Source organism: Shinella sp. S4-D37, assembly GCF_040812195.1.
Lineage (GTDB): Bacteria > Pseudomonadota > Alphaproteobacteria > Rhizobiales > Rhizobiaceae > Shinella.
This window is the reverse complement of record NZ_JBFNXL010000005.1, coordinates 371690-428530: the sequence shown is the minus strand read 5'-3', so window position 1 is coordinate 428530 and position 56841 is coordinate 371690. Positions and strand designations below refer to the sequence as shown.

52 protein-coding genes (2 of these 52 only partly in view) are annotated in these 56841 nt (G+C 66.3%); 22 read left to right on the top strand and 30 right to left on the bottom strand.

Features of this window, described 5'->3' with window-relative positions:
* Positions 1-545, top strand: partial view of an aldehyde dehydrogenase family protein gene (locus tag AB3G45_RS09560; RefSeq protein ID WP_367830324.1) — the end only. Its footprint begins 961 nt before the window's first position; the window shows 545 of its 1506 coding nt (coding positions 962-1506); its start codon lies beyond the left edge, outside the window; it ends in the stop codon at positions 543-545.
* 47 nt (positions 546-592) lie between these two features.
* Here the strand turns inward: AB3G45_RS09560 and AB3G45_RS09555 are convergent, their stop codons facing one another.
* A complete protein-coding gene (locus AB3G45_RS09555; protein WP_367830323.1) occupies positions 593-1645 on the bottom strand; it encodes a LacI family transcriptional regulator in 1053 nt (350 codons plus the stop codon).
* Between the two features lie 345 nt (positions 1646-1990).
* Here AB3G45_RS09555 and AB3G45_RS09550 point away from each other — a divergent pair, with 345 nt between their 5' ends.
* The 8 genes from AB3G45_RS09550 (at position 1991) to AB3G45_RS09515 (ending at position 10594) form a co-directional block, all read left to right on the top strand.
* Positions 1991-3202: an ABC transporter substrate-binding protein gene (locus AB3G45_RS09550; RefSeq protein WP_367833546.1), complete on the top strand. Its 1212-nt coding sequence runs from the start codon at positions 1991-1993 to the stop codon at positions 3200-3202.
* Positions 3203-3369: 167 nt separating this feature from the next.
* Positions 3370-4251, top strand: a complete 882-nt coding sequence (locus AB3G45_RS09545; protein ID WP_367830322.1) for a carbohydrate ABC transporter permease — start codon at positions 3370-3372, stop codon at positions 4249-4251.
* Entirely contained in the window at positions 4248-5129 is an 882-nt protein-coding gene (locus AB3G45_RS09540) for a carbohydrate ABC transporter permease (RefSeq protein ID WP_367830321.1), read from the top strand. The genes AB3G45_RS09545 and AB3G45_RS09540 overlap by 4 nt, the downstream gene beginning before the upstream one ends.
* A gap of 4 nt (positions 5130-5133) precedes the next feature.
* On the top strand, positions 5134-6249 hold the full coding sequence (locus tag AB3G45_RS09535) for an ABC transporter ATP-binding protein (protein ID WP_367830320.1): 1116 nt from the start codon (positions 5134-5136) through the stop codon (positions 6247-6249).
* 7 nt (positions 6250-6256) lie between these two features.
* Complete coding sequence (locus AB3G45_RS09530) at positions 6257-7765, top strand: GMC oxidoreductase (protein ID WP_367830319.1); 1509 nt, start codon at positions 6257-6259, stop codon at positions 7763-7765.
* Positions 7762-8541 (top strand): 3-ketoacyl-ACP reductase, encoded by a 780-nt coding sequence (locus AB3G45_RS09525; protein WP_367830318.1) that lies wholly within the window; start codon positions 7762-7764, stop codon positions 8539-8541. The genes AB3G45_RS09530 and AB3G45_RS09525 overlap by 4 nt, the downstream gene beginning before the upstream one ends.
* Before the next feature lie 67 nt (positions 8542-8608).
* Positions 8609-10264, top strand: a complete 1656-nt coding sequence (locus AB3G45_RS09520) for a GMC family oxidoreductase (RefSeq protein ID WP_367830317.1) — start codon at positions 8609-8611, stop codon at positions 10262-10264.
* Between the two features lie 9 nt (positions 10265-10273).
* Positions 10274-10594, top strand: a complete 321-nt coding sequence (locus AB3G45_RS09515; RefSeq protein WP_367830316.1) for a Dabb family protein — start codon at positions 10274-10276, stop codon at positions 10592-10594.
* Here the strand turns inward: AB3G45_RS09515 and AB3G45_RS09510 are convergent.
* Genes AB3G45_RS09510 through AB3G45_RS09495 form a run of 4 tightly spaced genes read right to left on the bottom strand, consistent with a single transcriptional unit; the run spans position 10591 to position 14393 of the window.
* On the bottom strand, positions 10591-11334 hold the full coding sequence (locus AB3G45_RS09510) for an ABC transporter permease (protein WP_367830315.1): 744 nt from the start codon (positions 11332-11334) through the stop codon (positions 10591-10593). The two genes, AB3G45_RS09515 and AB3G45_RS09510, sit on opposite strands and share 4 nt — an antisense overlap.
* A complete protein-coding gene (locus tag AB3G45_RS09505) occupies positions 11331-12269 on the bottom strand; it encodes an ABC transporter ATP-binding protein (RefSeq protein WP_367830314.1) in 939 nt (312 codons plus the stop codon). Before AB3G45_RS09505 ends, AB3G45_RS09510 begins: the two co-directional genes overlap by 4 nt.
* Complete coding sequence (locus tag AB3G45_RS09500) at positions 12266-13426, bottom strand: ABC transporter permease (protein WP_367830313.1); 1161 nt, start codon at positions 13424-13426, stop codon at positions 12266-12268. Before AB3G45_RS09500 ends, AB3G45_RS09505 begins: the two co-directional genes overlap by 4 nt.
* A 55-nt stretch (positions 13427-13481) precedes the next feature.
* Entirely contained in the window at positions 13482-14393 is a 912-nt protein-coding gene (locus tag AB3G45_RS09495; RefSeq protein ID WP_367830312.1) for an ABC transporter substrate-binding protein, read from the bottom strand.
* A gap of 323 nt (positions 14394-14716) precedes the next feature.
* Between AB3G45_RS09495 and AB3G45_RS09490 the strand changes: the two genes are divergently transcribed.
* Positions 14717-15187 (top strand): DUF4126 domain-containing protein, encoded by a 471-nt coding sequence (locus AB3G45_RS09490; RefSeq protein WP_367830311.1) that lies wholly within the window; start codon positions 14717-14719, stop codon positions 15185-15187.
* Entirely contained in the window at positions 15184-16557 is a 1374-nt protein-coding gene (locus tag AB3G45_RS09485) for an FAD-containing oxidoreductase (protein ID WP_367830310.1), read from the top strand. The genes AB3G45_RS09490 and AB3G45_RS09485 overlap by 4 nt, the downstream gene beginning before the upstream one ends.
* Positions 16558-16671: 114 nt before the next feature.
* On the opposite strand, the gene AB3G45_RS09480 is transcribed toward AB3G45_RS09485, so the two are convergent.
* The 10 genes from AB3G45_RS09480 to paaN all read right to left on the bottom strand — a co-directional run bounded on the left by AB3G45_RS09480 (position 16672) and on the right by paaN (position 29515).
* Positions 16672-18651 carry a tyramine oxidase gene (locus AB3G45_RS09480; RefSeq protein ID WP_367830309.1) on the bottom strand — a complete coding sequence of 660 codons (1980 nt, stop codon included), beginning with the start codon at positions 18649-18651 and terminating at the stop codon, positions 16672-16674.
* Positions 18652-18679: 28 nt separating this feature from the next.
* On the bottom strand, positions 18680-20086 hold the full coding sequence (locus tag AB3G45_RS09475) for an aldehyde dehydrogenase family protein (protein ID WP_367830308.1): 1407 nt from the start codon (positions 20084-20086) through the stop codon (positions 18680-18682).
* Positions 20087-20203: 117 nt separating this feature from the next.
* The gene (locus tag AB3G45_RS09470; RefSeq protein WP_367830307.1) at positions 20204-21130 is read right to left on the bottom strand and encodes a helix-turn-helix domain-containing protein; all 927 of its coding nucleotides are present in this window, start codon (positions 21128-21130) and stop codon (positions 20204-20206) included.
* Between the two features lie 104 nt (positions 21131-21234).
* Entirely contained in the window at positions 21235-23295 is a 2061-nt protein-coding gene (locus AB3G45_RS09465; RefSeq protein ID WP_367830306.1) for a 3-hydroxyacyl-CoA dehydrogenase NAD-binding domain-containing protein, read from the bottom strand.
* Positions 23296-23299: 4 nt separating this feature from the next.
* Complete coding sequence (locus tag AB3G45_RS09460; RefSeq protein WP_367830305.1) at positions 23300-24001, bottom strand: ABC transporter ATP-binding protein; 702 nt, start codon at positions 23999-24001, stop codon at positions 23300-23302.
* Positions 23988-24773 carry an ABC transporter ATP-binding protein gene (locus tag AB3G45_RS09455; RefSeq protein WP_367830304.1) on the bottom strand — a complete coding sequence of 262 codons (786 nt, stop codon included), beginning with the start codon at positions 24771-24773 and terminating at the stop codon, positions 23988-23990. The genes AB3G45_RS09460 and AB3G45_RS09455 overlap by 14 nt, the downstream gene beginning before the upstream one ends.
* A complete protein-coding gene (locus tag AB3G45_RS09450) occupies positions 24770-25726 on the bottom strand; it encodes a branched-chain amino acid ABC transporter permease (protein WP_367830303.1) in 957 nt (318 codons plus the stop codon). The genes AB3G45_RS09455 and AB3G45_RS09450 overlap by 4 nt, the downstream gene beginning before the upstream one ends.
* Before the next feature lie 2 nt (positions 25727-25728).
* A complete protein-coding gene (locus AB3G45_RS09445; protein ID WP_367830302.1) occupies positions 25729-26601 on the bottom strand; it encodes a branched-chain amino acid ABC transporter permease in 873 nt (290 codons plus the stop codon).
* 69 nt (positions 26602-26670) lie between these two features.
* Positions 26671-27810 carry an ABC transporter substrate-binding protein gene (locus tag AB3G45_RS09440; protein WP_367830301.1) on the bottom strand — a complete coding sequence of 380 codons (1140 nt, stop codon included), beginning with the start codon at positions 27808-27810 and terminating at the stop codon, positions 26671-26673.
* Between the two features lie 46 nt (positions 27811-27856).
* Positions 27857-29515, bottom strand: coding sequence for a phenylacetic acid degradation protein PaaN (gene paaN, locus AB3G45_RS09435; RefSeq protein WP_367830300.1), 1659 nt, complete (start codon positions 29513-29515; stop codon positions 27857-27859).
* A gap of 101 nt (positions 29516-29616) precedes the next feature.
* Between paaN and paaG the strand changes: the two genes are divergently transcribed.
* The 4 genes from paaG to AB3G45_RS09415 all read left to right on the top strand — a co-directional run bounded on the left by paaG (position 29617) and on the right by AB3G45_RS09415 (position 32881).
* The gene (paaG, locus tag AB3G45_RS09430; protein ID WP_367830299.1) at positions 29617-30405 is read left to right on the top strand and encodes a 2-(1,2-epoxy-1,2-dihydrophenyl)acetyl-CoA isomerase PaaG; all 789 of its coding nucleotides are present in this window, start codon (positions 29617-29619) and stop codon (positions 30403-30405) included.
* Positions 30402-30842, top strand: a complete 441-nt coding sequence (paaI, locus tag AB3G45_RS09425; RefSeq protein ID WP_367830298.1) for a hydroxyphenylacetyl-CoA thioesterase PaaI — start codon at positions 30402-30404, stop codon at positions 30840-30842. The genes paaG and paaI overlap by 4 nt, the downstream gene beginning before the upstream one ends.
* A gap of 39 nt (positions 30843-30881) precedes the next feature.
* On the top strand, positions 30882-32192 hold the full coding sequence (gene paaK, locus AB3G45_RS09420) for a phenylacetate--CoA ligase PaaK (protein WP_367830297.1): 1311 nt from the start codon (positions 30882-30884) through the stop codon (positions 32190-32192).
* A 92-nt stretch (positions 32193-32284) separates the two neighbouring features.
* Entirely contained in the window at positions 32285-32881 is a 597-nt protein-coding gene (locus AB3G45_RS09415; RefSeq protein WP_367830296.1) for a TetR family transcriptional regulator, read from the top strand.
* 16 nt (positions 32882-32897) lie between these two features.
* On the opposite strand, the gene AB3G45_RS09410 is transcribed toward AB3G45_RS09415, so the two are convergent.
* The 10 genes from AB3G45_RS09410 to paaX all read right to left on the bottom strand — a co-directional run bounded on the left by AB3G45_RS09410 (position 32898) and on the right by paaX (position 42283).
* Positions 32898-33410 (bottom strand): acyl-CoA thioesterase, encoded by a 513-nt coding sequence (locus AB3G45_RS09410; protein WP_367830295.1) that lies wholly within the window; start codon positions 33408-33410, stop codon positions 32898-32900.
* A gap of 7 nt (positions 33411-33417) precedes the next feature.
* Entirely contained in the window at positions 33418-35475 is a 2058-nt protein-coding gene (paaZ, locus tag AB3G45_RS09405) for a phenylacetic acid degradation bifunctional protein PaaZ (protein ID WP_367830294.1), read from the bottom strand.
* Between the two features lie 12 nt (positions 35476-35487).
* A complete protein-coding gene (locus AB3G45_RS09400; protein ID WP_367830293.1) occupies positions 35488-36243 on the bottom strand; it encodes a Phenylacetic acid catabolic protein in 756 nt (251 codons plus the stop codon).
* An 11-nt stretch (positions 36244-36254) separates the two neighbouring features.
* Positions 36255-37331 (bottom strand): 1,2-phenylacetyl-CoA epoxidase subunit PaaE, encoded by a 1077-nt coding sequence (gene paaE / locus AB3G45_RS09395; protein ID WP_367830292.1) that lies wholly within the window; start codon positions 37329-37331, stop codon positions 36255-36257.
* 22 nt (positions 37332-37353) lie between these two features.
* Positions 37354-37878 (bottom strand): 1,2-phenylacetyl-CoA epoxidase subunit PaaD, encoded by a 525-nt coding sequence (gene paaD, locus AB3G45_RS09390; protein WP_367830291.1) that lies wholly within the window; start codon positions 37876-37878, stop codon positions 37354-37356.
* A 9-nt stretch (positions 37879-37887) separates the two neighbouring features.
* Complete coding sequence (gene paaC, locus AB3G45_RS09385; protein WP_367830290.1) at positions 37888-38670, bottom strand: 1,2-phenylacetyl-CoA epoxidase subunit PaaC; 783 nt, start codon at positions 38668-38670, stop codon at positions 37888-37890.
* Positions 38670-38954, bottom strand: coding sequence for a 1,2-phenylacetyl-CoA epoxidase subunit PaaB (gene paaB / locus AB3G45_RS09380; protein WP_244762581.1), 285 nt, complete (start codon positions 38952-38954; stop codon positions 38670-38672). Before paaB ends, paaC begins: the two co-directional genes overlap by 1 nt.
* Positions 38955-38971: 17 nt before the next feature.
* The gene (paaA, locus tag AB3G45_RS09375; protein WP_367830289.1) at positions 38972-39976 is read right to left on the bottom strand and encodes a 1,2-phenylacetyl-CoA epoxidase subunit PaaA; all 1005 of its coding nucleotides are present in this window, start codon (positions 39974-39976) and stop codon (positions 38972-38974) included.
* A gap of 24 nt (positions 39977-40000) precedes the next feature.
* The gene (pcaF, locus tag AB3G45_RS09370; protein ID WP_367830288.1) at positions 40001-41206 is read right to left on the bottom strand and encodes a 3-oxoadipyl-CoA thiolase; all 1206 of its coding nucleotides are present in this window, start codon (positions 41204-41206) and stop codon (positions 40001-40003) included.
* Between the two features lie 168 nt (positions 41207-41374).
* Complete coding sequence (gene paaX / locus AB3G45_RS09365) at positions 41375-42283, bottom strand: phenylacetic acid degradation operon negative regulatory protein PaaX (protein WP_367830287.1); 909 nt, start codon at positions 42281-42283, stop codon at positions 41375-41377.
* A 221-nt stretch (positions 42284-42504) separates the two neighbouring features.
* Here paaX and AB3G45_RS09360 point away from each other — a divergent pair, with 221 nt between their 5' ends.
* The gene (locus tag AB3G45_RS09360; RefSeq protein ID WP_367830286.1) at positions 42505-45180 is read left to right on the top strand and encodes an EAL domain-containing protein; all 2676 of its coding nucleotides are present in this window, start codon (positions 42505-42507) and stop codon (positions 45178-45180) included.
* On the opposite strand, the gene AB3G45_RS09355 is transcribed toward AB3G45_RS09360, so the two are convergent.
* Genes AB3G45_RS09355 through AB3G45_RS09335 form a run of 5 tightly spaced genes read right to left on the bottom strand, consistent with a single transcriptional unit; the run spans position 45158 to position 51636 of the window.
* A complete protein-coding gene (locus tag AB3G45_RS09355) occupies positions 45158-46300 on the bottom strand; it encodes a gluconeogenesis factor YvcK family protein (RefSeq protein ID WP_367830285.1) in 1143 nt (380 codons plus the stop codon). The two genes, AB3G45_RS09360 and AB3G45_RS09355, sit on opposite strands and share 23 nt — an antisense overlap.
* Before the next feature lie 15 nt (positions 46301-46315).
* Positions 46316-47932, bottom strand: coding sequence for an ABC transporter ATP-binding protein (locus tag AB3G45_RS09350; protein ID WP_367830284.1), 1617 nt, complete (start codon positions 47930-47932; stop codon positions 46316-46318).
* Between the two features lies 1 nt (position 47933).
* On the bottom strand, positions 47934-49064 hold the full coding sequence (locus AB3G45_RS09345; RefSeq protein ID WP_367830283.1) for an ABC transporter permease: 1131 nt from the start codon (positions 49062-49064) through the stop codon (positions 47934-47936).
* On the bottom strand, positions 49057-49980 hold the full coding sequence (gene oppB / locus AB3G45_RS09340) for an oligopeptide ABC transporter permease OppB (RefSeq protein WP_367830282.1): 924 nt from the start codon (positions 49978-49980) through the stop codon (positions 49057-49059). The genes AB3G45_RS09345 and oppB overlap by 8 nt, the downstream gene beginning before the upstream one ends.
* Before the next feature lie 60 nt (positions 49981-50040).
* Positions 50041-51636 (bottom strand): peptide ABC transporter substrate-binding protein, encoded by a 1596-nt coding sequence (locus tag AB3G45_RS09335; protein WP_367830281.1) that lies wholly within the window; start codon positions 51634-51636, stop codon positions 50041-50043.
* A gap of 278 nt (positions 51637-51914) precedes the next feature.
* Here AB3G45_RS09335 and AB3G45_RS09330 point away from each other — a divergent pair, with 278 nt between their 5' ends.
* The 6 genes from AB3G45_RS09330 to AB3G45_RS09305 all read left to right on the top strand — a co-directional run.
* A complete protein-coding gene (locus AB3G45_RS09330) occupies positions 51915-52688 on the top strand; it encodes an amino acid ABC transporter substrate-binding protein (RefSeq protein WP_367830280.1) in 774 nt (257 codons plus the stop codon).
* 102 nt (positions 52689-52790) lie between these two features.
* Positions 52791-53471 (top strand): amino acid ABC transporter permease, encoded by a 681-nt coding sequence (locus AB3G45_RS09325; protein ID WP_367830279.1) that lies wholly within the window; start codon positions 52791-52793, stop codon positions 53469-53471.
* Positions 53468-54229: an amino acid ABC transporter ATP-binding protein gene (locus AB3G45_RS09320; protein WP_367830278.1), complete on the top strand. Its 762-nt coding sequence runs from the start codon at positions 53468-53470 to the stop codon at positions 54227-54229. The genes AB3G45_RS09325 and AB3G45_RS09320 overlap by 4 nt, the downstream gene beginning before the upstream one ends.
* A 135-nt stretch (positions 54230-54364) precedes the next feature.
* The gene (locus tag AB3G45_RS09315; RefSeq protein WP_367830277.1) at positions 54365-54808 is read left to right on the top strand and encodes a helix-turn-helix domain-containing protein; all 444 of its coding nucleotides are present in this window, start codon (positions 54365-54367) and stop codon (positions 54806-54808) included.
* A 6-nt stretch (positions 54809-54814) separates the two neighbouring features.
* Complete coding sequence (locus AB3G45_RS09310; protein ID WP_367830276.1) at positions 54815-56614, top strand: hypothetical protein; 1800 nt, start codon at positions 54815-54817, stop codon at positions 56612-56614.
* A 26-nt stretch (positions 56615-56640) separates the two neighbouring features.
* Positions 56641-56841, top strand: partial view of a hypothetical protein gene (locus AB3G45_RS09305; RefSeq protein ID WP_367830275.1) — the 5' portion only. It continues 36 nt past the right edge of the window; 201 of the gene's 237 nt are visible here — the first part of the coding sequence; its start codon is at positions 56641-56643; the stop codon falls past the right edge of the window.

The following is a 56841-nucleotide window of genomic DNA, read 5'->3' as shown; positions in this document are numbered from 1 at the left end:
CGAAAAAGGTGAAGGTCGGCGATCCGCTCGATCCGGCGACGCAGGTCGGCGCGATCATCACGCCGCAGCACCTTCAAAAGATCGGCGCCTATGTCGAGGACGCAACCAAGGCCGGTGCTTCGGTCGCGCTCGGCGGCGCGGCGCTGGATCTCGGCCTCGGCCAGTTCATGGCCCCGACCATCCTCTCGGGTGTTCGGCCTGACATGGCCGTCGCCCGCGAGGAAGTGTTCGGCCCGGTGCTTTCGGTTCTGACCTTCGAGACGACCGAGGAGGCGATCCGCATCGCCAATGCCATCGACTACGGCCTTTCGGCCGGCGTCTGGAGCCGCGATTTCGACACCTGCCTCACCATCGGCCGCAAGGTGCGCGCCGGTACGATCTGGATGAACACGTTCATGGACGGCGCCTCCGAATTGCCTTTCGGCGGCTACCGCCAGTCCGGCCTCGGCCGCGAACTCGGCCGCCATGCGGTGGAGGACTATACCGAGACCAAGACGCTCAACATGCATATCGGCGCGCGCACCGGCTGGTGGGTGCCGCGATGAAAGAGGCTTTCCCGACACCCATGGCTGGGACCGGCGCTGCCGCCCCTTCAGGGCGTCGGGAAGCTGAATTGCGGACTTTGCAGGAGGATGAGATCCTCGACGGGTTCGCCGCCGATGCGCCTCAGGAGCAGCCGCCCCATCGCCTCGGCCGCCGCCGTCAGGTCCTCGTAGAGGGTCTCGACCTTCGGCTGGATCTGGCTGAGCAGCCGCGACGTCTGCTTGGCGACGATGTCGTATTCGTCGCCGAGCGAAAAGCCCCGGTCGCTCATGCCGGTGATCGTGGCGAGCGCCGAGACTTCGCCGGGACAGGCGAACCCGTCGGGCGGATCGGGCTCGGCGCTGCGGCGGCGCACATAGTCGCGGATCATGTCGGCCGGGCTGTCGAGATCCAGCGTCTCGGGGATCTCGTAGGCGACGCCCGCCTCGCGCACGGCGGTCATGAACCCGTGCAGCATGTGCTGGTAGAAGGTAAGGCGCCGTGGCGGCAGGATGATCGTCACCTTGCGCCGGCCCTTGACGATCAGGCGCTTCGTCGCCGCGTAGGCGAAGGCGAAATTGTCGTAGTCGACGAAGGCGTGGGGGGTGGAGAATTCCGTGCGGCCGTGCGTGACGAAAGGAAAGCCGTTTTCCAGAAGCAGGCGCACGCGCGGATCGAAGGGTTCCGTGCGCGAGAAGATCAGGCCGTCGGCCATGCCGTTGCGGATGATGTAGCTGACCGCGTCGACATTGCTGCCGTCGAGGAAATTCGGCGTGACGATGAGGTGGTAGGCGGTGCCCTGGAGGGCACGCGCCAGGCCATGCATGATCGAGGTGCCGAAACCCAGGATCTCCTCGTGCGGATCGAGCAGGACGGAGACGACATTGGTGCGGCCCGTCTTGAGGCGCTGGGCGGCGCGGTCCGGCAGGTAGCCAACCGCGGCGGCGACCTCGTGCACGCGCCTCCGCGTCGCCTCGGAAATCTGCGGCGCGTTGCCGAGCGCGCGGGAGACCGTGGTGACCGCAAGGCCCGTCATTTCCGCAATCGTCTTCAGCGTCGGCTTGCCGGTTCGAAGCGCGTTGCGGGTGGGGTCACTGTCAGCGGGCTTTTCGATGCGGGACACAGGTGCGGTTCTTCGGATGGCGACAGGCGATATGCCGCACCATACCGATGCCCCGCGCCTTCGGCAATCTTGCGCCGCACAGAATTTAAAACGATTTCAGTGCGCTGCACAAAGCCGTTCGAGGCGCTCCGTCCGCCCGGTTTTCCGGAATTTACCGCATTTGCAAAAGCATTTCCCTGGATAGATGGCACGCGCTTGACTCCGCAAATTTACAACGTTTTAAATTGGCACGGCGCTTTGAGCCGCAGATAAACAATCGGCGGGAGGAGGCTCTCGCCCTTCGAACTTGCAAACGGGAGGAATACGATGCGCAAGTTTTTGACGACCACCGCGATCGCCGCGGTGATGATGACGATGGGCGGCCTGTCCGCCAAGGCCGCGGAAGGCGTGGAGGTGCTGCACTGGTGGACCTCGGGCGGTGAAGCCGCCGCGCTCGACGTCTTGAAGAAGGACCTCGAATCCAAGGGCATTTCCTGGACCGACATGCCGGTCGCCGGTGGCGGCGGCACGGAGGCGATGACGGTGCTGCGCGCCCGCGTCACGGCGGGCAACGCGCCGACCGCAGTGCAGATGCTCGGCTTCGACATTCTCGACTGGGCCAAGGAAGGCGCGCTCGGCAATCTCGACGAAGTCGCCGCCAAGGAAGGCTGGGACAAGGTGATCCCGACCGCTCTGCAGCAGTTCTCCAAGTATGACGGCCACTGGATCGCCGCGCCCGTCAACGTGCACTCCACCAACTGGGTGTGGGTGAACAAGGCCGCGCTCGACGCCGCCGGCGGCAAGGAACCGGCGAACTGGGACGAACTCGTCGCGCTGCTCGACAAGTTCAAGGAACAGGGCATCACGCCGGTCGCCCATGGCGGCCAGCCGTGGCAGGACGCGACGATCTTCGACGCCGTCGTGCTCTCCTTCGGCAACGACTTCTACAAGAAGGCCTTCATCGACCTCGACCCGGAAACGCTGGGTGGCGCCCAGATGAAGGAAGCTTTCGACCGCATGACGAAGCTGCGCTCCTACGTGGACGACAACTTCTCGGGCCGTGACTGGAACCTCGCTTCCGCCATGGTCATCGAAGGCAAGGCCGGCGTGCAGTTCATGGGCGACTGGGCAAAGGGCGAGTTCATCAAGGCCGGCAAGAAGCCGGGCACGGACTTCGTCTGCATGCGCTTCCCCGGCACGCAGGGCTCCGTCACCTTCAACTCCGACCAGTTCGCGATGTTCAAGGTGGCCGAAGACAAGGTTCCCTCGCAGCTCGTGATGGCATCGGCCATCGAAAGCCCGACGTTCCAGTCGGCCTTCAACGTGGTCAAGGGCTCCGCCCCGGCCCGCACGGACGTTTCCGACGAAGCCTTCGACGATTGCGGCAAGAAGGCGATCAAGGACCTCGCGGAAGCCAATGCCAACGGCTCGCTGTTCGGCTCCATGGCGCATGGCCACGCCAACCCGGCGTCCGTCAAGAACGCGATCTACGACGTCGTGACCCGCCAGTTCAACGGCGAGCTTTCCTCCGAGGAAGCCGTGGAGGAACTGAAGGCCGCCGTCGAGGCTGCGAAGTAAGCGAACGACGCTCCCCCTCACCCCGGCCCCTCTCCCCGCAAGCGGGGAGAGGGAGACGGAGAGGTCACGGCATAGTCCTTCTCCCCGCCTGCGGGGAGAAGGTGCCGGCAGGCGGATGAGGGGCATGCCTCACCGCCGACAAACACACAACAACGGTGGTATCGACCATGGATAGCCGAAGCCGGCTGCAGGAGCTTTTGCCGAAGCTCGTGCTGGCCCCCAGTTTCCTCATCGTGCTCGTCTTCGTCTACGGCTTCATCGCCTATACGGGCTTCCTGTCGCTGACGGACAGCAAGATGCTGCCTTCCTACAATTTCGTGGGACTGAGCAACTATTCCAAGCTCTGGGCGCTACCGCACTGGTGGCGGGCGATCTCGAACCTTGCGATCTTCGCCTCGCTCTACATCGCCATCTGCTCGGTGCTGGGCCTTGGGCTCGCCATCCTGCTCGATCAGAAGATCCGCGCCGAGGGCATCCTCAGGCCGATCTATCTCTATCCGATGGCGCTTTCCTTCATCGTCACCGGCACCGCCTGGAAATGGTTCCTCGATCCCGGCATCGGGCTGGAGAACACCATGCATCTCTGGGGCTGGGAAAGCTTCGCCTTCAACTGGATCAAGGACCGCAACTACGCCATCTATTGCGTGGTGATCGCCGCCGTCTGGCAATCCTCCGGCTTCGTCATGGCGATGTTCCTCGCCGGTCTTCGCGGCGTCGACAACGAGATCATCAAGGCGGCGCAGATCGACGGGGCCTCGACCGCCACCATCTACCGCCGCATCATCATCCCGCTGATGCGCCCGGTGTTCCTGTCCGCCTTCGTCGTGCTCGCCCACCTTGCCATCAAAGCCTACGACCTCGTCGTCGCCTTGACCGGCGGCGGCCCCGGCCAGGCGACCGAACTGCCGGCGACCTTCATGTATTCCTACACCTTCACCCGCAACCAGATGGGCATCGGCGCCTCCTCGGCGATCATCATGCTGGTCATGATCTTCTCGATCATCATCCCCTACCTCTATTCCGAGATCCGCGGAGGCAAAGGCCGATGAGCGCGCAAAATCCCGACAACGTCATCTCGCATAACAGGCTGACGCGCGCGCTGATCTATACGGCGCTCATCCTGTTCGCGGTCTACTACCTGCTGCCGCTCTACGTGATGCTGGTGAACTCGCTGAAACCACTGGAGGAAATCCGCCAGGGCGGCATGCTGAACCTGCCGCAGGTCTGGACCATCGAGCCCTGGCTGCAAGCCTGGTCGACGGCGCAGATCGGCGTGCAACCGACGGGCCTGCGCCCCTTCTTCATCAACTCGATCCTGATGGTCGTGCCGGCCGTCGCCATCTCCACCGTCATCGGCGCGCTCAACGGCTATGTGCTGACCAAGTGGCAGTTCAAGGGCTCGAACGTCTTCTTCGGCTTGCTTCTGCTCTCCTGCTTCATCCCGTTCCAGATCGTGCTGATCCCGATGGCGCGCATCCTCGGCCTCATCGGCCTTGCCGGTTCGCTGTGGGGGCTGATCCTCGTCCATGTCGTCTACGGCATCGGCTTCACGACGCTCTACTTCCGCAACTATTACGAAAACTTCCCGACCGAGCTGGTGCGCGCGGCACAGATCGACGGCGCGAGCTTCTTCCAGATCTTCTACCGCATCCTGCTGCCGTCCTCCGGGCCGATCATCGTCGTCTCCGTCATCTGGCAGTTCACCAATATCTGGAACGACTTCCTGTTCGGCGCCTCCTTCTCAGGAGCGAACACGACGCCGATGACGGTGGCGCTCAACAACCTCGTCTCGTCCTCGACCGGCGTGAAGGAATACAACGTTCACTTCGCAGGCGCGATCCTCGCGGCGCTCCCCACCCTCATCGTCTACATCGTCTCCGGACGGTACTTCGTGCGCGGCCTCATGTCCGGCGCCGTGAAAGGATAGTCCCATGTCGTTCCTCAAGATCAGCAACCTGCGCAAGTCCTACGGTGCGCTCGAAATCCTGAAGGACATCAACCTGGAGATCGGCGAGGGCGGCTTCCTGGTGCTCGTCGGCCCTTCCGGCTGCGGCAAGTCCACGCTGCTCAACACCATCGCCGGCCTGGAGCCCATCACCTCGGGCGACATTGCCATCGACGGCCGCTCGGTCTCGGGCCTGCACCCGTCCAAGCGCGACATCGCCATGGTGTTCCAGTCCTACGCGCTCTATCCGAACATGACGGTGGCCGGCAACATCGCCTTCGGCATGGAGATCCGCGGCGTGCCGAAGGAGGAGCGCGACAAGGCGATCAGGCAGGTCGCCGACATGCTGCAGATCGGCCATCTTCTCGACCGCAAGCCCGGCCAGCTTTCCGGCGGCCAGCGCCAGCGTGTCGCCATGGGCCGGGCGCTGGTGCGCGATCCGAAGCTGTTCCTGTTCGACGAGCCGTTGTCGAATCTCGACGCGAAGCTGCGCGTCGACATGCGCACGGAGATCAAGCGCCTGCACCAGCGCATGAAGACCACCATCGTCTACGTCACGCACGACCAGATCGAGGCGATGACGCTGGCCACCAAGATCGCCGTGCTGAAGGACGGCATGCTCCAGCAATTCGGCGCGCCGTCGGAAATCTACAACAACCCCGCCAACATGTTCGTCGCCGATTTCATGGGCTCGCCCGCGATGAACCTGCTCCAGGCCAGGGTCGAGACCAATGGTTCCGGCCTTGCCGTCTCGCTCGCCCGCCATCAGGGCGAACCCCTGGTGCTCGCCGTCCCCAACGCCCCCGGCAACCTGTCGGCCTATGGCGGCAAGGACGTGATCTTCGGCATCCGCCCGGAGGCGCTGACCGACCCGGACGGCGCGGACCGCAACGCCCGTACCGTCGCGGAAGGGGACTGCCTTATCGAGGTGGTGGAGCCGGCCGGCGCCGACACCTTCGCCGTCACCCATCTCGGCGGCAAGGAGATCGTCGCGCGGTTGCGCGCGGATGTGCCCATATCCGCCGGCCAGACGGCACGCCTTGCCTTCAACCTCGACAAGGCCGTGTTCTTCGACCCCGCCAGCCAGCTTCGCATATCCTGAGAGACTCATGACCACGCAGCCGGACATCGTCATCATCGGTTCGGGCATCGGCGGCTCCACCATGGCCGCCGCGCTCGCCCCAACGGGCGCGAGGATCGTCATCCTCGAAGCGGGCGATCACCTGCCCGACCGCCCGGAGAACCGCGACCAGCGCGCGATCTTCCAGCGCGGCCATTTCCGCCCGAAGGAGATGTGGTACGAGGCGGACGGCACCGCCTTCAACCCCGGCAACTACTACAATGTCGGCGGCAATTCGAAATTTTACGGCGCCGTGCTGGTGCGCTACCGCAAGGAAGACTTCGAGGAGCTGCGCCACCGCGACGGCGTCTCCCCCGCCTGGCCCTTCCCCTATGAAGAGCTGGAGCCCTGGTACTGCGCCGCCGAAAAGCTCTACAACGTGCGCGGCACGCTCGGCGAGGACCCCACGGAGCCGCACCATTCCGCGCCCTACCCCTTCCCGCCCGTGCCGGACGAGCCCGCCATCGCCCGGGTGCGCGCGAAGATGAAGGCGAACGGCCTCCATCCCTATTCCCTGCCGCTCGGCGTCGATCTCGACCGCTGGCTCGCCAAGGCGAAGACGCCGTGGGACGCGCACCCGAACTGCAACGACGGCAAGATGGACGCCGAAAGCACGGCCCTTGCCGAGGCGCTGAAACACCCGAATGTCGAACTGCGCACGAATTGCCGAGTGACGCGGCTCGCCGCCGCCCCGCACGGCCGCACCATCGCGACGGTGCACTATCGGCGCGGCGATGCGGCGGAAAGCGTCTCGCCGAAGCTAGTGATCCTCTCGGCCGGTGCGGTGCAGTCCGCCGTGCTTCTGCTGCGCTCGGCCTCGGAAGCCTTCCCGAAGGGGCTTGCCAACAGCTCCGACCAGGTCGGCCGCAACTTCATGAACCACAATTCGAGCGCGGTGATCGGCCTCTCGCCGTTCTACCGCAACACCTCCGTCTACCAGAAAAGTTTCGGCTTCAACGACTACTACCTCTCCGACGGCAACGGCGGGCCGCCGCTCGGCAATGTGCAGCTTCTCGGCCGTGTCTCGGGAAAGATCCTGAAGGCCAACATGCCCTCCGTGCCGGAATGGCTGCTGGAGCAGGTCGCCGCCCGCGCCATCGATTTCTACGCCATGAGCGAGGACCTGCCGCATCCCGAAAGCCGCATCACGGTCGACCGCGACCGGATCGTCATGAAATGGACGCGCACCAACTGGCAGGCCCATCTCGACCTCGTCACGAAACTCAAGGCGGCGCTGAAGCAGGCCGGCTTCCCCGTCGTGCTCGCCCGCGCCTTCGACAAGCGCACGCCCTCGCACCAGTGCGGCACCGTGCGCATCGGCAATGACCCGTCGACCGCGCCGCTCGACATCTGGTGCCGCGCCCACGACCATCCGAACCTCTTCGTGATCGATGCCTCGTACCTGCCGACGTCGGCCGCCGTGAACCCGGCGCTGTCGGTCGCCGCCCAGGCGCTGCGCGTCGCAGACCACATCCAATCGAGGGACCTTGCCGTATGACGACCCCAGCACGCCCCGTCGCCATCGTCACCGGCGGCCGCCGCGGCATCGGCCTCGGCATCGCCAGGGCCCTAGCGGCCGAAGGCTTCGACATCGCCATAACGGGCATCGACGAGGGCGATGCGGCAACTGACGCCATGCGCACCGAGCTTGCCGCCCTCGGCGCCCGCGCCGTTTACCTGAAGGCCGATCTTGCCGACCTTTCCGATCACGCGGCAACCGTCGCGGCCATCGAGGATGCGCTCGGCGCCATCGGCTGCCTCGTCAACAATGCCGGCGTCGCCTCCACCGTGCGCGGCGATTTCCTCGATCTCGCGCCCGAGCATTTCGACACGATCGTCGCCACCAACCTGCGCGGCACGGTGTTCTTCACCCAGGCGGTGCTGAGGGCGATGCTGCAGTCGCGGAAAGCCGCCGGCCCCCGTTCCATCATCAACATCACCTCCGTCTCGGCCGACCTCACCTCCCCCGAGCGGCTGGACTACTGCATGACCAAGGCCGGCCTTGCCGCCTTCAGCCAGGGGCTGGCGCTCAGGCTGGCGGAAACCGGCATTTCTGTCTTCGAGATCCGCCCGGGCATCATCCGCTCCGACATGACGGCCGGCGTCTCGGCGAAATACGACGCCCTCATCGCGGGCGGTCTCGTGCCGATGAAGCGCTGGGGCGAGCCGGACGACATCGGCGCCGCCGCCGCCGCGCTCGCCATCGGCAAATTCGCCTTCGCCACCGGCTCGGTGATCAATCTCGACGGCGGCCTCTCGATCGGCCGGCTGTAGAAGGTGCCAGCAGGCAGACGAGGGCATCCCTCCGGCCACGGCACTGAAACATTCTGAGGACCAAGGCATGACCTACGACTACATCATCACCGGCGCGGGACCGGCCGGCTGCGTTCTGGCGAACCGGCTTTCGGAAGACCCGGACGTGCGCGTGCTGCTGCTGGAGGCCGGCGGCGGCGACTGGAACCCGCTGTTCCACATGCCGGCCGGCTTCGCCAAGATGACCAAGGGCGTCGCGAGCTGGGGCTGGGAGACCGTGCCGCAGAAGCACATGAAGGGCCGCGTGCTGCGCTATACGCAGGCCAAGGTCATCGGCGGCGGCTCCTCGATCAACGCCCAGCTCTACACCCGCGGCAATGCTAGCGACTACGACCTCTGGGCCAGCGAAGACGGTTGCGAGGGCTGGAGCTACCGGGAGATCCTGCCTTATTTCAAGCGCGCGGAGGACAACCAGCGCTTTGCCGACGACTACCATGCCTATGGCGGCCCGCTCGGCGTTTCCATGCCGGTCTCGGCCCTGCCGATCTGCGATGCCTATATCCGCGCCGGCCAGGAACTCGGCATTCCCTACAACCACGACTTCAACGGCCGCCAGCAGGCCGGCGTCGGCTTCTACCAGCTCACGCAAAGGAACCGCCGCCGCTCCTCCGCCTCGCTCTCCTATCTCTCGCCGATCAAGGAGCGGAAGAACCTTACCATCCGTACCGGCGCCCGCGTCGCCCGTATCGTGCTGGAAGGTTTTCGCGCGGTCGGTGTCGAAGTCGTCACGGGCAACAGCGTCGAGACGATCCGGGCGGAGCGCGAGGTACTCGTCTCCTCCGGCGCCATCGGCTCGCCGAAGCTGCTGCAGCAATCCGGCATCGGCCCGGCCGACCACCTGAAATCCGTCGGCGTTGCGGCCAAGCACGACCTGCCGGGCGTCGGCGGGAACATGCAGGACCATCTCGACCTCTTCGTCATCTGCGAATGCACCGGCGACCACACCTATGACGGCGTGGCGAAACTGCACCGCACGCTCTGGGCCGGCCTGCAATATGTGCTCTTCCGCTCCGGCCCCGTCGCCTCCTCGCTCTTCGAAACGGGTGGCTTCTGGTATGCGGACCCGGATGCCCGCTCGCCGGATATCCAGTTCCATCTCGGCCTCGGCTCCGGCATCGAGGCGGGCGTCGAAAGGTTGAAGAATGCCGGCGTGACATTGAATTCGGCCTATCTGCACCCCCGCTCGAAGGGCACGGTGCGGCTTGCCTCCGCCGATCCCGCCGCCGCGCCGCTGATCGACCCGAACTACTGGGAGGACCCGCACGACCGGAAGATGTCGATCGAGGGGCTGAAGATCGCCCGCGAGATCATGCAGCAGGCCGCACTGAAACCCTATGTCATGGCCGAGCGCCTGCCGGGGCCGAAGGTCGTCACCGACGAGGACCTCTTCGACTACGGCTGCGCCAATGCCAAGACGGACCACCACCCGGTCGGCACCTGCAAGATGGGCACGGGGGCGGACGCCGTCGTCGGGCTCGATTTGAAGGTGCATGGGCTTGAAGGTCTGCGCGTCTGCGACAGTTCCGTCATGCCGCGCGTTCCTTCGTGCAACACCAATGCGCCGACGATCATGGTGGGCGAAAAGGGCGCCGACATCATTCGCGGCCTGCCGGCGCTGCCGGCCGAGGTCTTCCAGCATGAGCGCAACGACGCACGTCCGCGCGCCCGCAACCACATCCGATAGGGGGAAGCCATGATCCGCCACTGCGTCTTCATCCACTTCAAGCCGACCATTTCCGCCGCCTACAAGGCCGAACTCTTCAACGAGATCGACGCCCTGAAGGATCGCCTTGCGGGCATGCTCGCCGTCCATATCGGCGTGAATGTCAGCCCGGAAGCGGGCATGGACAAGGGCTTCAGCGACGGCTTCATCGTCGATTTCGCCGACAGCTTTTCCCGCGACGCCTATCTGGAGGACAAGGAGCACAAGGAGACCGGCGCACGCCTCGTTGCGGCGGCGGAAGGCGGCGTCAAGGGCATCCTCGTCTACGACCTGGAGACCGGGGACCGCTAAATCCGCCCCGCCCGGCGCGACAGCACCCGTTCGAGCGCCGAAAAGCCGTCATAGATCAGCACCGCCAGCACGGCGACGACGAGGCCGCCCTGCAGCACGAAGGCAAGGTTGTTCGATTGCAGCCCGGCGATGATCACCTCGCCGAGCGTCTTGGCCGCAACCGTCGAGCCGATGGTGGCAGTCGCAAGGCTGATGGTCACAGAAAGGCGGATGCCGGCGAGAATGACCGGCAATGCCAGCGGCAATTCCACGCGGGTGAGCCGCTGCCAGGCGGTCATGCCCGTGCCGCGCGCGGCCTCCGTGACGGCGGGCGGCAGGGTGGAAAGACCCGTCATGGCATTTTCGAAGATCGGCAGCAGGCCGTAGAGGAAGAGCGCGATCAGCGTCGGCTTCTCGCCGAAGCCGACGGCGGGCACGGCGAGCGCCAGCACCGCGACCGGCGGAAAGGTCTGGCCGATGTTCACGAGGCTGCGCGACAGCGGCAGGAATTCCGCGCCGATCGGCCTTGTGACGAGGATGGCGAGCCCGACGGCGACGACGGTGGCGGCGAGCGTCGCGGCGAAGACCGTGGCGAGGTGCGAGAACGTCAGCGACAGCAGGCTGCCCTGGTTGTAGACGGCCGGCGCATTGGCCTGTACCAGCGGCTTCAGCAGGGGCTCGAAGAGCAGCGGCTGGACGAGGAAGGCGATGAGGACGAGGAGCGCCGCCAGCCGCAGGAGATTGGGCAGGAGCCGCGTCATTGCGGCCTCGCCGCGCGCCGGACAAGGCCGGCAAGCGTGACGCGGCCGAGCCGGGCGCCATCTGCGCCGACGACCGGCAGGGCCTCGCGGCCGGACCACAGCAGCGCAGACAGCGCGTCACGCTGGCTGGACGCCGCGGCGATCGGCTCGCCCTCCGCCTCGCCGGCTTCCGCCGCCTCCGCGACCGCGCCGATCGACAGGAGCCGGAAGGGCCGTTCGCCGGCGCCGATCAGCGTCTCGACGAAATCCGTCGCCGGGTTCACCAGCATCTCCTCCGGCGCCGCATATTGCACGATCCTGCCCTTGTCCATGACGGCGATGCGATCGGCGAGGTGGAAGGCCTCCTCCATGTCATGGGTGACGAGGACGACGGTCGTGCCGAAATACTTCTGGATCGCCAGCAGGTCGTCCTGCGCCTTGGCGCGGATGACGGGGTCGAGCGCGCCGAAAGGTTCGTCCATCAAAAGAATGTTCGGCTCGGCGGCGAGCGCCCGGGCGACGCCGACGCGCTGCTGCTGGCCGCCCGACAGTTCATGCGGGTAGCGCGGGCCGAAGGCGGCGGGATCGAGCTGGAACAGCACCAGCAGTTCTTCCACCTTGGCGGCGATGCGCGATTTCTCCCAGCCGAGCAGGGTCGGCACCGTGGCGATGTTCTCCGCGACGGTGCGGTGCGGGAAGAGGCCGTGGCCCTGGATGGCATAGCCGATGCGGCGGCGCAGCTCGTAGCCGGGGATGGAGCGGTTGTCGGTGCCGTCGATCAGGATCGTGCCGGAGGTCGGTTCGACTAGGCGGTTGATCATGCGCATCAGCGTCGTCTTGCCGGAACCGGACGTGCCGACGATGACGGTGATCGTGTGCGGCGCGATGGCCATCGAGACGCGGTCGACGACCGCCGTCTCGCCGTAGCGCTTGGTGATGCTGTCGATCTCGATCATGCGGCCCTGCCGGGTTTGCGGTTGGAAAGTTCGGTTGCGGCATCGAGAACGATCGCCGCGGCGAAGGCGAGGGCGACCGTCGGCGCCGCGCCGAGCAGCACGAGGTCCATCGCCGTCTGGCCGATGCCCTGAAAGACGAAGACCCCGAAGCCGCCGCCGCCGATGAGCGCCGCGATGGTGGCAAGGCCGATATTCTGCACCAGGACGATGCGGATGCCGGTGAGGATGACCGGGAAGGCAAGCGGCAGCTCGACGCGGAAGAGCCGCTGGCCGTCCGTCATGCCGATGCCGCGGGCGGCATCGTTGGCTTCGCGCGGCACGCCGGCAAGGCCGACCACCGTGTTGGCGACGACCGGCAGCAGCGAATAAAGGAAGAGCGCGATGAAGGCCGGTGCCGCCCCGATGCCGCGGATACCGAGCGCCGCGGCGCCTGGCACATGGACGGCGACCCAGCCCAGCGGCGCGATCAAGAGGCCGAAGAGCGCAATCGAGGGGATCGTCTGGATGATATTCAGCACGTTGAGCACGCCGGCGCGCAGCGCCTCCACCCGGTGGCAGAGGATGCCGAGCGGCAGGCCGACGAGCGTGGCGGCGACAAGCGAGCCGAGCGCCAGCACGACATGGCGGCCGGCCTCCAGCCAGAAGCTGTCTGCCCGGCTGCCATATTCCTTGAGGATCGACAGTCCGTCCCAGGCGCCGGACATCAGAAGCCCCGCGGCGGCCATGGCGACGGCGGCGAGCAGCGCGACCCGGGCAAGCGGCGAAAGCCGGAGACGCGCCAGCGCATCGGCCGTCAGGAGCGAAAAGGCAAAGCTGAGCAACCAGAAGCCGGAAGCCGGCGAGACGCGGGCATAGGTGTTCTCCGGCGGCGTGAGGTGACCGGCGGAAAGGCCGACGAGGATGGCAAGCGCCAGCAGGGCGATAAGCCCCAGCACCAGCCGGAAGACCGTCGGCGTCTTCAGGAGGACAAGAACGATGGCGACGGCGACAAGGCCGAGCAGCGACGCGCCGAACCCGGCGGGAAGCGCTTCCAGGATGCTTCGCGCCTCGCCCGGCACGATGCGGTTGGCCCGAAAGGTAGCAAAGGGCGCGAGGAAGGCGCCGCAGGCCAGCAATGCGGCGATCACCACGCCGAGCTTGTCGATCCGGAACGTCATGAACGCCTTTCGGAAGAAAGGCCCCTCGCCCGGGCAGGCGAGAGGCGGATGCGGCTTACTTGAGGAAGCCGTTCTTCTTCAGGAAGTCCTCGGCAACGGCCTTGGCCGGCTCGCCGCCGACCTGGACGCGGCCGTTGAGGTCCTGCAGCGTGACGAGGTCGAGCTTCTCGAAGACGGGCTTGAGGATCTCCTCGATCTGCGGATTGGCCTTCAACACCGCCTCGCGGATGATCGGCGCCGGCTGATAGACCGGCTGCACGCCCTTGTCGTCCTCCAGCACGACGAGCCCGGACGGCGCGATGCCGCCGTCCGTGCCGTAGACCATGGCGGCGTTCGCACCGTTCGTCTGGTTGGCGGCCGCCGCGATCGTGGCGGCCGTGTCGCCGCCCGAAAGCGTGATGAGCTGCTCCGGCTTCAGGGTGAAATCGTAGGTCGTCTGGAAGGCCGGCAGGGCCGCCGCCGAGTTCACGAATTCCGAGGAGGCGGCCAGTACCACCTGGCCGCCGCCCGCGACATATTTGCCGAAATCGCTCAGCGTCGCCAGCTTGTTCGGCTCGGCGACGTCCTTGCGCAGCGCGATCGCCCAGGTGTTGTTGGCCGGGGACGGCGTCAGCCAGACGATCTTGTTGGCGTCGAAATCGAGCGTCTTGGCCAGTTCATAGGCCTTGGCGGCATCCTTCCAGGCCGGGTCCTCGGCCTTTTCGAAGAAGAAGGCGGCATTGCCGGTATATTCCGGATAGATGTCGATCTCGCCGGCGATGATCGCCTGGCGCACGACCGGAGTCGCGCCGAGCTGCACGCGGTCCGTCGTCTCGATGCCGTTCGCATTCAGCACCGAAAGAATGATGTTGCCGAGCACGCCGCCCTCGGTATCGATCTTCGAGGAGACGACGACCTGGGCCTGTGCGGCACCGGCTGCAAGCCCGAGGGCCAGGGCCGCTCCGAGGAATTTGACGACTGGACGCATGAGATAACCCTTTCGTTCTGTGCGGAAAGCCATGACGGTATTTTCACCACGTTCGGGAAAGCCGGTCCCGGCAAAGCATTTCATATATGGCAGGCAATCGCAAAAAATAGACCGCATCGGCCGGCCGGGGCATGCCGTTTGTTGCGGCGTTCAAAGCGCTTTCGAGATTGGGCGAAGAAGCGGGCTTTTGCAACAGAAACGCGTTGCATTCGCCGGACGCATCCGACACTCTTCCCCCGGCCCGCCTCATTTTCCGATACTGCATTTCACCCCTGCCGGAAAACCATCCCGGGCCGATGTCCGGCGCAGATCCGTGAGGGACAATGAGCATCTACGTTCTCGCATTGCTGATCGGTATCGTGGCGGGGCTGCGCGCGATGACGGCACCGGCGGCCGTCAGCATCGGGGCGGCGCTGGGCTGGCTTCCCGTCTCCGGCACCTGGGCCGCCTTCCTGGCCTATCGTTTCACGCCCTACATCTTCGGCGCGCTCGCCCTCGTCGAGTTCGTCACCGACCAGTTGCCCGGCACGCCGAGCCGCAAGGTGCCGCAGCAGTTCGGCGCGCGCATCGTCAGCGGCGGGTTCTGCGGCGCAGTTCTCGGCACCTTCGGGGGGTCGATGATCGGCGGGCTCGTCGCCGGCGTCATCGGCGCGGTCATCGGCACGCTCGGCGGCTATGAAGCCCGCAAACGCCTTGTCGCAGCCATCGGCGGCAAGGATCTTCCGATCGCGGTGCTGGAAGACGCCGTCGCCGTGCTGCTCGGCCTCTTCGTCGTCTCATCGGTCGTGCCATGAAGCGATTCGACGCCATCATCGTCGGCGCGGGCCAGGCCGGCCCGTCGCTTGCCGGCCGGCTGACGGCCGCGGGAAAATCCGTCGCCCTCATCGAGCGCAAGCATGTCGGCGGCACCTGCGTGAACACCGGCTGCATGCCGACCAAGACCATGGTCGCCAGCGCCTATGCCGCCCATCTCGCCCGCCGCGGCGCCAATTACGGCGTGGTGACGGGCGACGTCTCCATCGACTTCGCCAGGGTGATGGCGCGCAAGGACAAGGTGCGCTTCGATGCGCGCAAGAGCAACGAGGACTGGCTGGCGGGCATGCAGGGCCTCACCCTCATCCGCGGCCATGCGCGCTTCGAAAGCCCGACGGAGATCCGTGTCGGCGAGGAACTGCTGTCCGCCGGACAGGTCTTCCTCAATGTCGGCGGCCGGGCCGTCGTGCCCGATTTCCCGGGCATCGGCGACGTGCCACATCTCGACAATGTCTCGATGATGGAGCTGACCGAGGTGCCGAAGCACCTCATCGTCGTCGGTGGCAGCTATATCGGGCTGGAATTTGCCCAGATGTTCCGCCGCTTCGGTTCGAAGGTGACGGTCGTCGAGAAAGGGCCGCGGCTGATCGCCCGCGAGGACGAGGACGTCAGCGCCGCCGTGCGCGACATCCTCGAACGCGAGGGTATCGCCATCCGCACCGGGGCGGAGTGCATCCGCTTCTTCAAAAGCGGCGAGGGCGTCGGGGTGGCGGTCGACTGCACGGCGGGCGGGCCGGAGATCCTGGGCTCCCACATCCTCCTTGCCACCGGCAGGCGGCCGAATACCGACGACCTCGACCTCGACAAGGCGGGGGTGGCGACGGACAGGCGCGGCTACATCACCGTCGACGAGCGGCTGGAGACGAGCGTGCCCGGCATCTTCGCCATGGGCGACTGCAACGGCCGCGGCGCCTTCACCCACACGGCCTACAACGACTTCGAGATCGTCGCCGCGAACCTCCTCGACAACGAACCGCGCAAGGTGAGCGACCGCATCCAGACCTATGCGCTCTATATCGACCCGCCGCTCGGCCGCGCCGGCATGAGCGAAACGGAAGCGCGCAAGACCGGCCGCAAGCTGCTGGTCGGCACAAGGCCGATGAGCCGCGTCGGCCGCGCCAAGGAGAAGGGGGAAACGCTCGGCTTCATGAAGGTGATCGCCGATGCGCAAACGAAGGAAATCCTCGGCGCCTCCATTCTCGGCACCGGCGGCGACGAGGCGGTGCAGAGCATTCTCGACGTGATGTATGCGGGCAAGCCCTATACGACCATCACGCATGCGGTGCACATCCATCCGACCGTTTCGGAGCTGATTCCGACGATTTTCGGGGACATGCAGCCAGTGGAATGAATGGGGTCGGCGGGCGCCAGCGGCGGCCCCTCATCCCGCTGCCGCAACCTTCTCCCCGTAGCCAAGGAGAAGGCGCCGGCAGGCGGATGAGGGGCATCGCCCGCCGGCATCTACTTACTTCTTGCGCAACGTCAGCGCCGGATTATGGGCGAAGAAGTTGTGCGGCATGATGTGCACGGTCTTCCACTCGGTCGACATGACCGGCCAGTCCTCCATGCGCGGAATGTGGTGGAAGCCGGCGGAGAACCAGGTGACGATGTCCTTGCCCATCAGGCTCTGGTCCTTCTTCACCCATTCGGCGAGCGTATCCGAGCCGTCGCTCTGCATGGCGAACTTGCCGCCGGCATAGCGCTGTTCCGGATCGTACACGGTGTTCCAGACCGAATATTCGATATAGGCGTTGCGCTTCATCGGCGGATCGTTGGCATAGTCGTAGGGGCCGTAGGCGACGCTGCCGTGATGGATCATCCAGCCCGGCTCGTGGCCGAGATAGCCCTCGCGCGACGGATTGGAGATGTGGAAGTAGCGCGGCTGCATGGCCGAGAGCTTGTAGCGCGCCTCCATTTCCGTGTGCGGCATGGTGTGCTCGACCGTCCACATCGACTTGCGCGGGCTCGACGCATCGAGCTTGGCCGGCACGATGTCCATGGTCGAGAAATGGTTCACCGGCTGGTCGATGTCGAAATCGATGCGGAAGTTGAAATAGTGGTCGTGGTTGGCGGCCACAAGGTTCGGCGCGATCAGCGTGCCATAGGCCGTGTCCGCCTTCGCCGTCGCATCCTTCATCGAGGCCGAGGCGACGCCTTTCACCGCATCGAGGCCGGTCGCGCCGACATAGATGTTGATCTGGCCGTTCTGCTGCAGGCGATAGTCGATGAGATAGTCGTAGTTGCCGACCTCGGAGGCCGTACGCACCACGAGTTCGGTCGCCGGGCGCCCTTCTGCCGGCACCGGGGTTTCCGGCGTCTGTGCGAAGACCTCGAAATGGCGCCAGGCCGGATCGCCGATATTGCGCTCGAAGACGCAGATCGCATCCGGGATGACGAGCGGCGAACCCTTGTCGTCGGCGATCGTCGCCGGCAGGAAGGTGGCATGCGCGGGGCAGTCGATGCCGGCGCGCAGCGGGCTGAGGAAGAGGCCGAAGCCGTACTCCCCGCTGTCCATGTAGGTGCGCCAGTACCAGCCCTCCGTCGGGTCCATATAGGGCACGAAGACCTCGGAAAGATGCGCCTGGTAAATGACCGAGCGCCAGGTGCCGTCGTCGTTGACGTCGAGATTGGAGACGACGAGGCCCGGCCGCTTGTCGACGCGGAAGTTGAAGCGCCAGATGTCCCATTCGACATGGCTGCCGTCGATCTTGTAGTTCGGCCCGCCGTCCTGCACGAGCGTGACGGGCTTCATTTCCGGACGCAGCGGCAGGCGCGCGGCGACCTCCTCTTCCGTATAACCCCAGCTATCCTTCGGCGCCTGTTCCACGACACCGGTATCGATGACGCGCTGCACCTCCTTCTTGCCGATATCGTAGATGGCGAAGAGCCCTTCGATCGGCTTGGCATAGAAATTGGACCCCTCCGGCACCTGGTAGCAGGGCACCTTCATCAGGCGGGAGTTCTGGTATTCCTCCGTGAAGAAGTTGCCGCCCGTCAGCGGCAGGCAGAAGGCCTGCTCCGGCTTCAGGCCGCGCTTTTCAAGCCCCGCGATCATGTCCGGATGGCCGAGCGCACCCTCCAGCGCATTCATGAACTCGGTGAACAGCACCATCGGCTGGCCCGCCGTCTTGCCGTTGCTCTCGACCGTGCCCTTGGAGATGTTGACGACCGCCTCGTTGAAGCCGTCGGCACTGGTGAAATAGACCGTCGCCTTGCGGTCGAGGCTGCCACCTTCCTTCCAGGCGAGCACCTCGGCCTTGGCCGGTTCCTTCAGCTCGATCAACGGATAGAGCGTATCGTCGTCCGCGACCTTCTGCTCGCGCAGGATCTGGTTGATCTTCTGGTATTCCTCGGCGGTCAGCCCGTCGAGCGGATGGGCGGCGGCCGCGCCGGCGGCAAGGCCGAGCGCAAGTGCCGTCGTCGCCAGATGTTTCATCAGTCTCATGATCGTTCCCTCTTTTCGTTTGCTTGTGTCAGGCAAAGACCACCTGGATATCGGTGTATTCGGCAAGCCCCTCCTCGGCGAACTCGACGCCGATGCCCGAGGCCTTCACGCCGCCGAAGGGCACATTCGGCTGGATGGCGCCGTGCTTGTTGATCCAGACGGAACCGCAGGCGAGGCGCCCGGCCACCTTTTTCGCGGCCGCGACATCGGACGACCAGACCGAGCCGCCGAGACCGTTCGGGCTGTCGTTGGCAAGCCGGATCGCCTCTTCCAGGTCGGAGTAGCGGATGATCGGCAGCGCCGGCCCGAACTGCTCCTCGTCGACCAGCGGATCGCCGTTGCGAAGGCCGGCGATGATGGTCGGCGGGAAGAACAGGCCCTCGCCCGGCTCTCCGCCGAGCAGCACCTTGCCCCGTTCCCTCGCGTCCGCGACGAGGTGCGAGACCTTGTCGAACTGCATGCGGTTCTGGATCGGCCCGAGGATGCTCGCCTCCTCCATGCCGTCGCCGACCTTGACATTGCGTGCATAGGCGACCAGCGCCTCGCAGACCGCGTCATGGATGGTATCGTGCACATAGAGCCGCTTCATCGCCGCGCAGGTCTGGCCGTTGTTGATGAAGGCGCCCCAGAAGAGGCCTTCGGCGATCGCCGCCGGATCCGCATCGGGCAGGACGATGCCGGCGTCGTTGCCGCCGAGTTCCAGCGTCAGGCGCTTCATCGTGTCGGCGGCGGACCGCATGACCCTCTGGCCGGTGGCGCAGGAGCCGGTGAAGACGATCTTGCGGATATCCGGATGCGCCGACATGGCACCGCCGAGATTGAAGGCCCTGTCGTCGCCGGTCACCACGTTGACAACGCCCGGCGGCAGCACCTCATTCATGATCTCGACCAGCCGCAGGGTGGAAAGCGGCGTATGGGGCGAGGGCTTGACGACGACCGTGTTGCCCGTGCGCAGCGCCGGCAGGATATGCCAGACGGCGATCATGACCGGGAAGTTCCACGGCGTGATGGAGCCGACGACGCCGAGCGGCTTGCGGGTGAGCTCCACCCTGCCCTGCTCGTTGTCCTGCAAAACCCGCGCCGGCAGCGAGAGCCCGGTCGTATAGCCCGCCCAGGCGACGGCGCCGCCGACCTCCCAGCGCGAGCCGAGGCCGTTGAGCGGCTTGCCCTGCTCGAGCGTGATGATCTCGGCAAGCTCGCCGGCATGTTCCTCGATCTTCGCCGTCACCGCCGAGCAAGCCGCCTGCAGCGCAGCATCGTCCTGCGCCGACCACGCGGCGAAGGCCGCCTTGGCGACGGAGACCGCCGCATCCAGCTCCGCTCCGCCCATGTTCGGCGCGCGGCCGACCTCCTTGCCCGTCGCCGGGTTGAGAACGGCGAAGTCCGCGCCGACAGGCGCCGGCCTGCCGCCGATGGTCGCTTTGAATTCCATCATGTCCGCCTCCTCCATGAACGCTCCCGCCTCCTCCGACGGGGATATATGGTGGCAGAGATTAGAGGGGTGCGGCGCGCCGGACTTGGACGGCACCGTCCCGCCTTTTGGATAAAAGCGTCAATGGCAGCGCGCGACGGCGCCCGGCGTCATGCCGTATTTCTTGCGGAACTCGCGGTAGAAATAGGAAAGGTCGTTGAAGCCGCAATCGAAGGCAACCGCCGTGACGCCCTCCGCCGCCTGTTCTCCCTTGCGGGCGGAAAGCCGCGCATGGGCAAGCTCCAGCCGGCGGTTGAGCAGCCGGTGCCCGGGCGTTTCGCCAAGCGGGCGGAAATGCCGCTGCAGCATGCGCTCCGAGACGTTAAGGCGGACGGCCAGCTCGCGCGGCCCGAAGCCCGGATCCGCGCGGTGGCGATCGATCATCGCAAGCGCGCGCGACAGCAGCGTCTCGACGGGCGCGGCGGCGCCCGTCACGCGGGCCGAATGCAGGTAGGCGCCGAGAAGGCAGAGGAAGGCTTCGCCAAGCTGCGCCTGCGCGCCCTCCTCCAGCAGCATTTTCGCAATGACCGCGCGCATGGCGAGCCAGAGGGGATCGTCGCGCGAGATCGAGAGGCCGCCGGTGCACGGCGTGCCGAAGCGGTGGAGCATCTCGTCACGCGGGATGTGCAGCGACACCTGGTTCGAGCGCTCGCCGCGATAGAGGAAGGTCGAGGGCCTGACGGAATCGACGAGGAACATGTCGCCCGGCGAAAGCTCCGCGACCTGATCGCCCTGCTCGACGCGACAATGGCCGGCATCCTGCACCAGCAGGAAGAAATATTCGCCGGGATCCTGCCGGATGGAGCGGGTGTTGCGCGCGACCTCGGAGGCATCGAGCGCGACGATGGCCGTATCGAAGGGGCCGACACGCCGCGTCGTGACATCGCCGTTGACGACACCCGTCCGGCGCATCGGCTCCAGATCGAACGAGCCGCAGACCCTCCTGATCTCCGCCTCGAGAATTTCTACCGGCACCGGCTTGTGTCCCGGCGTCATCAGCGACTGCATCGTGCCCTCCCCGGCTCTAGCAGAAAGCCTGTTCTCCCAAAAACGATCTCACCACAGTCCGCAACGCCTGCCTATCCCCGCAAGGCAGTCTTGCCGGAATCGCCTCAACCGGCAAGCGCGGAAAAGCCGCCGGCCTCCGCCGCCCGGCGCAGGCCGTCGCCCGGCGGTTCGGCAAGGCCTTCCGCCGCAAGACGATCCAGCACCGCCACCACCGTAGAAAGCCCGCGCGCCTCGGCATGGTGCATCGGCCCGCCGCGCCAGCGCGGGAAGCCGTAGCCATGGATCTTCACCAGATCGATATCGGCAGCGCGCAGCGCCACGCGTTCTTCCAGGATGCGCGCCGCCTCGTTGACCATGGGCAGGAGAATGGCGTCGGCGATACCGTCCTCGTCCCATGTCCGCTGCGCACGACCCTCCGTCGCCTCCGCGATGATTGCCGCCACGGTTTCCGAGGGTTTTGGCGCGCGGTCGCCCGGCTGATAGTCGTACCAGCCGCCGCCGGTCTTCTGGCCGTAGCGTTCGAGGGCGCAGAGCCGGTCGGCGACGGGCGCGAAGGGTGTTTCGCCCCGCTCGCGCGCCGCCCTGCGCTGGAAAGCCGCGATGTCGAGGCCGCCGAGATCCTGCGCCTCGAAAGGCCCCATCGGCAGGCCGAAGGCGCGCATGGCGGCATCGACCGCGGACGGCGTCGCGCCCGACAGCAGAAGCCGCTCGGCCTGCGCCCGCGTCACCTTCAGGATGCGGTTGCCGATGAAACCGTCGCAGATGCCGGCACGCACCGGGATCTTGCCGAGCATCCGGGCGAGCGCAAAACCGGTCGCCAGCACCTCCGGCGCCGTCGCCTCCGTCGGCACGATCTCCAAAAGCTTCATGATATGCGCCGGACTGAAGAAATGCAGGCCGAGGAACCGTTCCGGATGGCTGACGCCCGCGCTGATCGCGTCGGGATCGAGATAGGACGTGTTGGTGGCCAGCACCGCATCCGGCCGGCAGACCGCCGAGAGCCTTTCGAAGACGGCGCGCTTGACGGCGAGGTCCTCGAAGACCGCCTCGATGACGAGGTCGGTATCGGCCATAAGGCCATAATCGTCGCCGCCGGTGACGCCGGCCATGCGCTCGTCCGCCACCGCCTGCGCGATGCGGCCGCGCTTCACCGCGCCGTCATAGATGCCCCGCACATTGGCAAGCCCGCGCTCGACGGCCGCCGCATCACGTTCGATGAGGACGACCGGCAGGCCGGTATCGCGCAGTGCCGCGGCAATGCCCGCGCCCATCGTGCCGCCGCCGATGACGGCGGCCGAACGGATGGCGCGCGGCGTGACGCCGGCAAGCTCCGGCGGGCGCGGCGCGGCGCGCTCGGCAAAGAAGACATGGCGCAGCGCCGCCGCCTGCGCCGAGCCGCGCAGGTCGAGGAAGGTTTCCCGCTCGAAGGCCATGGCGCTGGCGAAAACCGTCTCGCTCGCCTTCCGCACCGAGGCGAGCGCCCGGAGCGGTGCGACTTCCCGCTTCGCCTTGCCCGCCACTGCCTTTTCGGCACCTTCCCAGAAACCCGCCTCGACGGGGGCCACGGCACGGCTGGAGATCGGCTGCGGCCGGGCCTTGCCGGCAATGTCCTTCGCAAAGGCAATCGCGCCGGCCCGCAGGTCGCCGTCGACAACGGCGTCGATCAGGCCGAGCGTTTCCGCCTTCTTCGCCCCCACCGGATTGCCGCTCGTCACCAGATCGATAGCGGCGGCGGGGCCGATCAGCCGCGGCAAGCGCACTGTGCCGCCGGCGCCCGGGATGATGCCGAGCTTGACTTCCGGCAGGCCGAGGCTGGCGGAGGCGACGGCCACGCGATACGCGCAGCCGAGCGCCACTTCGAGCCCGCCGCCGAGTGCGCTGCCGTGGATCGCCGCGACCCAGGGCTTTTTCGCGCCCTCGATGGTCGCCACCACATCCGGCAAATGCGGCGGCACCGGCGGCTTGCCGAATTCGCCGACATCCGCCCCGGCGATGAAGGTGCGGCCGGCGCAGATCAGCACGACGGCCTTCACGGCATCGTCCGCGTCGAGCGCCGCCACCGCCTCGGCGAGCCCCTGGCGCAGCGTCTGCGACAGCGCGTTGACGGGCGGGTTGTCGACGGTGACGACGGCGATGGCGTTTTCACGGGCGATGGTGACGGTCATGGTCTCATATTCCCAGGTAAGCGGCGCGGATGCGTTCATCCGCGATGAGGTCGGCAGCGGGACCGGACATGGTGATGCGGCCCGTCTCCATGACATAGCCGCGATCGGCGACGGAGAGCGCGCCGAACGCGTTCTGCTCGACGAGCAGCACGGTGACACCGAGCGCCTTGAGGCTCTTCACCACGTCGAAGATCTGCGCCACGAGGATGGGGGCAAGGCCCATGCTCGGCTCGTCGAGCAGCAGGCAGGAGGGGCGGCCCATCAGCGCGCGGGCGATCGCCAGCATCTGCTGCTGGCCGCCGGAAAGACCGCCGGCTGCAAGATTGCGCTTCTCTTTCAGGATCGGGAACATGGCGAAGGCGTCCTCCCGGTCCCGGTCCACCTTGTCGTCGGAGAAGAGATAAGCGCCGAGGCGCAGGTTCTCTTCCACCGTCAGGTTGGTGAAGATCTGGCGCCCTTCGGGCGACTGGGCAAGGCCGCGCCGCACACGGGCATGCGCCGGCACCGTCGTCAGCGCCTCGCCGCGAAAGACGATGGACCCGGCCGAGACCGGCTGGATGCCGGAAAGGCACTTGAGCAGCGTGGTCTTGCCGGCGCCGTTCGCGCCGACCACCGTGACGATCTCGCCGGACGCGACGTCGAGGTCGATGCCGTGCAGCACCTCGATACGGCCGTAGCGTGAACGCAGTCCTTCAACCGTCAGCATTCTGCACCTCCGCCGCCTGGGCACCCAGATAGGCCTCGATGACGCGCGGATCGCGCGCGATCGCCGCCGGTTCGCCCTCGGCGATCTTCTCGCCATGATCGAGCACCACGATATGGTTGGAAATGCGCATGACCATCTTCATGTCGTGCTCCACCAGCAGGATCGACACGCCTTCGGCCGCGACCCTGGCGATCAGGTGGTCGATCTCCTCCGTCTCGACGGCGTTGCAGCCAGCGGCCGGCTCGTCGAGCAGCAGCACGCGCGGCTTCAGCGCCAGCGCACGGGCGATCTCCAGCCGCTTGAGCGCGCCATAGGAGAGCGAGCCCGCCTCCTGCTCGGCGGCGCGGCCGAGGCCGACGCGGTCGAGCAGCGCGCGGGCGCTTTCCTCCGATGCCTTGCTGCGCCGGCGCGAGGCCGACAGCGCGAGGAGATCGGCGAAGACCGAGCCGCGCTCATGCAGGTGATGGCCGGTGACGGCGTTTTCCAGCACGCTCATCGACTGGAAGATCTGCAGGTTCTGAAAGGTGCGCGACAGGCCGCGCCGGGCCAGCAGGTGCGGCGGCATGCGCGTGACATCCTCCCCGTCCAGCACGACGCGGCCGCGGGCCGGGGCGTAGACGCCCGAGATCATGTTGAACAGCGTCGTCTTGCCGGCGCCGTTCGGGCCGATGACGGAGACGATCTCGCCGGGTTTCAAGGAGAAACTGACATCGCCCACGGCGCGAAGGCCGCCGAAATCGATGCCGAGACCTTCGATCTGAAGCAGGCTCATTCCGCCCTCCCCCGGATGCGGCGCGCCATAGAGGGCAACAGGCCCTCACGCATGAAGATCATGACCAGCATCATGACAAGGCCAAGCAGGAGCTGTTCGTATTCCTGGAAGACCGTCAGCACCTGCGGCAGCGCGGTGAGGATTGCCGCGCCGAGGATGGCGCCGAGCACCGATCCCGCCCCGCCGAGCACCGCCATGGTGACCATCTCGATCGAGTGCATGAAGCCGGCGACATCCGGCGTGATGAACTTGTTCTGCAGCGCCAGCAGCGAACCCGACACCGAGGCATAGACCGCCGACAGGACGAAGGCGACGAGCTTGTAATGCGCGACGTCGATGCCGACCGTGCGGGCGGCGACTTCCGAGCCGTGGAGCGCACGCAGCGCCCGGCCCGTCGGGCTGTGGTGGAGGTTGAGCGCCAGCCAGGCGCCGATGACCAGCACGAGGCCGGAGAAGGCATACCAGAATTCGGTGTTGGAAAGGTCGATGCCGATGGCTTTCAGGACGGCGCGCAGGCCCAGTTCCGGCACCGCCATGCCATCCGGCCCGCCGGTGAGCTGCGCCTCGTTGGAGAGCACCATCGAGACGAGGATGCCGAAGCCGAGGCTGGCGACGGCGAGATAGTAGCCCTTGAGCCGCAGGATCGGCCGGCCGACGAGGAAAGCGATGGCGGCCGAGAGCGCCGCGCCGAGCAAAGCGGCGAGCGCCGGATGCAGGCCTAGATGGACCGGCGCCAGCGCGCAGGCATAGGCGCCGATGCCGGCAAAGCCCGCATGGCCGAGGCTGATCTGCCCGGCATAGCCGATGAGGATGACAAGACCCGTCACCGCAAGCCCGTTGACGAAGATCAGCGAGCCGACGCGGAAATAGTAGGAGGACGGGAAGAAGACCGGCGCGATCGCGATGACCGCGGCGAGGATGAGGAGCGTGGTTGCCTTGCCGGAGAGCCGCATGATCACACCCGATCCGTCGACTTGCGGCCGAAAAGGCCCTGCGGCATGGCGAAGAGCACCGCGAGGATGACGACGAAGGCGGCCGCATCCTTGTATTGCGAACTGAGATAACCGGCCGTCATCGCCTCCAGGATGCCGAGCAGCAGGCCGCCGACGAGGGCGCCCTTCGGATTGCCCATGCCGCCGAGCATGGCGGCGGCGAAACCCTTCAGCGCCAGCGCGAGGCCGACATCGTAGCTCGTCAGCGTGATCGGCGTCACCAGCACGCCTGCAAGCGCCCCAATGGCGGCGGACATGGCGAAGGAGAGCGTCATCACATAGTTCGTGTTGATGCCGACGAGCTGGGCCGCGACGCGGTTGTTCGCCGTCGCCAGCACGGCGCGGCCGATCAGCGTGCGCGTGAAGAACAGCCAGAGACAGAAGAAGACGGCGAGCGCCCCGGCAATCACCCAGAGGCTCTGCGGCAGGATGGTCGCGCCGCCGATGATGATCGGCTGGTCGCCGGAAAAGGCGGGGAAACGGTGGATCTGCTTGTCGAAGACGAGCTGCGCCGCGCCGCGGATGAAGATCGAGGCGCCGATGGTGATGATGATCAGCGAGACGACGGGCGCGCCGCGCGCCGGCTCGATCGCCAGCTTGTTGAGCGCCACGCCGACACCGGCCGTCGCGACGACGGCGATGAGCGCGGCAAGCGGCAGCGGCAGGCCGGCGGCGGAGGCGAAGACGGTGATCATGCCGCCGAGCATGACGAACTCGCCCTGGGCGAAGTTCACCACGTCGGACGCGTTGTAGATGATCGTGAAGCCGAGCGCGACCAGCGCGTAGACAGCGCCGACCGTAATCCCGGAGAGGAGGAATTGCAGGAGTTCGGGCATGGATGCCTCCGCTTCGCGCGCGACGTTTCCGCCGGCCCGCCGCCTGATGGCGCGGGCCGGCGGGCTCGATTACTCGACGATCTTCCAGCCGCCCTTCTCGATCTGAAGCATGCGGAAGGCCGACAGGTCGAGGCCGAGATGGTCCTCCGCCGTCATGGTCACGGTGCCTGTCGTGCCGACAAGGCCGGACGTGCCTTCGATCGCGTCGCGAATCGCCGACGGCTCGGTGCTGCCGGCCCGCGTGATCGCTTCGACGAGGATGCGCAGCGCGTCATGGGCATAGCCGCCGAAGGTCGAGACAGGCTTGCCGGTCGCCTTCTCGTAGGCCTCCTTGTAGGCGACGACGACGGCGCGCTGGGGATCGCTTTCCGGCAGGAGACTCGCGACGAGCAGCGCCGTGCCCGGCAGGCGCACGCCCTCGGCGGCCTGCGCGCCCGCAAGCTCGATGAAGCCGTCCGAGGCAACGCCGTGCGACTGGTAGAGCGGCAGGCCGACGGCGAGCTGGGCATAGTTGCGCGTGACGATCGCCGGGCCCTGGCCGAAGCCGGGGTTCAACACGGCCTGGATGCCGTCCTTGCCCTTGATGTTGGTCAACTGCGGCGTCATGTCGGCATCGGTCGGGCCATAGGTCTCGTCGGCCAGGACCTCGATGCCGTAGTCGCCGATGATCTCCAGGCATTGCTTGCGCATGGAGGCGCCGAAGCCGTCGGAGCCGGAGATCAGGCCGATCTTGGTGATGCCGGCCTTCTTCATGTCCTCGAAAATCTTGGCGCAGGCCATGCGGTCCGTGTGCGGCGTCTTGAAGGTGAAGGGGCGGACGGGATCGATGATCTCGATGGCGCCGGCAAGCGAGATGAACGGGATCTCGGCATCCTCGAAAACCGGGATGATGGCCATGGAGGTGCCCGTCGTCGTGCCGCCGATCACGGCGACGACCTCGTCGTCCTCCACTAGGCGGGTGGCGAAGGTGCGGGCCTTGTTCGGATCGCCGCCGTCGTCATAGACGATCAGGTCGATCTTCTCGCCATTGACGCCGCCGGCCGCATTGATCTCCTCGACCAGCATCTTCAGCGTTTTCGCCTCCGGATCGCCGAGGAAGGAGGCGGGGCCGGTTTCCGAAAGGGTCGCTCCGACCTTGATATCGGCAAGGGTGGGCGCGGCACAGCCGAGGACGAGGGCCAGGGCAGTCGTGGCAAGGGCAAGTTTCATGTCGGTTTCTCCTCCCAACAAAGACAAAGATTGAAGCGTGAACTCCTCATGCCGCCGCGGGGCGGCGCCACATCACCACGCGGAACCGGTTCGCGACGAAAGCCGTATCCGTCAGGCTGGCATTGCCCGCGGGGTTGGCACCGGTGACGTGGAAATCGCTGAAGGCGGCGCTCTGGTTGACATAGATGCCGCCGGTCAGGTTGACAGAGAGATTGACGCCCGCCGTGGCGAAGCGATCGGCGGCCGCAAGGATCTGCGCCGCATCCGTCGCATAGAGCGCGGCCGTGATCGCGCCCTTGCGTTCGGCAAGCGCCGCGGCCCGCTCGACGCCCTCCGCGAGGTCATCGACCGCGACGACGAAGGCGATGGGGCCGAAGCGCTCCTCGCCATAGGCGTCCGTATCCGCCGCATCGACGGCGAGGATCAGCGGCGTCGCCGTGCGCGCGCCGTCGAGACCGTCGACGGGCGCGGAATCGCGCACGATGCGGCCAAGGGGACGGGTCGTCGCGATGCGGGCGAGCGTCGCCGGATTGGCGATGGCGCCGCAGACGCCGGCCGCACGCGCGGGATCGGCAAGCAGGTCATCGACGGCGGCGGCGATGCCGGCGGCGACCGCGTCGAAACTCTTGTGCCCCTCATTCGTCTCGATGCCGCCGCGCGGCACGAAAATATCCTGCGGCGCCGTGCACATCTGGCCGGAATAGAGCGAGAGCGAGAAGGCGATGTTGCCGCACATGCCGGTAAAGTCGTCCGTTGCGCCGATGACGATCGAATTGACGCCCGCCTCTTCGGTATAGACATCCGCCCCGGCGTTTTCACGCACCCAGGCACCGAACGCGCTGGAGCCGGTATAGTCGACGATGGCAACGGCGGAGTGCTGGACGAGGTCCCTGGTGATCTCGGCGCCGGGCGCATCGGCGGCGAGCAGCACGATATCGGCCGCAAAGCCTTCCTCCACCAGCACTTGCCGGGCGATCTCGACGGTGATGGCGAGCGGCAGGATCGCCGCCGGATGCGGCTTGACGATGACGGTGTTGCCGGTAACGAGGCTGGCGAAGAGGCCGGGATAGCTGTTCCAGGTCGGGAAGGTGTTGCAGCCGATGGCAAGCGAAACGCCGCGCGGGATAATGCGCCAGTGCTTTTCCATGACGATCGGCGCGCCCTTGCCCTGCGGCTTGGTCCAGGTCGCCTGCGCCGGTATGCGGGTCATTTCGGCATAGGCCTGGGCGACGGCCTCGAGGCCGCGATCCTGCGCATGCGGGCCGCCGGCCTGGAAGGCCATGGCGAAGGCCTGGCCCGTCGTGTGCATGACGGCGTTCGCCATCTCGAAGCTGCGGGCATTGAGGCGTGCGAGGATTTCAAGGCAGATGCCGGCGCGCACGTTAGGCGAGGCGGCGGCCCATTGCGAAGCGGCTGCGCGCGAAGCCATGACGAGCATGTCCGCGGAGGCGGCGGGATAGGTGATGCCGAGGGCAGGTCCGTAAGGCGAGGCTTCCGCACCGACACGCCCATCGGCCGGGTGATCTGCAAGATCGAATGCCGTATCGAGCCGTGCCCTGTAGGCGGCAAGGCCGTCGTCCTTCGCCGTCTCGCCGTAGATCTTGCCGCTCGGCACTTCGGGATAGACGGTCCAGAAATCGCGCTTGGCGGCCGCTTCGATCGCGGCGGTCAGCGTCGGGCGATGGCGCTCGAAAAGTCCGGTCATCTCTGGCTCCTCCCAGTCAGTGCTTTTATAATTGACTGACCGGTCGGTTTATGCAAGAGTTTTTTTACGGTCGCCGCTGGGAAGGGCGACAGGGAGGAACCATGACCACTTCCGACACCATCCTGTCGGCGTTTGCCGACGGCGTTCTCAGCCTCACGCTGAACCGCCCGGACAAGCTCAACGCCTTCAACGACGAGATGCATCTTGCGCTGCGTGCCGGCTTCGAGCGCGCCCATGCGGACGCCGCGGTGCGCGCCGTGCTGCTGACCGGCGCCGGCCGCGGTTTCTGCGCCGGCCAGGATCTCGGCGACCGCGACCCCAAGAAGGGCGTGCCGGACCTCGGCCACACGATCGAGACCTATTACAATCCGCTGCTGCGTCTCATCCGCCGCCTCGAAAAGCCCGTCATCTGCGCCGTCAACGGCGTCGCCGCCGGCGCGGGCGCCAACATCGCCTTCGCCTGCGACATCACGCTCGCCGCCCGCTCCGCCCGGTTCATCCAGGCGTTCTCCAGGATCGGCCTCGTGCCGGATTCCGGCGGCACCTGGAGCCTGCCGCGCCTGATCGGCGAAGCCCGCGCCAAGGCGCTGGCCCTCACCGCCGAACCGCTGGGCGCCGAAACCGCCGCCGACTGGGGCCTCATCTGGCGCGCCGTCGACGACGACAATCTGATGGAAGAGGCGACCGCGCTCGCCACGCGCCTCGCCGCCGGCCCGACCAGGGGCCTTGGCATGACGAAACGCGCCATCCAGGCCGCCGCCACCAATTCGCTCGACCAGCAGCTCGACCTCGAACGCGACCTTCAGCGCGAAGCCGGCCGCAGCGCCGATTACGCCGAGGGCGTTTCCGCCTTCCTCGAAAAACGCAAGCCGGAGTTTTCGGGCAAATGAGCGCCGCCGGGCTTTCCCCGCAAATGCTCGCCGAAGCCTGCGCCAGGGCGATGTGGGACGACGACAACGCCACCCGCCACCTCGGCATGGAGCTCGTCTCCGTCGCGCCTGGCGAGGCGGTCATCGCCATGACCATCGCCGAGACCATGACCAACGGTCACGGCACCTGCCACGGCGGCTATATCTTCACGCTGGCGGATTCGGCCTTCGCCTTCGCCTGCAACACCTACAACCAGCGCACCGTCGCCCAGCACTGTTCGGTGACCTTCATCGCGCCGGCCTTCCGGGGCGACCGGCTGACCGCGACGGCACGGGAGGTGTCGCGCCGCGGCCGCGGCGGCATCTACGACATCCGCATCGCCAACCAGGAGGGCGAGCATGTCGCGGAATTCCGCGGCCACTCGCGAACAGTCAAGGGCACCCATCTGCCGGAGTGAGGCAGACGGCACCGTCCCGCATTCTCGGAGGAGATTTTCATGGAAGACCTGTCCCCCCGCCCCGGAGAACTCGAAGCGATCGAGACGGCGTCGCGCGACGAGATTTCCGCGCTGCAGCTCGAGCGCATGAAATGGTCGCTGACCCACGCTTACGAGAACTCGCCCTTCTACCGCCAGCGCTTCGACGAAGCGGGCGTGCATCCCTCGGACCTGAAGACGCTCGCCGACCTCGCGAAATTCCCCTTCACCACCAAGACGGACCTGCGCGACACCTATCCCTTCGGCATGTTCGCCGTGCCGCGTGAGAAGCTCACGCGCATCCACGCCTCGTCGGGCACAACCGGCAAGCCCACCGTCGTCGGCTACACCCAGAAGGACATCGACACCTGGGCGACCGTCGTCGCCCGCTCGATCCGCGCTTCCGGCGGTCGCGCCGGCGATATCGTGCATGTCGCCTATGGCTACGGCCTCTTCACCGGCGGCCTCGGCGCGCATTACGGCGCCGAAAAGCTCGGCTGCACCGTCGTGCCGATCTCCGGCGGCATGACGGAGCGCCAGGTGACGCTGATGCAGGACTTCAAGCCGCGCATCATCATGGTCACGCCCTCCTACATGCTCTCCATCCTCGACGAGTTCCGCCGCCAGGGCGTCGACCCGCGCGAAAGTTCGCTCGCCGTCGGCATCTTCGGCGCCGAGCCCTGGACGAACGCCATGCGCGAGGAGATCGAGCAGGCCTTCGACATGCATGCCGTCGACATCTACGGCCTGTCGGAAGTCATGGGCCCGGGCGTCGCCAACGAATGCGTCGAGACCAAGGACGGCCTGCACATCTGGGAAGACCACTTCTACCCGGAGATCATCGACCCCGTGACGGGCGCGGTGCTGCAGGATGGCGAGATCGGCGAACTGGTCTTCACCACCCTCACCAAGGAAGGCCTGCCGATCATCCGCTACCGCACGCGCGACCTGACGCGGCTCCTGCCCGGCACCGCCCGCGCCATGCGCCGCATGGAGAAGGTCACCGGCCGCTCCGACGACATGATGATCCTGCGCGGCGTCAACGTCTTCCCGACGCAGATCGAGGAGCAGATCCTGAAATGCCGCGGGCTGGCGCCGCATTTCCAGATCGAGCTGACGCGCGCCGGACGCATGGACAACATGACGGTCCATGTCGAATGCACGCTGGAGGCCGCCGACGAGGAGGCCCGCACGGGATCGGCAAGGGAACTCGCCCACCACATCAAGAGCGTGGTCGGCGTCTCCACGAAGATCCTCGTGCATGAACCGGGCGGCGTCGCCCGCTCGGAAGGCAAGGCCAAGCGGGTGGTCGACAACCGCCCCAAAGAGTGAAGCGCCGGGATAGCCCGGCACCCGGTTGACTGTGTATAGGGAGGGCGGCCGCCCTCCCGGAAGCGACCGGCAGACAAGCAAAGCAGGATATCATGGCACGCACGCGCGCAGTCGATTTCGAGGAAAAACAGCGTGGCATTCTCTTGAGTGCCGCCGCGGTCTTCGCCGAGATGGGCATGGAGAAGGCCTCCATGTCGCTGATCGCCTCGCACAGCAATGTCTCCAAGGCGCTGCTCTACCATTACTATCCGAGCAAGGACGCGCTGATCTTCGATATCGTGCGCACCCACCTTACCGAACTCGAAACCGCGATAGAGGCTGCCGACCGCCCGGACCTTCCCCCGCAGGAGCGGCTGCGCCTCCTCGTGAAGGCCGTCCTGGCCAATTACGAGGGCCGGGACAACGAGCACAAGGTGCAGCTCAACGGCACGAGCGCGCTCTCGCAGGAGCAGCTTTCCGAGTTGCAGGCCGTCGAGCGGCGCATCGTCAAGCGCTTCTCCGGCGTCATCCGCGACATCAACCCGGACCTCAACAAGGACCGCCCGCTGCTGATGCCCGTCACCATGTCGCTCTTCGGCATGATGAACTGGGTTTATATGTGGTTCCGCCCGAACGGGCCGGTCACGCGCGACGAATATGCCGATATCGCGACGACGCTGATCCTCGAAGGCGTGAAGGCGGTCGCCTGAGGCTTGCCATTCCGCATCAGTCGCCGGAAACGTGCGCGTCCTTGCCCATCGCCGCGACCGCCTCCAGCCGCTCGGCGAACTTGCGCCTGAGCGTGCGGCGAAGCTCGGCGGCCTTATGGCGCCGGATATCCACGGGGGCCGTCGGCTCCAGTTCCGGCACCCGCACCGGCCGTCCGGCCTCGTCGACCGCGACCATGGTGAAATAGCAGGAATTGGTATGCCGCCGGTGGCCGGAGCGGATGTTCTCCGCCTCGACGCGGATGCCGACCTCCATGGAGGTGCGGCCCGTATGGTTGATCGAGGCGCGGAAGGTGACGAGTTCGCCGACATGGATCGGCTCCTTGAACATCACCTGGTCGACCGAGAGCGTTACCGCATATTGCTGCGAATAGCGCGAGGCGCAGGAGAAGGCCACGCGATCGAGCAGGTTGAGCAGCGCGCCGCCATGGACCTTGCCGGAAAAATTCGCCATGTCGGGCGTCATCAGCACGGTCATTTCCAGGCGGCGCGAGTCCTGTTCGATCGGCATGCGGCTGTCACTCCCTCGTTTTGGCCACCATGGTCAACACGTCGTACTGCGCGACCGTGGCGCCCAGCTGGTTCGTCACCCGGCAATCCCAGCGCACCTCGCCGTGCTCGGCATTGGCGCGCGGGTTGATCTCCTTGCAGGTGAGCTGCACCTGGAGCGTATCACCCGGATTGACCGGTGTCAGGAAGCGCAGGTTGTCGACACCGTAATTGGCAAGGACCGGGCCCGGTGCCGGATCGACGAAGAGGCCCGCGGCGAAGGAGACGATGAGGTAGCCATGCGCCACGCGCCCGTCGAAGAACGGGTTCGCCTTCGCCGCTTCCTCGTCCATATGGGCGTAGAAGATGTCCCCGGTGAAGTTGGCGAAATGCTCGATGTCGTCGAGCGTCACCGTGCGCGTCGCCGTGATCAGCTGGTCGCCGATCTTCAGTTCGGCCAGAGACTTGCGGAACGGATGCTCGCCGCCCGCCCGCGCTTCCGCGCCCGGTAGCCAGCGGCCGGTGACGGCGGAGAGCATGGTCGGCGCACCCTGGATTGCGGTGCGTTGCATGTAGTGCTTCACGCCGCGCATGCCGCCCAGTTCCTCGCCGCCGCCTGCGCGGCCGGGGCCGCCGTGCACGAGGCCCGGCAGCGGCGAACCGTGGCCGGTGGAGGATTTGGCGCTGACGCGGTTGCCGATCATCACGCGGCCGTGGAAGGGGGCAAGGCCCAGCACGACCTCTTCGGCGAAGGCCGGATCGTTGGTGAAGACGGAGGCGACGAGGCTGCCCTTGCCGCGCCGGGCGAGATCCACCGCCTCTTCCGCCGTGTCATAGGGCATGACGGTGCTGACCGGGCCGAAGGCCTCGACATCGTGGATGGCGCGGGCCGAGCCCGGCCTGCCGCAATAGAGCAGCACCGGATCGAGGAAGGCGCCGACCGCCGCATCACCGGACTGGATGCTCGGATTGTCGGGATCGCCGGCGACGATTTCCGCGTCGGCCGCAAGATCGCGGATGCGCGCGCGGACCTCCTCGCGCTGGTCGAGGCTGGCGAGCGGGCCCATGCGCACGGCCTCGTCCGTCGGGTTACCGATCGCCGTCTTGGCCAGTCGCGCACGGAGGCTTTCGATGAGGGCCTCACTGTAGGAGCGGGGCACGATGACACGGCGGATCGCCGTGCATTTCTGCCCGGCCTTGACCGTCATCTCGCGGGCGACTTCCCTGACGAAGAGGTCGAATTCCTCCGTGCCGGGCGCGGCGTCGAGGCCGAGCACGGCGGCGTTGAGGCTGTCGGCCTCCATGGTGAAGCGCACCGAATTCTCGACGATGGCCTTGTGCGTCTTCAGGCGCCGGCCGGTCACGGCCGAGCCGGTGAAGGTCACGGCGTCCTGCCCTTCGACATGGTCGAGCAGGTCGCCGACCGAGCCGCAGACGAGCTGCAGCGCACCTTCGGGCAAGATGCCGGTCTCGACGATGCGGCGGACCATCAGTTCGGTGAGATAGGCGGTCTGGCTTGCCGGCTTGACGATGGCCGGAACGCCGGCCAGCAGCGTCGGCGCCAGCTTTTCCAGCATGCCCCAGCAGGGGAAGTTGAAGGCGTTGATGTGGACCGCGACGCCCTGCAGCGGGCTGAGGATATGCTGCGCGGCAAAGGTGCCATCCTTGGAAAGCGGCTCCACGTCGCCGTCGAGCAGGACGCGGGTATTCGGCAGTTCGCGCCGGCCCTTGGAGGCATAGGAGAGCAGCGTGCCGATGCCGCCTTCGATATCTACCCAGCTATCGGCGCGGGTCGCGCCGGTGGCGGTGGAGAGGGCGTAGAACTCCTCCTTCCGCTCCATCAACGCCTGGCCGAGCGCCTTCAGCATGGCGGCACGCTCGTGGAAGGACAGGCGGCGCAAGGCCGGGCCGCCCATATCGCGGCCGTAGGCAAGCGCGGCCTTGAAGTCGATGCCGGTGGAATCGATGAAGGCGACGGGCGCGCCCGTCGAAGCGTCGAGCAGCGGCACGCCTTCCTTCGCCCCGGCGACCCACTGGCCGCAGACATGGCTTTCAAGGCGGCGCGGCCGGTTTGCCATGACGTTCATGTCGCTATCCTTTCAGTTCAATCCAAGTGCAGAAAGCTGCACATCGACCTCCGCCCGCCATTCGGCCAGCAGGGTCTCGTTCTGCGTGTGACGCAAGCCGAAGCGCGACAGCGTCTCGAAGCGGGCCGAGCCGGAATGGCCGAAGCTGGCGGCAACGCGCGGATACCAGTAGGCGACGGAAGCCTTCGCTTTCGCGCGCCCCTCTTCGTCATCGACGATGCGGGCGAGGCCGGCGAGGCCGAGTTCGGCATGGCGCGTCTCGCGCGGCAGGATGGCGCGGAAAACCTCGGCGAGCGGCTGGTAGGAGACGCGTGACAGCTCCTTCAGCTGGACAACGCTCGCCCGGCCCATCAGCACGTTCATGACCACCGCATCCACCCAGCCTTCGAGCGGGTAGTGGAAGACGGAGAGGCGCATGTCGCCCTCCCGCCGCGCAGCGCCGATATCGGCCTCGCGGGAAAGGCGTTCGGCCCAGGGATGATGCACGGCATAGCGCCCGCCATCCGCCCCGAAGGTCTCCATGACCTTCAGCACCTTGCCGGCATGATCGGCCTTTTCCAGCACGATGCGGGCGGCCGAGATGCGCTCCTGGATGCCGGGCGCGTCGTTGATCGTATCGGCGAAGCCGGCGGAACCGGCCAGTTCGCTGTCGACGAAGCTCGCCATCAGGCGCAAGAGTTCGCCGCGATAGCGCGGCGGCACATTGGCGGGCGAGGAAAGAACGCCACCCTTGGCCAGGTAATCCTCGATCGGCATCGTATCGGTCATGGCGGCCTCCCTTACTGGTCGTAGCTGACGACGATGCGGTCGGTGAGCGGGGTGCACTGGCAGGTCAGCACATAGCCCTGGCGCACCTCGTAGTCCTCGAGCGCGTGGTTGGTCTCCATCTCGACCTCGCCTTCCAGAACCTTGGCGCGACAGGTGGAACAGACGCCCGCCTTGCATGCATAGGGTGCGTCCATGGCATTCTCGAGCGCGGCGTCGAGCAGGCTCTGGCCCTGCTTCGGGAACTTGAACGTGCGCGTCGCGCCGTCGAGCGTCACGGTCGCCTCGCAGCTTCCGCCCTGGTCCGCGCCGTTCGCCTGCTCCACCTTGCGCCGCGCTCGGCCGGGCTGCGAGGAGGCGAAGAGTTCGAACTTGATCTGGTCGTCGCGAAGGCCGTGTTCGCGCAGCGCGGCGGCGATGGCCAGCATCATCGGCTCCGGGCCGCAGATGAAGGCGGTCGTCACCGATTTCGGATCGATCCAGTTGCGGAAAAGGGCGGCGCATTTCTCGCCGTCGATGCGGCCGGTGAAGAGATCGATGTCCTGCGCCTCGCTTTCCAGCACATGCAGCACGGAGAGACGGCCGAGATAGAGGTTCTTCAGGTCCTCCAGCTCCTCGCGAAACATGATCGAGCTGATCTGCCGGTTGGCGTAGACCAGCGTGAAGCGGGCGCGCGGCTCGCGCGACAGCACCGTCTTGATGATCGAGAGCACCGGCGTGATTCCGCTGCCGCCGGCAAAGCTGAGATAGTGTTTTGCCGCCTCCGGCTCCAGCGCGGTGAAGAATGCCCCCATCGGCGGCATCGCCTCCAGCGTGTCGCCGGGCTTCAGGTTCTCGTTGACCCAGGTGGAGAAGCAGCCGCCGTCGACGCGCTTGATGCCGACCTTCAGCACACCCTCGTCCTTGCCGGCGCAGATCGAATAGGAGCGGCGCAGTTCCTCGTCCTCGAACCTGCGTCGGAAGGTCAGGTACTGGCCTTGCGTGAAATCGAAGACGGCGCGATCCTCCTCGGCCGGCCGGAGCGTGACCACGACCGCATCGCGCGTCTCGCGGCGAATGTCGGTGACGGTCAGGGGATGAAAACGTGCCATGCGCGGGCCCTCTCCCTATGGGTCAGATGCACTTGAAATAGTCGAACGGTTCCAGGCAGTCGGTGCAGCGATAGCTCGCCTTGCAGGGCGTCGAGCCGAACTGGCTGATCTTTTCGGTGTTCGCCGATCCGCAGCGCGGACAGGCGATGGTCAGGTTCGAGCGGCCGGAAAGCCGGTCGACGCGTTTCATCAAGACGCCATCGGCCGCCGTGCCGTCGATCGGCGGGGCGATGCCGTAGTCGCGCAGCTTTTCCCGACCCTCGGCGCTGATCCAGTCCGTCGTCCAGGCGGGCGAGAGCCGGCGTTCCAGCTTCACCTTGTCGAGGCCCTTCTCGGCGAGCGCGGCCTCGATATCGAGATTGATGATCGTGGTGGCGGGACAGCCGGAATAGGTCGGCGTCACCGTCACCACCAGCGTATCGTCCCGCCAGGCGATATCGCGGATGATGCCGAGGTCGGTGAGCGAGATGACCGGGATTTCCGGGTCCGGCACCTTCGACAGCCAGTGCCAGACCTCGTCGATCGAGGGACGGAGTGCCGGGTCCATGGCCGCCTCCTACCAGGTGGCGCCCGGATAGGCGCGCTGGAGGAACTGCATCTCGGTGAGGATGAAGCCGAGATGCTCGGTGTGCACGCCGCGCCGGCCGCCCTTGTGCATGTAGCCGCCGGCCGGCTTCTTCAGCGTGCCCTCGGCAAGCGCCTCCGCGACGATCTCGTCCCAGCCGGCCTTGAGGCTTTCGGGCGCCGGGATGATGCCCGCCTCGACCAGTTCGGCATCCAGCGCATCGCTCATGAACATCTCGCCGGTGAAGGGCCAGAGTTCGTCCAGCGCCGCCTGCATGCGGCGGTGGCTTTCCGCCGTGCCGTCGCCAAGGCGGATGACGAGGTCGCGACTGCGGTCGAGATGGTAGGAAACCTCCTTGAAGGCCTTTTCCGCGATCTCGGCGATACGCGTGTCCGAAGAGCCTTTCAGCGCCTTCAGGAGTAGGTAGTGCCAGGCATCGAACAGGAACTGGCGCATCAGCGTCTTGCCGAAATCGCCGTTCGGGCGCTCGACGATGAGGATGTTGCGGAATTCGTAGCCGTCACGCAGATAGGCAAGGTCGTCCGCCGTCCGGTCCTTGCCTTCCACCTCGCCTGCAAGGCCGAGCCAGAGCTGCGTCTGGCCGATCATGTCGAGCGCGGTGTTGGCGAGCGCGATATCCTCCTCCAGCGCGGGCGAATGGCCGCACCATTCGGAAACGCGGTGGCCGAGGATCAGCGCATTGTCGCCGATGCGCAGCAGGAATTCGAAGAGCGCGGCCTGGCGGGCCGCAGGATCGAGCGCCGCGGTCGCCATCACATGTGCCCCACTTCGTCCGGAATGTCGAAGAAGGTCGGGTGACGGTAGACCTTGGAATTCGACGGATCGAACAGCGGTCCCTTTTCCGAGGGGGCGCTGGCGGTGATCTCGGCAGATTTCACCACCCAGATGCTGACGCCCTCGTTGCGGCGCGTATAGACGTCGCGGGCATTGTTGATCGCCATTTCGGCGTCGGGCGCGTGCAGGCTGCCGACATGGCGGTGGTTGAGGCCGTGCTGACCCCGGATGAAGACTTCCCAAAGCGGCCATTCGCTGGACATCGTGCTCTCTCCCAAAACTATTCGGCGGCGATCTTGGCGCTAGCGCGGCGCTCAGTCGCCTTTTCGGCATGGGCGGTCAGGCCGTCGCGGAACCAGGCGCCGTCGTCCCAGGCCTTTTTGCGAGCGTCGAGGCGCTCCGCATTGCAGGGTCCGTTGCCGGCGATTACGTTGAAGAACTCCTCCCAGTCCGGCTCGCCGAAATCGTGGCCGCCCTTCTCCTCGTTCCACTTGAGATCCGGGTCGGGAACGGTCAGGCCGAGATATTTCGCCTGCGGCACCGTCTGGTCGACGAATTTCTGGCGCAGCTCGTCATTGGAATTCTGCTTGATCTTCCACGCCATCGACTGAGCCGAATGCACGGAAGCGTCGTCCGAGGGGCCGAACATCATCAGCGACGGCCACCACCAGCGGTTCAGCGCGTCCTGCACCATGGCCTTCTGCGCCGTCGTGCCCTTCACCATCTTCATCAGCACGTCGTAGCCCTGGCGCTGGTGAAAGCTCTCTTCCTTGCAGATGCGCACCATGGCCCGCGCATAGGGGCCGTAGGAGCAGCGCTGCAAAGGCACCTGATTCATGATGGCCGCGCCATCGACCAGCCAGCCGATCGCGCCGATATCGGCCCAGGTCAGCGTCGGATAGTTGAAGATCGAGGAATATTTCGCCTTGCCGGAATGCAGCTGCTCGTACATCTGGTCGCGGCTGATGCCGAGCGTTTCGGCGGCGCAGTAGAGGTAGAGGCCGTGGCCCGCCTCGTCCTGCACTTTGGCAAGCAGGATCGCCTTGCGCTCCAGCGTCGGCGCGCGGGTGATCCAGTTGCCTTCGGGAAGCTGGCCGACGATTTCCGAATGGGCATGCTGGCTGATCTGGCGCACCAGCGTCTTGCGATAGCCTTCCGGCATCCATTCCTTCGGCTCGATCTTCTGGCCGGCGTCGATGCGTTCCTGGAAGGTGCGCTCCACGGGATCCATCTCGTCGAGGGACCGGACGCGGGCGGCATCGGTCTTCACCATCTGGGCATACATGGTCTTTCCTCCTGGCTTTACGCGTCAGACGCGTTCGAGAATGATGGCGATGCCCTGGCCGACACCGATGCACATAGTACACAGCGCATAACGCCCGCCCTGGCGGTGGAGCTGGTAGGCGGCCGTGGTGACGAGCCGAGTGCCGCTCATGCCGAGCGGATGGCCGAGCGCGATGGCCCCGCCGTTCGGGTTCACATGCGCCGCGTCGTCCGGCAGGCCGAGGTCGCGCAGCACGGCGAGCGCCTGCGCGGCGAAGGCTTCGTTGAGTTCGATGACGTCCATCTGGCCGAGCGTCAGGCCCGAGCGCTCCAGCACCCGGCGCACCGCCGGGGCGGGGCCGAATCCCATGATGCGCGGTTCGAGGCCCGCCGCCGCCATGGCGACGATGCGCGCCTTCGGCGTCAGGCCCTCAGCCTTCGCGGTCGCTTCGCTGGCGATGAGCAGCGCAGCGGCGCCATCATTGACGCCCGAGGCGTTGCCGGCGGTGACGGAAAGCTCCGGGCCGTTGACGCCCTTCAGTTTGGCAAGCTGCTCGGCCGTGGTGCCGGGCCGGGGATGCTCGTCGGTATCGACGACGAGCGGATCGCCCTTCTTCTGCGGCACGGAGACGGGCACGATCTCGTCGGCGAAGAGGCCGGCTTCGTGCGCGGCGGCCCAACGGGCCTGGCTGCGGGCGGCGAAGGCGTCCTGGTCGGCGCGGCTGACGGCAAAGTCGGCGGCGACGTTGTCGGCGGTCTGCGGCATGGAATCGACGCCGAAGGCCTTCTTCATCTTCGGATTGACGAAGCGCCAGCCGATCGTCGTGTCGTAGACGGCGTTCGAACGGGAGAAGGCGCTTTCGGCCTTCGGCATGACGAAGGGCGCGCGGCTCATGCTCTCGACGCCGCCGGCGATGACGAAATCGCAGTCGCCGGCGCGGATGGCCCGGGCGGCCATGCCGACGGCATCCATGCCGGAGCCGCACAGACGGTTGACGGTGGTGGCGGGAATGGAGACGGGAAGACCCGAGAGCAGCACGGCCATGCGGCCGACATTGCGGTTGTCCTCGCCCGCCTGGTTGGCGCAGCCGTAGATGAGGTCGTCTACCTTCGACCAATCGACCTGCGGGTTGCGCGCCATCAGCCCGGAGAGCGGCAGGGCCGCTAGATCATCGGCGCGCACCGACGACAGCAGCCCGCCATAGCGACCGATGGGCGTGCGGACGGCATCGCAGATAAAGGCTTCGGACACGCGGCTTCCTCCCTGATATCCAAGGGCCGATCCGCTCCTCCCGAAACATTGACCGACCGATCGGTTATCTATTTAGCACTCGATACGTCACAAATCAATGACGATTCCTCCAATTTATGTGACGTCTCATTGCAGCAGCCGTCATCATAGCACAAACCACGCCTTTCCCTATGGAAAGTCGGCCCGGATCGCCGCGCGCAGCAGCGAAAGCCGGCGCAGCGTCGCTTCGCTCTCGTCCGGCAGGGCGCCGGCCGCGGTGACGAAATGGCGGGCGACATGCCGGTCCGCCTCCGGCGAGAGGCCGAGATAGAGGCCGGCGAAGAGCTTACGCGCCGCATCCCCCGGCCAGTCCGCCGGCAAGGCCGCCTGCGGCAGACGCGGATCGCGCAGCACGACGAGGCGGAACTGGTGCACGAGCACCAGCCGCGCGACGAGGCTTTCCGCCGCGCCAAGCCGCATCCCGCCCGCGAGCAGATCCGCCAGGCGCCCGAAGCGCCGGAGGAACCCCCGATAGGCCTCGGCGTGCAGCGCCAGGTTCCAATGGTCGGCCGCAAAGGCGCCGAGGTCCTGCGCGCCGCTCACCACCTCGCTCCGGAAGACGACGGCCGGCTGCCCGAGAAGCGGCAGGGGGCGCGCACCGACGGCAAGCCGCGGGCCCAGCCGGGCATGGCCCGCCCGCTCGAGGACCTGCATCGCCTCGTCCGGCGCCGTCCCCGTCAACTGCACGAAATGCCAGTCCGCCGGCTCGGGCGGGCCGAACAGCAGGCGGGCCGCGGCGGCAAATTCGGCCCGGGCGGGCGCGGCCAGGCGATAGAAGCTGCGCCGCCCTTCCCGCTCGCCGGAAAGCTGCCCGGCGGCAACGAGACGCGAGACGGCGGTGCGCACGAGCGTCTCGCTGATGCCGACGGCCGCGCAGGTCTCGATGAGGTTGCCGGTCCACACGACGCCGCCCCGCGGCTCCACGACATCGCCGTAGATGGTGACGATGAAGCCGGCGGCCTTCAGCGGGCTTTCCTCGATGATGGCCCTGAGCAGCGCGCCGAACACGCCTTGCGCCCTGTCCTTGTCCGCCGGCAAACCTGCCCCCTGTCCTCGTTCCGCATCGACCGTGCGAAGGACTATCCCAGAATTGGCCGTGTCGGAAAGCCCCGGACGGCGACACGAACGGCTCTTGCCGCCGATAAAGCTATATTCCCGTCAGCAAATATTAAGCTGCATCTGCCATCGTCCATCGGTCACCGGCGCCAGGCAGGCCCTTGCCCGACGCAACCAGGACGCGCGGAGACAGATGGAACGCGATGAACGACCGGCATGCGCAGCTTTCCCTCAAGGGGCTGGGATATTACATCCCCGCCGTCGTCGTCGCGTTTGCCGTGCTGATTGCCATTCTGCTTACCGATTCCCAGAAGCAGCGGCTGGAGGAGGAATATCTACGCTCCTTCACCACGGAACAGCTCGGCGTGCTGCGCTCGCGCCTCGAAGGCAATATCCAGGGCGACATCAATCTCGTGCAGGGCCTCGTCGCGGCGCTCTCGAGCGAACCCGACATGTCGCCGAGCCGCTTTGCCGACCTTGCCGGCCGCATCTTCCACAAGGACACCCAGCTGCGCAATCTCGCCATCGCGCCGGACTTCGTCGTCTCGCTCGTCTATCCGGTCAAGGGCAACGAGCGCAGCATCGGCCTCGACTACCGCAAGAACGAGCGCCAGCGCGCCGCCGCCATGCAGGTCGAGGCGCTCGACCGGCTCATCGTCACCGGACCGGTCGACCTGGTGCAGGGCGGGCGCGGCGTGATCGCGCGCTACCCGATCCATGCGGGACCGAACAATGCCTTCATCGGCATCGCCTCCGCCGTGATCGACCTCGACAAGCTTCTCGCGAACAGCGGCTTCGGAGAGGACCTCGCGGTCGCCGTCTCGCTTTCCAGCCGGCCGCATGTCGGCGGCGAAGCGCGCACCTTCTTCAGCACGGCCGCCCCTGTCGACGCCGATCCCGTGGTGATGACCATCGACATCGGCCACGAAGCCTGGACCATGTGGGCGACGCCGCAGGAAGGCTGGCACCAGCCCTCCGCCGACCTCGCCATCTTCCGCGCCGGCCTGGCGCTGCTGGCCGTCATCATCGTCGCGCCGATGTTCTGGGTGGGTTACCTGATGAAGGACCGCCACCGGCATATCCTGGCGCTCCAGGACCGGGAGGACCGGCTCGAAACCGTCTCGCAGCGCCTGCAGCTCGCACTCGACGCTTCCCAGGTCGGCGTTTGGGAATATGACACGGAAACCGCGACCCTCACCTGGGACGCCCGCATGCGCGCGCTCTACAACGTGACGCCCGACCAGCCGATCTGCCGCTACGAGGACTGGCGCGCCGCGCTCCATCCCGGCGACCTGGAGGAGGCCGAACGCGTCTTCACCAATGCCATCGACGCCGAACGGCCTTATCTTACGGGTTTCCGCGTGCTGACCGCCGACGGCGACATCCGCCACATCCGCGCGCACGGCATGACCTACCGCACCTCGTCGGGCGCAAAACGCATCGTCGGCGCCAATTGGGACGTGACGGAAGACAATCGCCTGCAGGCCGAACTGCTCGAGGCCAAGCTGACGGCCGAGGCGCAGAACCGCGCGCTGGAAGACGCCCGTCTCGTGCTGGAGCACAATTCGCTGCACGACGCCCTCACCCGGCTTCCCAACCGGCGCTTCCTCGACCAGCAGATCGCCCTTGCCGGCACCGGCGAGGATGCCCGCCCCCTGACCCTCCTGCACATCGACCTCGACCGCTTCAAGGACATCAACGACACGCTCGGCCACGCCGCCGGCGACGAGGTGCTGAAACAAGCCGCAGGCGTGCTGCGCACCCATATCCCGGCGGAGGACTTCATCGCCCGCATCGGCGGCGACGAATTCGTGCTGCTGTCGCGCCGCGGCCCGGAGAAGGCCGATTTCAGCGCGCTCTCGGCCCGCCTCATCGCGGCGATCAGCAAGCCGATGGCGATCGAGGGCCACGACTGTCGCATCGGCGCCAGCATCGGCATTGCCACGCGCAACGATGCGGAGGAATCGGCCGAACAGTTGCTCGTCAACGCCGACATCGCGCTCTACGAGGCCAAGCGCCGCGGCCGCAACCGCGTCGAAACCTTCAACGACGAGCTGCGCCTGCGCACCGTCGAGGTCAAGCGGCTCGGCGACGACATCCTGCGCGGCCTAGAGCAAGGCGAATTCCATCCCTTCTTCCAGCCGCAGTTCGATGCCGAGACGCTGGAGATCGTCGGCGTCGAGGCCCTGGCGCGCTGGCGGCACCCGACGCGCGGCATGATCGCGCCGGATATCTTCCTGCCGGTGGCCGAAAGCCTCAATGTCGTCGCCCGCATCGACGAGACGATCCTCGACCAGGCCCTGTTCCAGTCCATGCGGTGGGAGGGACAGGGGCTCGGCATCCCGCGCGTCTCCGTCAACGTTTCCTGCCAGCGCCTGCGCGACGACCGCCTCCTCGAAAAACTGCGCGCCATGAACATCCGTCCCGGCTCGCTGACCTTCGAACTTCTGGAATCGATTTCCTTCGATACGTTCGACGACGGGCTGAAGCAGGCCATCGACGACATCAAGACCCTCGGCATCGATATCGAGATCGACGACTTCGGCACCGGACACGCCTCCATCCTCAGCCTCCTGGAACTGTCGCCGCAGCGGTTGAAGATCGACCGCCGCCTGGTGCTGCCCCTGCTCGAATCCACCGCCCAGCAGAGCCTCGTCCGCTCGATCGTGGAGATCGGCAAGGTGCGCGGCATCGAGACGGTGGCCGAAGGCGTCGAGACGCTGGCGCATGCCGAGCTGCTGCGCAGCCTCGGCTGCCATGTCCTGCAGGGCTATGCCTTTGCCCGGCCGATGGGCGCGGACGACTTCCTCGCCTTCGCGAAGGCGCGGGGGTGGATGCCGGCGGGAAAAGGCGGGGTCACGGCGGCAAGAGCGAGCTGAGCGCATCCGCGACGGCCCGGCCGTCATGCTGGCCGCGCTGCCAGGGGTCCTCGAACTCGCCGATTACCCGCTCGATGCCGAGCCGCGCGCCCACATCCTCCAGCGCGCCGTTGCCCAGATAGGCGAAGGGGCCGACGCTCTTCTCGAAGGGCAGGAGCTGGTGGTTCGCCAGGACATGGGTGAAGGGTCGCGCATCCGCGCCCTCCTGCCGCCGCCAGAGCGCCGCGGCGATCTCCAGCATGCGCGCCAGATCCAGCCCGCGGGTCTCCCGACATTGCAGCATGTTGCCGATGAAGATGCGGCGCGCGTGGACGTTGCGCACAATAGCCGCCACGATGCCCTCGACGAGGAAATGCGGCAGGACGCTGGTGAAGAAGCTGCCGGGGCCGAAGACGATGGCATCGGCGCTTTCGAGGCTTTCCAGCACCGCCTCGTTGGCCGGCACGCCGGCGCCGTCCCGGCCGGACAGCGCAATGTCGCGGATGCCGGTCTCGCTCGCCGCATCGTCGAGCGCCGTCACCCTGTGCTGCCCTTCGACGCGGCTGCCGTCGTTCAGCACGGCCGAGAGGTCGACGCCGTCCGCTGTCGTGGACGGCCAGACATGGCCGGCGATGTCGCAGAGCTTGCGGAAGACGAAGATGGCGGTGTTGATGTCGCTGTTATGGGCGAGATGCGCGCCCGTCAGGATGAAATTGCCGATGCTGCCGTTGCGGAAATCGAAATCCGCGCCGATCGCCGCGCGGAAGGTGCGCAGGTAATTGAGGATCGCGCCGCGCAGACCCGGCTCCATGCGCTCCAGCAGCGGATGGCGGCCTTCGGCATAGAGCGCGAATTCGGTGCGGGCGTCCTCCTCGGCGCCGCTGGTCATGCGCGCATTGCAGACCTTGACGACATCGCCCGCCCGGCCTTCGCCATGAGCCATGGTCATCAGCGCCTGGCGGATATCGCCGACCGCCAGCACGCCGAGGCTTTCGCGGATGATCTTCGAACTGCCGCCGCTGTCCCAGGCCGGCACGATGCGCGTCAGCCGCACCGGCTTGGAAAGCAGCGCCAGATTGGTCGTGCGGCACGCGGTGCCGCCCGAAAAGAGCACGATATGGGGCAAGCGGCCTTCGGCCATCCGGTCTCCTGTTGCTCAAGGCCCGATATTATAGGCCGCGCCAATGAGGGTCTTTGTATAATCCTCCCGCGGCGCGCTGAAAATGGCGTCCGTCGGCCCCTCCTCGACGATCTTGCCGTCCTTCATCACGACCACATAGTCGCTCATGGCGCGCACCACCGAGAGATCGTGGCTGATGAAGACATAGGAGAGGCCGTAGCGGGACTGGAGATCGCGCAGGAGCTCGATCACCTGGCCCTGCACCGAGCGGTCGAGCGCCGAGGTCGGCTCGTCGAGGATCACCGCCTGCGGCTTCAGGATCATCGCCCGCGCGATCGCGATGCGCTGCCGCTGGCCACCCGAGAATTCGTGCGGATAGCGGTTGCGGGCCACCGGATCGAGCCCCACCTCCTTCAGCGCCGCGATCGCCCGCTTGTCGCGGTCGGCCCGTGAAAGCTGCGGCTCGTGCACGTAAAGTCCCTCGGTGATGATCTCGCCGACCGTCTGGCGCGGCGAGAGCGAACCGTAGGGATCCTGGAAGACGATCTGCATGCTGCGCCGAAGCGGCCGCATGCCCGTCCGGTCGAGGCCGGAAATATCCGTCTTGCCGAAGCGGTACGCCCCCTTGCTGGAGATGAGCCTGAGCAGCGCCCGACCGAGCGTCGATTTCCCCGAGCCGGATTCGCCCACCACGCCGATCGTCTGCCCCTCGCGCAGGCTGATGCCGACATTGTCGACGGCGCGGAAGGTGTTGGCGCGCTTCTTCAGGAAACCGCCGTCGATCTTGTAGTCGACGACGACATTGCGACCTTCGAGGATGATCGGCGCATCCTCCGCCGGCGGCGCCTTGCGGCCGGAAGGCTCGGCCTCGATCAGCATGCGCGTATAGTCGGCCTGCGGGTTCTCGAAGATATCCGCCGTTCCCCCCTGCTCGACGATCTCGCCGCGCCGCATGACGACGACCCGCTCGGCAAAATGCCGGACGATACCGAGGTCGTGCGTGATGAGAACGATCGCCATGTCGAAGCGTTTTTGCAGGTCGCGCAGGAGTTTGAGGATCTGCGCCTGGATCGTCACGTCGAGCGCCGTCGTCGGTTCGTCGGCGATCAGGATGTCCGGCTCGTTGGCGAGCGCCATGGCGATCATCACGCGCTGGCGCTGGCCGCCGGACATTTCGTGCGGATAGCTGTCGATGCGGCGCTCCGGCTCTGGAATGCCGACGAGCTTCAAAAGCTCAAGCACGCGCGGCCGGGCCTCCTTGCGCGTGCCGCCGCGGTGATGCACGATCACTTCGGCGATCTGCTTGCCGACCGGATAGAGCGGATCGAGCGAGGTCATCGGCTCCTGGAAGATCATGGTGATCTTCGCGCCGCGGATCGCGTTGAGCGCCTTGGGGGGAAGCCCCACCATCTCCCGCCCGCGATATTTCGCCGAGCCGGAGACCCGGCCGTTCGCGGCGAGCAGACCCATGATACCCATCATGGTCTGGCTCTTGCCGGAGCCGCTCTCGCCGACCACCGCAAGCGTCTCGCCGGGGCGGACGTCGAGGTCGATACCCTTCACCGCATCGACATCCCCGTCCGGCGTCGTGAAGGAGACCTTCAGGTCGCGGACGGTGAGGATCGGTTCCATGGTTTTGCGTGTCTCCGCCATGTCAGCGATCCTTCGGGTCGAACGCGTCGCGCAGGCCGTCGCCGACGAAGTTCAGCGAGAAGAGCGTGACGACGAAGAAGATGGCGGGGAAGACGAGCAGCCAGGGCGCGGACTGGATGTTGTTCGCGCCTTCCGCGATCAGCGAGCCCCAGCTCGTCAGCGGCGCCTGCACGCCGAGGCCGAGGAAGGACAGGAAGCTTTCGAGCAGGATCACCTTGGGCACGATGACCGTGACGAAGATGACGACCGGGCCGATCGTGTTGGGGATGACGTGCCGGCGGATGATCTGCCAGTCCGTCAAGCCCAGGGCCTCCGCCGCGCCGATGAACTCCCGGCGTTTCAGGGACAGCGTCTGGCCGCGCACGATGCGGGCCATGTCGAGCCATTCCACCGCGCCGATGACGATGAAGATCAGCACGAAGCTGCGCCCGAAGAAGACGACGAGCACCACGACGAGGAAGACGAAGGGCAGCGAATAGAGGATCTCGACGAAGCGCATCATCACATTGTCGACGCGCCCGCCCATATAGCCCGAGATCGCGCCGTAGACGACGCCGATGCCGAGCGAGACGAGGCTGGCGAGCAGACCGACCGCGATGGAGATCTGCCCGCCGAGCATGACGCGCGCCATCAGGTCGCGCCCGTTCGTATCGGTGCCGAACAGGAAATATTCCCGGTCGACGACGCCGGACAGCGTAAGCTTGCGGCCCTCGTCCTCGGTCGAGAGGACTTCCGTCTTGTCGAACTCGTTGGCGCGGTCGAAGTAGCGCGTCGTGCGCGGATCGATCGCGTCCTTCGCGGTGACGACCGCCGTGAAGGTCTCGCCTTCGACGGAGAAGGACTGCAATTCGACGCGGGCGCGCGCGGCGGCGCCCTTCATCGCCTCCTCCAGCGATTCTTCACCCGGCCGCGGCTCCAGGCTCGGCGGGATCGTCACATAGGAAGAGAAGACCTGGTCGTAGCTGTGGCTGATGAAGAACGGGCCGAAGAAGGCGAAGCACGCGATCAGTACCAGCATGACGGAGCCCGCCATGGCCGGGCGGTTGCGGCGGAAGCGCATGACGGCGAGCTGGAAGAGGCTGCGCCCCTTCACCTCGCCCCCGGACGCGGGGGAAACGACGGCGTCAGTCATGGCGAACCCTCGGATCGAGCAGGCCATAGAGAATGTCGACCAGCAGATTGAAGACGATGACGAAGATGGCGATCAGCACGACCGTGCCCATGACGAGCGTATAGTCGCGGTTGATCGCCCCGAGCACGAAATAGCGCCCGACGCCGGGAATGGTGAAGATGGTCTCGACCACGGCGGAGCCGGTGAGGAGGGCCGCCGCGCAGGGCGCAAGATAGGAGACGATCGGCAGCATGGCGCCGCGCATGGCGTGCACCACGACCACCGATTTCGCCGGCAGGCCGTAGGCCCGCGCGGTGCGGATATGGTCGGTGCGCAGCGCCTCGATCATCGAACCGCGGGTGAGGCGCGCGAAGACCGCAAGCTGTGGCAAGGCAAGCGCGATCGTCGGCAGGATGAGGAAGCGCAGCGACCCGTCGCCCCAGCCGCCGGCCGGCAGCCAGGCGAGCACGATGGCGAAGATCAGCGTCAGGACCGGGCCGACGACGAAATTCGGCACCGTGACGCCGATCGTCGCTACCGACATGACGGCGAAATCGAGCGCGCTGTTCTGGCGCAAGGCCGCGATCGTGCCGACGACGACGCCGCCGACGAGCGCGAGCAGCAGCGCGTAGAAGCCGAGTTCGATCGAATAGGGCAGGCCCTTGCCGATCAGTTCGGCAACGGAATTGTCCTTGTAGATGTAGCTCGGTCCGAAATCGCCGGTGACGGCGTTGCCCATATAGGTAAGGTATTGTCGCCAGAGCGGCTGATCGAGCTGATAGGCCCGCATCAGGTTTTCCATGGTGGCGGGCGGCAAGGGACGTTCGAGGTTGAACGGGCCGCCGGGCGCAAAGCGCATGAGAAAGAACGAAATCGTGACGACGATGAATAGCGTCGGCACGGCGCTTGCGAGGCGCCGGAGAACGAAGGCAAGCATGACCAGGACTCCCCAGTGACACTGGTGCGCGGCCTCAGGGGGCCGCGCACCGGCGTCGGATCATTCCGAAACGGAGAGGAAGCGGCTCAGGTGCTGGTTGGCGGCGTTGTCATGCCAGCCCTGGACCTTGCTGGAGACGAGCCACAGGTCGGCCTGCGTCAGGAACGGCGCGATCGGCTGTTCCTTCATGAGCAGGGCTTCCGCCTCGTGCAGGACCTTGGCGCGCGCCGCCGGGTCCTGCTCCTCATAGGACTTCTTCATGAGCGCGTCATACTCGGCATTCTCGAACTTGCCGTAGTTGAAGGTCTTGTTGGTGCTGACGCTGAGCGCCAGGAAGTTCTCCGCATCCGCATAGTCGGCAACCCAGCCGGCACGCGCCACGTTGAACGCGCCGCCTTCCTGCAGGTAGGCGTAGTGCGAGGACACGTCGAGGTTCACCATCGACACCTCGGCGCCGAAGGTGTTCTTCCACATGTCGGCAACGGCCGTCGCCACGCGCTCGTGGTTCGGGTTGGTGTTGTAGCGGATCTCGATCTTGAGCGGCTTGCCGCCCTCGCCGTAGCCCGCTTCCTTCATCAGCTTCAGCGCCTCGTCCTCGCGGTCGAGCTGCGAGAGCGCGCCGAAATCGGCAAGCGCCGGCTCATAGCCCTGCATGCCCGGGGGCACCATGGAATAGGCCGGAAGCTGCGAGCCGGAATAGATCTCCGTGGCCAGGAAGTCGCGGTCGACCGCCATGGAGAGCGCCCGGCGCACGCGAACGTCGCTATAGGGCTCGGTGCGGGTGTCGAAGGCGTAGTAGTAGGTGGCAAGCGTCGGCGAGACGTGAACCTCATCGCCGTAGCTCTTCTTCAGGCGCTCGATCTGATCGGCGGAGAAGTTATAGACGAGGTCCATTTCCTTCGCCTCGAAGCGGCGGACGGAAGCCGCCTGATCGTCGATCGGGTAGAAGATCACCTTGTCGAGCTTGACGTTGGCGGCGTCCCAGTAGTTCGGGTTCTTCTCGACGACGAGGTTGTCGTTCGGTACGTGGCTTGCGAGCTTGAAGGCGCCGTTGGAGACCATCGTGCCGGGCTTGACGAAATCCGCGCCATTCTTCTCGACGCTGGCCTTGGAGACCGGCAGCGCCGTCTGGTGCGCGAGCAGTTCGAGGAAGAAGGGCGTCGGGCGCTCCAGCGTCACTTCCAGCGTCGTCGCATCGACGGCCTTGACGCTGAGCTGGTCGAGGCCGACTTCACCCTTGTTGACCTTCTCCGCGTTCTTGATCGGATAGAGGATGTTGGCATAGCCCGCCGCCGTCTTCGGGTCCTCCACGCGCGTGAAGGAGAAGACGAAGTCTTCCGCCGTCACCGGCGAGCCGTCCGACCACTTCGCGTTTTCGCGCAGCTTGAACGTATAGACCGTGCCGTCGTCGGAGACGGTCCAGCTTTCCGCCGCGCCGGGAACGATCTTGCCGGCGGCGTCATAAATCGTCAGGCCCTCGTAGAGGTCCTTGAGGATGAATTCCTCGATATTGATGGAGGTGTGCGCCTGGTCGAGCGTCTGCGGCTCGCCGGCATTACCGCGGTGAAGCACCGTTTCTGCGAGGGTCGGACCTGCGCCAAGCAGGATCGCACCGGCCAGAAGCGCTGCACGAAAGCCAATCAGTCTGTTTGCCATTTTTTGTTTTCCTTCCCCGTTGTTTTTTTGGGTGCCCAATCAATTGTCCCTGTTTTCGCGCTTGGCAAGTCCCCAAAAACAGGAAATGCACACCCGCGGCTCAACTCCCGCGCGGCCCGCCAAACCGGGCAAAACGAGGGCCTGAAGCCCGATCCGTCGAAAAAATTGAGAAGGATATTTCAAATCGCCGAATTTATTCGCAGTTTTCTGCCCATCGTTTTGCACGGATTTCTGCGATCAATCGCCCAATCGAATTCACGCAGAAACGGAGTCCCAAGATGAACTGGTTGAAGACCCTTGCCGCCGCCGCGGCCCTCCAGGCCGCCATTCTCGCCCCCGCCCATGCCGGCGAAAACCTCGCCGCGGTGCAGGCCGCCGGCGCGCTGAAGATCGGCACCGAAGGCACCTACGCCCCCTTCACCTACCATGACACGGACGGCAAGCTGGTCGGCTTCGACGTCGAGATCGGCCAGGCCATTGCCGAGAAACTCGGCGTCAAGGCCGAGTTCCTGGAAGGCAAATGGGACGGGCTGATCGCCGGCCTCGACGCCAACCGCTACGACGCCGTGATCAACCAGGTCGGCATCACCGACGCGCGCAAGCAGAAATACGACTTCTCCGAGCCCTACATCGCCTCCAAGGCCGTGCTGATCGTGCGCGCCGACGACGACAGCATCAAGGGCTTCGCCGACCTGAAGGGCAAGAAGTCCGCCCAGTCGCTTACCTCCAATTTCGGCAAGATCGCTGAAGGCGCCGGCGCCGAGCTCGTCGGCACGGACGGCTTCGACCAGTCGATCCAGCTCGTCCTGACCGGTCGCGCCGACGCGACGATCAACGACAGCCTGTCCTTCCTCGACTTCAAGAAGCACAAGCCCGACGCCAATGTGAAGATCGCCGCCGAGCAGGAAAACGCCGACTATTCCGGCGTCATCATCCGCAAGGGCGAGCCGGAGCTTCTGGACGCGATCAACAAGGCGCTCGTCGACATCAAGGCGGACGGCACCTACCAGGCGATCGCCGACAAGTATTTCGGCCAGGACGTGTCGAAGTAATCGAAAGCCGGCCGCTTTCGCGGCGGCCCGTTCCTGCCTTATAGATGAGACGACCGACTGGCCGGGGATCCCTCCGGCCAGCCGCATTTCGGAGGGTTTCCCGTGCCGCCGTGGCTTCAACTGATGCTGGATTCGCTTGCGCCCCTTTTGTGGGCGGCGCTCGTCTTCACCATTCCGCTCACCCTGGCCTCCTTCGTGCTCGGGCTGACGCTCGGCCTTCTGACGGCCATCGCCCGACTGTTCGGCCCGCGCCCGCTCGTTGCCGTCGCCCGCTTCTATGTCTGGGTGATCCGCGGCACGCCGCTCCTGGTGCAGCTCTTCGTCATCTTCTACGGCTTGCCGAGCATCGGCATCCTGCTCGACGCCTTCCCGGCCGCCCTCATCGGCTTCACGCTGAATGTCGGGGCCTACACGTCGGAGATCATCCGCGCCGTCATCGCCTCCGTGCCGCGCGGCCAGTGGGAAGCGGCCTATTCGATCGGCATGAGCTGGTCGCAGGCCATGCGCCGCACCATCCTGCCGCAGGCGACGCGCGTCGCCGTGCCGCCGCTCTCCAACACCTTCATCTCGCTGGTGAAAGACACCTCGCTTGCCGCCGCCGTCACCGTGCCGGAACTGTTCCAGACCGCGCAGCGCATCGTCGCCACGACCTATGAGCCGCTGATCCTCTATATCGAGGCGGCCCTGATCTATCTGGCGCTGAGCTCCGTGCTCTCGGCCCTGCAGGTCCGGCTCGAAAAGCGTTTCGCCCGCTATGGCGGCTTCCTGGAGGCCCGCACATGATCGAACTCGGCCATATCGAAAAGCGCTTCGGCGACAACCATGTGCTGCGCGACATCAGCCTCACGCTGCCTGAGGGCACGGTGACGGCGCTGGTCGGCCCGTCCGGCGGCGGCAAGAGCACGCTGCTGCGCTGCATCAACCTTTTGGAGACGCCGACATCCGGCTCGATCAAGCTCGGTGACGAAAAGATCGATTTCGCGCCCGGCCGCAAGGTCGGTTGGCCAGCGATCCAGAAGCTGCGCCGCCAGACCGGCATGGTCTTCCAGAATTTCCAGCTCTTCCCGCATCAGACGGCCATCGCCAACGTGATGGAAGGCCTCGTCACCGTCCTGAAATGGCCGGCCGACAAGGCGCGCGCCCGCGCGATGGAACTGCTCGAGAAGGTCGGCATGGCGCACAAGGCCGATGCCTGGCCGGCGACGCTGTCGGGCGGCCAGCAGCAGCGCGTCGCCATCGCCCGCGCGCTCGCCCCCTCGCCGCGCGTCCTGCTCTGCGACGAGCCGACCTCCGCGCTCGACCCCGAGCTTGCCGAAGAGGTGGTCGAGGTGCTGAGCCGGCTTGCCCGCGAGGGCACGACCATGGTCATGGCGACGCATGACCTGCGCCTCGCCTCGCGCGTTGCCGACACGGTCGTCTTTCTCGATGGCGGCGTCATCGTCGAAGAGGGGCCGCCCCGCGCCATCTTCTCCGCGCCGAAGCGCGAACGCACGAAGAAATTCATCGCCTCGCTCAGCGCGCCGCAGAGCTACGACATCTGAAACACACGTCGGCTCACGTTACGGTAGCGAGGAATTCCGGTTCCCGGCAGTTGCATCGGACAGGCGATTCAAGCACAGTGACGAGATACGCGTATCTCGCCATGCCCCGGCATGTCCAACAGGGGAGAAAGCCTCATGACCAAGAAAACACCGAACCCGATCGACGTCTTCGTCGGTTCTCGCGTCCGCCTGCGCCGGCTGATGGTGGGCATGAGCCAGGAAGCCCTCGCCGACCGTCTCGGCGTCACCTTCCAGCAGGTACAGAAGTATGAGAAGGGCACCAACCGCATCAGCGCCAGCCGCCTGCAGGCGATCGCCGAAGTGTTCCGCGTTCCGCCGGGCTTCTTCTTCCAGGACGAGGACAGCGCCATGCCGGCCGCCGGCGCCGGGCACGAGACGGGCGACGTCTCCACCTTCGTCTCCTCCAAGGAGGGCCTCGACCTCAACCGCGCCTTCCTGAAGATCGACGATACGGGCGTGCGCAAGTCGATCATCGCTCTGGCCACCGCGCTTTCCAAGGCCAGCGCCGCCGCCGAAGCCGGCGAACGCGCGGACAGCGCACCGGAACTGCGGATCTGACCCCACATGCCGGCCCGGCTGCAGACGCTCGGTCACCTGCGCCTGCTCGACGAGGGCGGCAATGACATCGTCTTTCCCGAAAAGGCGCTTCTGATCCTCTGCTACCTCGTGGCGCGCGGCATCAACGACATGCCGCGGGCGGATGCCGCGAGCCTCTTCTGGGACGATGCCAACAGCGCCGCCGCCTTCGCCAACCTGCGACAGACCGTTTCGCGGACCCAGAAACGTCAGCGCGAACTGGGCCGGACCTATCTCAGCTTCACCGACACCACGATCGCGCTCGGTCAGGACGCCATCGAAAGCGATATCGAGGCGATGCGCGAGGGCGCGGGTCTTGCCGTACTCGCCGCCGCCCTGACCGACGACTTCCTCAAATATGTGAAAGCCGGCAACCGGGCGCTTTCGAGCTGGATCATGCTGCAGCGGGCCGCGCACATGGCCCTCCTGCGCGGCGCGCTGCTGGAGGGCGGCGCCGGCACACGGCAGGCCCGTGCGGCCGCCGCCCTGCGCCTCCTGGAGAGCAACCCGGACGATGAGGAGGTGCGCGCCGTACTGACGGGCCGGCCGGCAACGTCCGAAAGCCTCATGACCTTGCAGCCGCATACCCGCATGCCGGCATCGGAGGGGGCCGAGGTCACGCTTGCCCGGCCGAACCCGCCGCGCGTCGTGCTGCTGCCGCCGGTCACGACGCTGGCCGCCCGGACCGCCGCCCGCTTCAGCGAAGCGCTGATCGAGGACGTGACGATCGGGCTCTGCGCCCTGCGATCCATTTCGATCATCGCCCCGCACACCGCCGCGCTGATCTCGCTCCAGGCCGACAGGGCCGCCACCTATGAGCGCCACAAGATCAGCTACATCCTGGAAACGCGGCTGCGCGACGAGGGCCATCACCATACGCTCTTCGCCCAGCTCATCTTCTTCGGCAGCGATGAGGTGATCTGGGCCGAGCGCTTCCCGCTCTCCGCCGAGGGCCTTGCCCGTTCGCGGCAGATGATCGCCCACCAGATCGCCGGGGCGATCGCCACCGAGATCGAGCGCAACGAGGTGGTGCACCGCGACTACGAGCAGGATGCCGGCGCCTACCGCAGCTTCCTCATCGGCCAGGGCCAGCTGAAGAACCTCGACCTGCGCGACATCCGCCGCGCCCGCAAGAGCTTTCGCGAGGCCCTGCAGGTCAACAGCGGCTTCGCCCCGGCGATCGGCGGCCTGGCACGCACCTATTTCCTCGAATGGCTGCTGACGGCGCGCGGCGATGCGGACCTGCTGCGCCAGGCCGAGCATTTCGCGGAGGAAACCATCCGCGTCGACGAGCGCCTGCCCTCGGGATACCGCGAACTCGGCGTGGTCAAACTCTATGCCCGCCAGTTCGACGAAAGCACCGCCTATCTCGACCGCGCCGAGGCGCTGAGCCCGCATTATGCCAATGTCATCGCGAGCTATGCCGACACGCTGGTGCAGGCCTCGCGGCCGGATATCGGCCTGAAGAAGATCGAGCACGCGATCGAACTCAACCCGCTGCCGCCGGACGAGTATTTCTGGACCGCGGCGGGTGCCGCCTACGGGCTCGGCAAATATGAGGAAGCCCTGTCCTACATAAGCCGGATGAAGGACAAGGAACCCGTCCACCGCATATCGGCCGCTTCCTGGGCCATGCTCGGGGACCTCAAGAAGGCCCGGCTGTTCGTGCGCCGCACCTACGAGAGCAATCCCAACTTCGATCTCGATTCCTGGATGGCGATTGTCCCTTTCAAGGAGGAATGGCAGCGAAGACACTATTACGACGGACTGAAACGAGCAGGTTTTTGATTCATTGACGATAAGGGAGAACGAATATGGCAAGACTCGTTGTTTTGGGTATCGAGGGAGATGACGGCCTGTGGGTCGCCGATCTCGACGCGGGCACCGTCACGCAGATCGCCGTGCCGGCAAGCGGCCCCCTGAAGGCGGGAGACGACCTGCGCAAGGCCGGTGCGACGATAACGGCGGGCGTCGATTTCGCGGTGCGCGCGCCGGCCAACGCCACGGCCGACAAT

Bases quoted from the DNA above. Each gene is read 5' to 3' on its own strand.
- AB3G45_RS09550 (WP_367833546.1), top strand. From the start codon at position 1,991: ATGATGACGATGGGCGGCCTGTCCGCCAAGGCCGCGGAAGGCGTGGAG.
- AB3G45_RS09545 (WP_367830322.1), top strand. From the start codon at position 3,370: ATGGATAGCCGAAGCCGGCTGCAGGAGCTTTTGCCGAAGCTCGTGCTG.
- AB3G45_RS09540 (WP_367830321.1), top strand. From the start codon at position 4,248: ATGAGCGCGCAAAATCCCGACAACGTCATCTCGCATAACAGGCTGACG.
- AB3G45_RS09535 (WP_367830320.1), top strand. From the start codon at position 5,134: ATGTCGTTCCTCAAGATCAGCAACCTGCGCAAGTCCTACGGTGCGCTC.
- AB3G45_RS09530 (WP_367830319.1), top strand. From the start codon at position 6,257: ATGACCACGCAGCCGGACATCGTCATCATCGGTTCGGGCATCGGCGGC.
- AB3G45_RS09525 (WP_367830318.1), top strand. From the start codon at position 7,762: ATGACGACCCCAGCACGCCCCGTCGCCATCGTCACCGGCGGCCGCCGC.
- AB3G45_RS09520 (WP_367830317.1), top strand. From the start codon at position 8,609: ATGACCTACGACTACATCATCACCGGCGCGGGACCGGCCGGCTGCGTT.
- AB3G45_RS09515 (WP_367830316.1), top strand. From the start codon at position 10,274: ATGATCCGCCACTGCGTCTTCATCCACTTCAAGCCGACCATTTCCGCC.
- AB3G45_RS09510 (WP_367830315.1), bottom strand. From the start codon at position 11,334: ATGACGCGGCTCCTGCCCAATCTCCTGCGGCTGGCGGCGCTCCTCGTC.
- AB3G45_RS09505 (WP_367830314.1), bottom strand. From the start codon at position 12,269: ATGATCGAGATCGACAGCATCACCAAGCGCTACGGCGAGACGGCGGTC.
- AB3G45_RS09500 (WP_367830313.1), bottom strand. From the start codon at position 13,426: ATGACGTTCCGGATCGACAAGCTCGGCGTGGTGATCGCCGCATTGCTG.
- AB3G45_RS09495 (WP_367830312.1), bottom strand. From the start codon at position 14,393: ATGCGTCCAGTCGTCAAATTCCTCGGAGCGGCCCTGGCCCTCGGGCTT.
- AB3G45_RS09490 (WP_367830311.1), top strand. From the start codon at position 14,717: ATGAGCATCTACGTTCTCGCATTGCTGATCGGTATCGTGGCGGGGCTG.
- AB3G45_RS09485 (WP_367830310.1), top strand. From the start codon at position 15,184: ATGAAGCGATTCGACGCCATCATCGTCGGCGCGGGCCAGGCCGGCCCG.
- AB3G45_RS09480 (WP_367830309.1), bottom strand. From the start codon at position 18,651: ATGAGACTGATGAAACATCTGGCGACGACGGCACTTGCGCTCGGCCTT.
- AB3G45_RS09475 (WP_367830308.1), bottom strand. From the start codon at position 20,086: ATGATGGAATTCAAAGCGACCATCGGCGGCAGGCCGGCGCCTGTCGGC.
- AB3G45_RS09470 (WP_367830307.1), bottom strand. From the start codon at position 21,130: ATGCAGTCGCTGATGACGCCGGGACACAAGCCGGTGCCGGTAGAAATT.
- AB3G45_RS09465 (WP_367830306.1), bottom strand. From the start codon at position 23,295: ATGACCGTCACCATCGCCCGTGAAAACGCCATCGCCGTCGTCACCGTC.
- AB3G45_RS09460 (WP_367830305.1), bottom strand. From the start codon at position 24,001: ATGCTGACGGTTGAAGGACTGCGTTCACGCTACGGCCGTATCGAGGTG.
- AB3G45_RS09455 (WP_367830304.1), bottom strand. From the start codon at position 24,773: ATGAGCCTGCTTCAGATCGAAGGTCTCGGCATCGATTTCGGCGGCCTT.
- AB3G45_RS09450 (WP_367830303.1), bottom strand. From the start codon at position 25,726: ATGCGGCTCTCCGGCAAGGCAACCACGCTCCTCATCCTCGCCGCGGTC.
- AB3G45_RS09445 (WP_367830302.1), bottom strand. From the start codon at position 26,601: ATGCCCGAACTCCTGCAATTCCTCCTCTCCGGGATTACGGTCGGCGCT.
- AB3G45_RS09440 (WP_367830301.1), bottom strand. From the start codon at position 27,810: ATGAAACTTGCCCTTGCCACGACTGCCCTGGCCCTCGTCCTCGGCTGT.
- paaN (WP_367830300.1), bottom strand. From the start codon at position 29,515: ATGACCGGACTTTTCGAGCGCCATCGCCCGACGCTGACCGCCGCGATC.
- paaG (WP_367830299.1), top strand. From the start codon at position 29,617: ATGACCACTTCCGACACCATCCTGTCGGCGTTTGCCGACGGCGTTCTC.
- paaI (WP_367830298.1), top strand. From the start codon at position 30,402: ATGAGCGCCGCCGGGCTTTCCCCGCAAATGCTCGCCGAAGCCTGCGCC.
- paaK (WP_367830297.1), top strand. From the start codon at position 30,882: ATGGAAGACCTGTCCCCCCGCCCCGGAGAACTCGAAGCGATCGAGACG.
- AB3G45_RS09415 (WP_367830296.1), top strand. From the start codon at position 32,285: ATGGCACGCACGCGCGCAGTCGATTTCGAGGAAAAACAGCGTGGCATT.
- AB3G45_RS09410 (WP_367830295.1), bottom strand. From the start codon at position 33,410: ATGCCGATCGAACAGGACTCGCGCCGCCTGGAAATGACCGTGCTGATG.
- paaZ (WP_367830294.1), bottom strand. From the start codon at position 35,475: ATGAACGTCATGGCAAACCGGCCGCGCCGCCTTGAAAGCCATGTCTGC.
- AB3G45_RS09400 (WP_367830293.1), bottom strand. From the start codon at position 36,243: ATGACCGATACGATGCCGATCGAGGATTACCTGGCCAAGGGTGGCGTT.
- paaE (WP_367830292.1), bottom strand. From the start codon at position 37,331: ATGGCACGTTTTCATCCCCTGACCGTCACCGACATTCGCCGCGAGACG.
- paaD (WP_367830291.1), bottom strand. From the start codon at position 37,878: ATGGACCCGGCACTCCGTCCCTCGATCGACGAGGTCTGGCACTGGCTG.
- paaC (WP_367830290.1), bottom strand. From the start codon at position 38,670: ATGGCGACCGCGGCGCTCGATCCTGCGGCCCGCCAGGCCGCGCTCTTC.
- paaB (WP_244762581.1), bottom strand. From the start codon at position 38,954: ATGTCCAGCGAATGGCCGCTTTGGGAAGTCTTCATCCGGGGTCAGCAC.
- paaA (WP_367830289.1), bottom strand. From the start codon at position 39,976: ATGTATGCCCAGATGGTGAAGACCGATGCCGCCCGCGTCCGGTCCCTC.
- AB3G45_RS09360 (WP_367830286.1), top strand. From the start codon at position 42,505: ATGAACGACCGGCATGCGCAGCTTTCCCTCAAGGGGCTGGGATATTAC.
- AB3G45_RS09355 (WP_367830285.1), bottom strand. From the start codon at position 46,300: ATGGCCGAAGGCCGCTTGCCCCATATCGTGCTCTTTTCGGGCGGCACC.
- AB3G45_RS09350 (WP_367830284.1), bottom strand. From the start codon at position 47,932: ATGGCGGAGACACGCAAAACCATGGAACCGATCCTCACCGTCCGCGAC.
- AB3G45_RS09345 (WP_367830283.1), bottom strand. From the start codon at position 49,064: ATGACTGACGCCGTCGTTTCCCCCGCGTCCGGGGGCGAGGTGAAGGGG.
- oppB (WP_367830282.1), bottom strand. From the start codon at position 49,980: ATGCTTGCCTTCGTTCTCCGGCGCCTCGCAAGCGCCGTGCCGACGCTA.
- AB3G45_RS09335 (WP_367830281.1), bottom strand. From the start codon at position 51,636: ATGGCAAACAGACTGATTGGCTTTCGTGCAGCGCTTCTGGCCGGTGCG.
- AB3G45_RS09330 (WP_367830280.1), top strand. From the start codon at position 51,915: ATGAACTGGTTGAAGACCCTTGCCGCCGCCGCGGCCCTCCAGGCCGCC.
- AB3G45_RS09320 (WP_367830278.1), top strand. From the start codon at position 53,468: ATGATCGAACTCGGCCATATCGAAAAGCGCTTCGGCGACAACCATGTG.
- AB3G45_RS09315 (WP_367830277.1), top strand. From the start codon at position 54,365: ATGACCAAGAAAACACCGAACCCGATCGACGTCTTCGTCGGTTCTCGC.
- AB3G45_RS09310 (WP_367830276.1), top strand. From the start codon at position 54,815: ATGCCGGCCCGGCTGCAGACGCTCGGTCACCTGCGCCTGCTCGACGAG.